This window comes from Mesorhizobium sp. M4B.F.Ca.ET.203.01.1.1, assembly GCF_004791025.1.
In the GTDB taxonomy this organism is placed as follows: domain Bacteria; phylum Pseudomonadota; class Alphaproteobacteria; order Rhizobiales; family Rhizobiaceae; genus Mesorhizobium; species Mesorhizobium abyssinicae.
Map to the genome: position 1 here is coordinate 163724 of NZ_SRUO01000005.1, position 55836 is coordinate 219559.

At 65.4% G+C, this 55836-nt stretch carries 55 protein-coding genes, 1 tRNA gene, 2 pseudogenes and 1 riboswitch (2 of these 59 only partly in view); of the genes and pseudogenes, 26 read left to right on the forward strand and 32 right to left on the reverse strand.

The window, feature by feature from the left end:
* From EN846_RS13410 to EN846_RS13435, 6 genes are all read right to left on the reverse strand, one after another.
* Positions 1-267, reverse strand: the beginning of a protein-coding gene (locus EN846_RS13410; protein WP_127392361.1) for an NADH-quinone oxidoreductase subunit E. The gene continues 1005 nt to the left of window position 1, outside the view; the window shows 267 of its 1272 coding nt (coding positions 1-267); its start codon is at positions 265-267; its stop codon lies beyond the left edge, outside the window.
* On the reverse strand, positions 268-1458 hold the full coding sequence (locus EN846_RS13415; RefSeq protein ID WP_127286224.1) for an NADH-quinone oxidoreductase subunit D: 1191 nt from the start codon (positions 1456-1458) through the stop codon (positions 268-270). It lies immediately after the preceding gene.
* 63 nt (positions 1459-1521) lie between these two features.
* Positions 1522-1899, reverse strand: coding sequence for a four helix bundle protein (locus EN846_RS13420; RefSeq protein WP_127311211.1), 378 nt, complete (start codon positions 1897-1899; stop codon positions 1522-1524).
* 26 nt (positions 1900-1925) lie between these two features.
* Entirely contained in the window at positions 1926-2528 is a 603-nt protein-coding gene (locus EN846_RS13425) for an NADH-quinone oxidoreductase subunit C (RefSeq protein WP_127392360.1), read from the reverse strand.
* Between the two features lie 4 nt (positions 2529-2532).
* Entirely contained in the window at positions 2533-3114 is a 582-nt protein-coding gene (locus EN846_RS13430; RefSeq protein WP_127392359.1) for an NADH-quinone oxidoreductase subunit B, read from the reverse strand.
* Entirely contained in the window at positions 3105-3470 is a 366-nt protein-coding gene (locus EN846_RS13435; protein ID WP_010910112.1) for an NADH-quinone oxidoreductase subunit A, read from the reverse strand. The genes EN846_RS13430 and EN846_RS13435 overlap by 10 nt, the downstream gene beginning before the upstream one ends.
* A gap of 332 nt (positions 3471-3802) precedes the next feature.
* Here EN846_RS13435 and EN846_RS13440 point away from each other — a divergent pair, with 332 nt between their 5' ends.
* The 8 genes from EN846_RS13440 to EN846_RS13475 all read left to right on the forward strand — a co-directional run bounded on the left by EN846_RS13440 (position 3803) and on the right by EN846_RS13475 (position 14133).
* Positions 3803-5002 (forward strand): winged helix-turn-helix domain-containing protein, encoded by a 1200-nt coding sequence (locus EN846_RS13440; RefSeq protein WP_135858720.1) that lies wholly within the window; start codon positions 3803-3805, stop codon positions 5000-5002.
* A 29-nt stretch (positions 5003-5031) separates the two neighbouring features.
* Positions 5032-5238, forward strand: a riboswitch (cobalamin riboswitch).
* Between the two features lie 37 nt (positions 5239-5275).
* Positions 5276-5695 carry a DUF1636 family protein gene (locus tag EN846_RS13445; RefSeq protein WP_127393664.1) on the forward strand — a complete coding sequence of 140 codons (420 nt, stop codon included), beginning with the start codon at positions 5276-5278 and terminating at the stop codon, positions 5693-5695.
* A 10-nt stretch (positions 5696-5705) separates the two neighbouring features.
* Positions 5706-6743 carry a cobalamin biosynthesis protein CobW gene (cobW, locus tag EN846_RS13450; RefSeq protein WP_127393663.1) on the forward strand — a complete coding sequence of 346 codons (1038 nt, stop codon included), beginning with the start codon at positions 5706-5708 and terminating at the stop codon, positions 6741-6743.
* A 17-nt stretch (positions 6744-6760) separates the two neighbouring features.
* The gene (locus tag EN846_RS13455) at positions 6761-10519 is read left to right on the forward strand and encodes a cobaltochelatase subunit CobN (protein WP_135858717.1); all 3759 of its coding nucleotides are present in this window, start codon (positions 6761-6763) and stop codon (positions 10517-10519) included.
* Positions 10516-11982: a precorrin-3B synthase gene (cobG, locus tag EN846_RS13460; RefSeq protein ID WP_128346654.1), complete on the forward strand. Its 1467-nt coding sequence runs from the start codon at positions 10516-10518 to the stop codon at positions 11980-11982. The genes EN846_RS13455 and cobG overlap by 4 nt, the downstream gene beginning before the upstream one ends.
* 2 nt (positions 11983-11984) lie before the next feature.
* Positions 11985-12617, forward strand: a complete 633-nt coding sequence (locus EN846_RS13465) for a precorrin-8X methylmutase (protein ID WP_127394069.1) — start codon at positions 11985-11987, stop codon at positions 12615-12617.
* Positions 12614-13372, forward strand: coding sequence for a precorrin-2 C(20)-methyltransferase (locus tag EN846_RS13470; protein ID WP_127283355.1), 759 nt, complete (start codon positions 12614-12616; stop codon positions 13370-13372). The genes EN846_RS13465 and EN846_RS13470 overlap by 4 nt, the downstream gene beginning before the upstream one ends.
* Complete coding sequence (locus EN846_RS13475; RefSeq protein WP_127394070.1) at positions 13369-14133, forward strand: precorrin-3B C(17)-methyltransferase; 765 nt, start codon at positions 13369-13371, stop codon at positions 14131-14133. Before EN846_RS13470 ends, EN846_RS13475 begins: the two co-directional genes overlap by 4 nt.
* Here EN846_RS13475 and EN846_RS13480 read toward each other — a convergent pair.
* On the reverse strand, positions 14097-14861 hold the full coding sequence (locus tag EN846_RS13480; RefSeq protein ID WP_128346653.1) for a cobalt-precorrin-6A reductase: 765 nt from the start codon (positions 14859-14861) through the stop codon (positions 14097-14099). The genes EN846_RS13475 and EN846_RS13480 overlap by 37 nt on opposite strands.
* Before the next feature lie 154 nt (positions 14862-15015).
* On the opposite strand from EN846_RS13480, the gene cbiE reads away from it, so the two are divergent.
* From cbiE to cobT, 7 genes are read left to right on the forward strand one after another with little or no spacing between them, the layout of a single operon-like run.
* Positions 15016-16245 (forward strand): precorrin-6y C5,15-methyltransferase (decarboxylating) subunit CbiE, encoded by a 1230-nt coding sequence (cbiE, locus tag EN846_RS13485; RefSeq protein ID WP_128346652.1) that lies wholly within the window; start codon positions 15016-15018, stop codon positions 16243-16245.
* Positions 16242-16628, forward strand: a complete 387-nt coding sequence (locus tag EN846_RS13490) for a cobalamin biosynthesis protein (RefSeq protein ID WP_128346651.1) — start codon at positions 16242-16244, stop codon at positions 16626-16628. The genes cbiE and EN846_RS13490 overlap by 4 nt, the downstream gene beginning before the upstream one ends.
* Positions 16625-17389, forward strand: a complete 765-nt coding sequence (cobM, locus tag EN846_RS13495; protein WP_127393580.1) for a precorrin-4 C(11)-methyltransferase — start codon at positions 16625-16627, stop codon at positions 17387-17389. The genes EN846_RS13490 and cobM overlap by 4 nt, the downstream gene beginning before the upstream one ends.
* Positions 17386-18201 (forward strand): uroporphyrinogen-III C-methyltransferase, encoded by an 816-nt coding sequence (gene cobA / locus EN846_RS13500; protein WP_127393581.1) that lies wholly within the window; start codon positions 17386-17388, stop codon positions 18199-18201. The genes cobM and cobA overlap by 4 nt, the downstream gene beginning before the upstream one ends.
* Positions 18198-19511 carry a cobyrinate a,c-diamide synthase gene (locus tag EN846_RS13505; RefSeq protein ID WP_127393582.1) on the forward strand — a complete coding sequence of 438 codons (1314 nt, stop codon included), beginning with the start codon at positions 18198-18200 and terminating at the stop codon, positions 19509-19511. The genes cobA and EN846_RS13505 overlap by 4 nt, the downstream gene beginning before the upstream one ends.
* A 3-nt stretch (positions 19512-19514) precedes the next feature.
* Positions 19515-20291 carry an adenosylcobinamide-GDP ribazoletransferase gene (locus tag EN846_RS13510; protein ID WP_127393583.1) on the forward strand — a complete coding sequence of 259 codons (777 nt, stop codon included), beginning with the start codon at positions 19515-19517 and terminating at the stop codon, positions 20289-20291.
* 24 nt (positions 20292-20315) lie between these two features.
* Positions 20316-21326: a nicotinate-nucleotide--dimethylbenzimidazole phosphoribosyltransferase gene (gene cobT / locus EN846_RS13515; protein WP_128346732.1), complete on the forward strand. Its 1011-nt coding sequence runs from the start codon at positions 20316-20318 to the stop codon at positions 21324-21326.
* A gap of 21 nt (positions 21327-21347) precedes the next feature.
* Here cobT and EN846_RS13520 read toward each other — a convergent pair whose 3' ends face one another.
* From EN846_RS13520 to EN846_RS13530, 3 genes are all read right to left on the reverse strand, one after another.
* The gene (locus EN846_RS13520; RefSeq protein ID WP_127393498.1) at positions 21348-22169 is read right to left on the reverse strand and encodes a hypothetical protein; all 822 of its coding nucleotides are present in this window, start codon (positions 22167-22169) and stop codon (positions 21348-21350) included.
* A 120-nt stretch (positions 22170-22289) separates the two neighbouring features.
* Positions 22290-22365, reverse strand: a tRNA-Lys gene (locus EN846_RS13525).
* Positions 22366-22471: 106 nt separating this feature from the next.
* On the reverse strand, positions 22472-23377 hold the full coding sequence (locus EN846_RS13530; RefSeq protein ID WP_127393497.1) for a PhzF family phenazine biosynthesis protein: 906 nt from the start codon (positions 23375-23377) through the stop codon (positions 22472-22474).
* 101 nt (positions 23378-23478) lie between these two features.
* On the opposite strand from EN846_RS13530, the gene EN846_RS13535 reads away from it, so the two are divergent.
* The 4 genes from EN846_RS13535 (at position 23479) to EN846_RS13550 (ending at position 27025) form a co-directional block, all read left to right on the forward strand.
* Positions 23479-24765 carry an efflux RND transporter periplasmic adaptor subunit gene (locus EN846_RS13535; protein ID WP_128346733.1) on the forward strand — a complete coding sequence of 429 codons (1287 nt, stop codon included), beginning with the start codon at positions 23479-23481 and terminating at the stop codon, positions 24763-24765.
* Between the two features lie 4 nt (positions 24766-24769).
* Positions 24770-25477: an ABC transporter ATP-binding protein gene (locus tag EN846_RS13540; RefSeq protein ID WP_127393495.1), complete on the forward strand. Its 708-nt coding sequence runs from the start codon at positions 24770-24772 to the stop codon at positions 25475-25477.
* Positions 25474-26691 (forward strand): ABC transporter permease, encoded by a 1218-nt coding sequence (locus EN846_RS13545; protein WP_127283369.1) that lies wholly within the window; start codon positions 25474-25476, stop codon positions 26689-26691. Before EN846_RS13540 ends, EN846_RS13545 begins: the two co-directional genes overlap by 4 nt.
* A gap of 91 nt (positions 26692-26782) precedes the next feature.
* On the forward strand, positions 26783-27025 hold the full coding sequence (locus EN846_RS13550) for a hypothetical protein (protein WP_127283370.1): 243 nt from the start codon (positions 26783-26785) through the stop codon (positions 27023-27025).
* A gap of 21 nt (positions 27026-27046) precedes the next feature.
* On the opposite strand, the gene EN846_RS13555 is transcribed toward EN846_RS13550, so the two are convergent.
* Positions 27047-27523 carry an Lrp/AsnC ligand binding domain-containing protein gene (locus tag EN846_RS13555; RefSeq protein WP_127283371.1) on the reverse strand — a complete coding sequence of 159 codons (477 nt, stop codon included), beginning with the start codon at positions 27521-27523 and terminating at the stop codon, positions 27047-27049.
* A gap of 146 nt (positions 27524-27669) precedes the next feature.
* Here EN846_RS13555 and EN846_RS13560 point away from each other — a divergent pair, with 146 nt between their 5' ends.
* Positions 27670-28740, forward strand: coding sequence for a 1-aminocyclopropane-1-carboxylate deaminase (locus tag EN846_RS13560; RefSeq protein WP_127392878.1), 1071 nt, complete (start codon positions 27670-27672; stop codon positions 28738-28740).
* Between the two features lie 4 nt (positions 28741-28744).
* On the opposite strand, the gene EN846_RS13565 is transcribed toward EN846_RS13560, so the two are convergent.
* Together EN846_RS13565 and EN846_RS13570 are read right to left on the reverse strand one after the other, a co-directional pair.
* On the reverse strand, positions 28745-29470 hold the full coding sequence (locus tag EN846_RS13565) for a hypothetical protein (protein ID WP_127392877.1): 726 nt from the start codon (positions 29468-29470) through the stop codon (positions 28745-28747).
* A gap of 28 nt (positions 29471-29498) precedes the next feature.
* The gene (locus EN846_RS13570) at positions 29499-30611 is read right to left on the reverse strand and encodes an endonuclease/exonuclease/phosphatase family protein (RefSeq protein ID WP_127392876.1); all 1113 of its coding nucleotides are present in this window, start codon (positions 30609-30611) and stop codon (positions 29499-29501) included.
* Between the two features lie 166 nt (positions 30612-30777).
* Between EN846_RS13570 and EN846_RS13575 the strand changes: the two genes are divergently transcribed.
* Positions 30778-31356 (forward strand): BA14K family protein, encoded by a 579-nt coding sequence (locus EN846_RS13575; RefSeq protein ID WP_127392875.1) that lies wholly within the window; start codon positions 30778-30780, stop codon positions 31354-31356.
* Here the strand turns inward: EN846_RS13575 and EN846_RS35135 are convergent.
* Entirely contained in the window at positions 31347-31613 is a 267-nt protein-coding gene (locus EN846_RS35135) for a hypothetical protein (protein ID WP_189379756.1), read from the reverse strand. The two genes, EN846_RS13575 and EN846_RS35135, sit on opposite strands and share 10 nt — an antisense overlap.
* Between EN846_RS35135 and EN846_RS13580 the strand changes: the two are divergent.
* Positions 31507-31795, forward strand: a pseudogene (locus EN846_RS13580) (PilZ domain-containing protein). The gene EN846_RS35135 and the pseudogene EN846_RS13580 overlap by 107 nt on opposite strands.
* A gap of 266 nt (positions 31796-32061) precedes the next feature.
* Here EN846_RS13580 and ilvC read toward each other — a convergent pair.
* The 3 genes from ilvC to EN846_RS13595 all read right to left on the reverse strand — a co-directional run bounded on the left by ilvC (position 32062) and on the right by EN846_RS13595 (position 34377).
* Positions 32062-33081, reverse strand: a complete 1020-nt coding sequence (ilvC, locus tag EN846_RS13585) for a ketol-acid reductoisomerase (RefSeq protein WP_127283377.1) — start codon at positions 33079-33081, stop codon at positions 32062-32064.
* 26 nt (positions 33082-33107) lie between these two features.
* Positions 33108-33761: a TetR/AcrR family transcriptional regulator gene (locus tag EN846_RS13590; protein WP_127392874.1), complete on the reverse strand. Its 654-nt coding sequence runs from the start codon at positions 33759-33761 to the stop codon at positions 33108-33110.
* 160 nt (positions 33762-33921) lie between these two features.
* A complete protein-coding gene (locus EN846_RS13595) occupies positions 33922-34377 on the reverse strand; it encodes a MarR family winged helix-turn-helix transcriptional regulator (protein ID WP_127283379.1) in 456 nt (151 codons plus the stop codon).
* A gap of 96 nt (positions 34378-34473) precedes the next feature.
* On the opposite strand from EN846_RS13595, the gene EN846_RS13600 reads away from it, so the two are divergent.
* On the forward strand, positions 34474-35238 hold the full coding sequence (locus EN846_RS13600; RefSeq protein WP_127392873.1) for a glutathione S-transferase family protein: 765 nt from the start codon (positions 34474-34476) through the stop codon (positions 35236-35238).
* Here the strand turns inward: EN846_RS13600 and EN846_RS13605 are convergent.
* Both EN846_RS13605 and EN846_RS13610 read right to left on the reverse strand, forming a co-directional pair.
* Complete coding sequence (locus EN846_RS13605) at positions 35186-36424, reverse strand: NAD(P)/FAD-dependent oxidoreductase (protein ID WP_128346671.1); 1239 nt, start codon at positions 36422-36424, stop codon at positions 35186-35188. The genes EN846_RS13600 and EN846_RS13605 overlap by 53 nt on opposite strands.
* A 78-nt stretch (positions 36425-36502) precedes the next feature.
* The gene (locus tag EN846_RS13610; RefSeq protein ID WP_127394058.1) at positions 36503-36913 is read right to left on the reverse strand and encodes a helix-turn-helix domain-containing protein; all 411 of its coding nucleotides are present in this window, start codon (positions 36911-36913) and stop codon (positions 36503-36505) included.
* Positions 36914-37051: 138 nt separating this feature from the next.
* On the opposite strand from EN846_RS13610, the gene EN846_RS13615 reads away from it, so the two are divergent.
* Positions 37052-37945, forward strand: coding sequence for an SDR family oxidoreductase (locus EN846_RS13615; RefSeq protein ID WP_127394059.1), 894 nt, complete (start codon positions 37052-37054; stop codon positions 37943-37945).
* A 55-nt stretch (positions 37946-38000) separates the two neighbouring features.
* Here EN846_RS13615 and EN846_RS13620 read toward each other — a convergent pair whose 3' ends face one another.
* On the reverse strand, positions 38001-39920 hold the full coding sequence (locus EN846_RS13620) for a potassium transporter Kup (RefSeq protein ID WP_127285268.1): 1920 nt from the start codon (positions 39918-39920) through the stop codon (positions 38001-38003).
* A 103-nt stretch (positions 39921-40023) separates the two neighbouring features.
* Positions 40024-40764 (reverse strand): pyridoxine 5'-phosphate synthase, encoded by a 741-nt coding sequence (locus tag EN846_RS13625; protein WP_127392162.1) that lies wholly within the window; start codon positions 40762-40764, stop codon positions 40024-40026.
* A gap of 145 nt (positions 40765-40909) precedes the next feature.
* Here EN846_RS13625 and EN846_RS13630 point away from each other — a divergent pair, with 145 nt between their 5' ends.
* Entirely contained in the window at positions 40910-41314 is a 405-nt protein-coding gene (locus EN846_RS13630) for an STAS/SEC14 domain-containing protein (RefSeq protein WP_127392163.1), read from the forward strand.
* A gap of 12 nt (positions 41315-41326) precedes the next feature.
* Here the strand turns inward: EN846_RS13630 and EN846_RS13635 are convergent, their stop codons facing one another.
* The 10 genes and pseudogenes from EN846_RS13635 to EN846_RS13680 all read right to left on the reverse strand — a co-directional run bounded on the left by EN846_RS13635 (position 41327) and on the right by EN846_RS13680 (position 53682).
* Positions 41327-42454, reverse strand: coding sequence for an ATP-dependent RecD-like DNA helicase (locus tag EN846_RS13635; RefSeq protein ID WP_127285265.1), 1128 nt, complete (start codon positions 42452-42454; stop codon positions 41327-41329).
* A gap of 152 nt (positions 42455-42606) precedes the next feature.
* Positions 42607-42975 (reverse strand): nitrile hydratase accessory protein, encoded by a 369-nt coding sequence (locus EN846_RS13640; protein WP_127392164.1) that lies wholly within the window; start codon positions 42973-42975, stop codon positions 42607-42609.
* Entirely contained in the window at positions 42962-43621 is a 660-nt protein-coding gene (gene nthB, locus EN846_RS13645; RefSeq protein ID WP_127285262.1) for a nitrile hydratase subunit beta, read from the reverse strand. Before nthB ends, EN846_RS13640 begins: the two co-directional genes overlap by 14 nt.
* A gap of 13 nt (positions 43622-43634) precedes the next feature.
* A pseudogene (gene nthA / locus EN846_RS13650) lies at positions 43635-44241 on the reverse strand (nitrile hydratase subunit alpha).
* A gap of 69 nt (positions 44242-44310) precedes the next feature.
* Positions 44311-47475, reverse strand: a complete 3165-nt coding sequence (locus tag EN846_RS13655; RefSeq protein ID WP_127392166.1) for an efflux RND transporter permease subunit — start codon at positions 47473-47475, stop codon at positions 44311-44313.
* Positions 47472-48749 (reverse strand): efflux RND transporter periplasmic adaptor subunit, encoded by a 1278-nt coding sequence (locus tag EN846_RS13660; protein WP_127392167.1) that lies wholly within the window; start codon positions 48747-48749, stop codon positions 47472-47474. The genes EN846_RS13655 and EN846_RS13660 overlap by 4 nt, the downstream gene beginning before the upstream one ends.
* A 340-nt stretch (positions 48750-49089) precedes the next feature.
* Complete coding sequence (locus tag EN846_RS13665; RefSeq protein WP_127392168.1) at positions 49090-49686, reverse strand: LysE family translocator; 597 nt, start codon at positions 49684-49686, stop codon at positions 49090-49092.
* 146 nt (positions 49687-49832) lie between these two features.
* Entirely contained in the window at positions 49833-50405 is a 573-nt protein-coding gene (gene ilvN, locus EN846_RS13670) for an acetolactate synthase small subunit (protein ID WP_006204962.1), read from the reverse strand.
* A gap of 84 nt (positions 50406-50489) precedes the next feature.
* On the reverse strand, positions 50490-52271 hold the full coding sequence (locus tag EN846_RS13675) for an acetolactate synthase 3 large subunit (RefSeq protein ID WP_127285088.1): 1782 nt from the start codon (positions 52269-52271) through the stop codon (positions 50490-50492).
* Between the two features lie 259 nt (positions 52272-52530).
* The gene (locus EN846_RS13680) at positions 52531-53682 is read right to left on the reverse strand and encodes a DUF6600 domain-containing protein (RefSeq protein WP_127392100.1); all 1152 of its coding nucleotides are present in this window, start codon (positions 53680-53682) and stop codon (positions 52531-52533) included.
* A 260-nt stretch (positions 53683-53942) separates the two neighbouring features.
* On the opposite strand from EN846_RS13680, the gene EN846_RS13685 reads away from it, so the two are divergent.
* On the forward strand, positions 53943-55745 hold the full coding sequence (locus tag EN846_RS13685) for an NAD(P)/FAD-dependent oxidoreductase (RefSeq protein ID WP_127392101.1): 1803 nt from the start codon (positions 53943-53945) through the stop codon (positions 55743-55745).
* A gap of 69 nt (positions 55746-55814) precedes the next feature.
* Here the strand turns inward: EN846_RS13685 and EN846_RS13690 are convergent, their stop codons facing one another.
* Positions 55815-55836, reverse strand: the final stretch of a protein-coding gene (locus tag EN846_RS13690; RefSeq protein ID WP_127392102.1) for a PcfJ domain-containing protein. 1124 nt of this gene lie beyond the right edge of the window; 22 of the gene's 1146 nt are visible here — the last part of the coding sequence; its start codon lies off the right edge, out of view; it ends in the stop codon at positions 55815-55817.

Consider the following 55836-nt stretch of genomic DNA (forward strand, 5'->3'; position numbering starts at 1 on the left):
CGGATTGAGCTGGTACTGCGTATAGAAGGTCGCGACCTCGAGTCCGCGGATGCGCGGCATGCCGAGCATATCGGAGATCGTCTCGATCGCCGCCTTCGTCACCCAGCCTTCCTGTTCCTGCGCGATCATCAGCAGCGGAATGATGGCCGACTGCTCGCGGCCCTTCGGATATTTCTTGATCCACTGCTTGGCCGCCGCCGTATTCGCCTTGTTGAAGGCGAAGGAAGCTGGCTGGACGCTGGCATCTGCGAGACGGCGGACTGACATTTAGCGATCGACCTCACCAAAGACGATATCGAGCGAACCGAGCACGGCGGTGACGTCGGCCAGCATGTGGCCCCGGCACAGGAAATCCATGGCCTGCAGATGCGCGAAGCCCGGCGCGCGCAGCTTGCAGCGGTAAGGCTTGTTGGTGCCGTCGGAGACGAGATAGACGCCGAACTCGCCCTTCGGCGCTTCGACCGCCGCATAGACCTCGCCGGCCGGCACGCGATAGCCTTCGGTGTAGAGCTTGAAGTGATGGATCAGCGCTTCCATCGAACGCTTCATCGCCGCGCGCTTCGGCGGCACCACCTTGCCGTCGAGGTTCGACACCGGCCCGGTGCCTTCCTTGCCGAGCAGCAGGTCGACGCACTGGCGCATGATCTTCGCCGACTGGCGCATCTCTTCCATGCGCACGAGGTAGCGGTCGTAGCAGTCGCCGTTCTTGCCGATCGGGATGTCGAAATCCATCTCGGAATAGCATTCGTAGGGCTGCGATTTGCGCAGGTCCCAGGCCGCACCCGAGCCGCGCACCATGACGCCCGAAAAGCCCCAGGCCCAGGCATCGGCCAGCGACACGGTGCCGATATCGACATTGCGCTGCTTGAAGATGCGGTTGGGGGTGAGCAGCGCGTCGAGGTCGTCGATCGACTTCAGGAACGGATCGATCCACTTGCCGATGTCCTCGACCAGCTTCTGCGGCAGGTCCTGGTGCACGCCGCCGGGGCGGAAATAGGCCGCATGCATGCGCGAGCCCGAGGCGCGTTCGTAGAACACCATCAGCTTTTCGCGCTCGACGAAGCCCCACAGCGGCGGCGTCAGCGCGCCGACGTCCATCGCCTGCGTCGTCACATTGAGGATGTGCGACATAATGCGGCCCATCTCGGAATAGAGCACGCGGATCAACTGGCCGCGCTTCGGCACCTCGATGCCGAGCAGGCGCTCGGCGGCCAACGCGAAGGCATGCTCCTGGTTCATCGGCGCGCAATAGTCGAGCCGGTCGAGATAAGGCACCGCCTGCAGATAAGTCTTGGCCTCGATCAGCTTCTCGGTGCCGCGATGCAGCAGTCCGATATGCGGATCGACGCGGTCGACCACCTCGCCGTCCAGCTCCAGCACCAGGCGCAAAACGCCATGCGCCGCAGGGTGCTGCGGTCCGAAGTTGATGTTGAAGTTGCGGACGGAGGTTTCAGCCATTGTGGCGCCTCTGGCGAAGAGTCAGTAGTGAGTAGTGAGTAGTGATCATCAGCTCAACGCCTACTATTCCGCCTGTTTCGCCTGCACCGTTCTGATCAGAGATCGCATCATTTTCCCAATCTCTTCGCATCGCAGCAGCAGTTCAGTCTCGTTGTCTCGCTCCAGCATACCGACACGGCACGCCAACAATATGTGAGTTTCTAGTTCCTTCAACGAACCCTGCGCCATGCGCAGAAATTGAACGAACGAGCCTCTGTTCTCACGACCGTACCCCTCAGCGATATTAGCGGCGATCGATACCGCCGAGCGGCGCATCTGGGAGGTCATTCCATAGATCTCGTCTTTCGGAAAACCTTTGGTGACGCGATAGCAATCTTCGGCGAGAACCATCGCCGCTTGCCACACCATCAGGTCGCGATAAGATTCGATCCGCTTTCCCAATTCCTTCCCTACTGACTACTGACTACTCACTGTTTCGCCTTTTCATCCCCCGGCAGCACGTAGTCGGTGCCTTCCCACGGGGAAAGAAAATCGAAATTGCGGAATTCCTGCTTGAGCTCGACCGGCTCGTAGATCACGCGCTTGGCCTCGTCGTCGTAACGCACCTCGACAAAGCCGGTCAGCGGGAAATCCTTGCGCAGCGGGTGGCCCTCGAAACCGTAGTCGGTGAGGATGCGCCGCAGGTCCGGATGGCCGGAGAACAGCACGCCATAGAGGTCGTAGGTCTCGCGCTCGAACCAGTCGGCACCGGGATAAACGGCGGTGAGCGAGGGAACCAGTGTCTCCTCGTCGGCCTGGACCTTCAGCCGGATGCGGACATTCTGCTTCGGTGACAACAGGTGATAGACGACGTCGAAGCGCCGGGCGCGCGACGGATAGTCGGCACCGCTGACGTCGATGAACGAGACGAACTGGCAACGCGCATCGTCGCGCAGGAAAGTCGCCACCTCGATCAGGCTGCCCGGCTCGACGGAAACCGTGAGCTCGCCATAGGCCAGCACGGCTTCGCCGATGCGGCCAGTGAGCTTCTCGCCGAGATAGGTGGAGAGTTCGTTCAACTTCTGGCTCATCGGCTCACCGCTCGATCGTGCCGGTGCGGCGGATCTTCTTCTGCAACAGAAGAATGCCGTAAAGCAGCGCTTCCGCGCTCGGCGGACAGCCGGGCACATAGATGTCGACGGGCACGACGCGGTCGCAGCCGCGCACCACCGAATAGGAATAATGGTAGTAGCCGCCGCCATTGGCGCACGAGCCCATGGAGATGACGTAGCGCGGCTCCGGCATCTGGTCGTAGACCTTGCGCAGCGCCGGCGCCATCTTGTTGGTCAGCGTGCCGGCGACGATCATGATGTCGGACTGGCGCGGGGACGCGCGCGGCGCGACGCCGAACCGCTCGGAGTCGTAGCGCGGCATCGAGGTGTGGATCATCTCGACCGCGCAGCAGGCGAGGCCGAAGGTCATGAACATCAGCGAGCCGCTGCGCGCCCAGGTGATCAGCGCCTCGGTCGAGGTGACGAGGAAGCCCTTGTCGGCCAGATCGTTGTTGATCTCGAGGAAAAACGGATCATCCTGCCCCACCGGCCGGCCGGTGTTGGGGTCGATGATGCCCTTGGGCTTCGGCGCGACGAGGGTGCCTGAACTGTCGTTCAATCCCATTCCAGCGCTCCTTTTTTCCATTCATAGGCGAAGCCGATGGTCAGCACCGCCAGAAACACCATCATCGACCAGAAACCGAGCATGCCTATCTTCGAGAACGACACCGCCCACGGGAACAGGAAGGCCACTTCCAGATCGAAGATGATGAACAGGATCGACACCAGGTAGAAGCGGATGTCGAACTTCATGCGTGCGTCGTCGAACGAATTGAAACCGCATTCATAGGCGGAAAGCTTTTCCGGGTCGGGGTTGCGGTAGGCCACCAGGAACGGCGCCGCAAGCAGCGCCAGGCCGACGACAAGCGCCACGCCGATAAACAGGACGATGGGCAGATACGAACTCAAAAGTGCGTTCATGCTGCGGCTTTCCGTTGGCGGTCAATCCACGTTGATTACAGCAACCGATCCTATTGCGGAAGCGTGACAGATTCACCGCTGAACCGTTTTAAGGGCCTATGCTGCAACGCGGCGAGGGTTAGCGCAGCGCTTTCGGCGAAGCAAGTCAAACCTTGTTCAAAACGCGGCGCTGGACGCCAGATCGGAAGAAACTGGTCCGATCCGCTCCTGTTTGATTTCCTTCGCTTTTTACTCCACTTTTCTCTCCTGACATATCTCCCGCCATTTGCTGCTAGCATGGCTGGAATCATTGACTGGAAATTCGGGTAGACGGATCGGGGCAAGGCTTCTGGATGAAGGAAAAGATATCTCTCGCGATGGCTAGGCGCATCGCGCTCGGCGCGCAAGGTTTCACCGACCCGCAGCCGGGCGGCACGCCGGACCGCCGCCACCTCGCCCGCGTGCTGTCCCGCACCGGCCTGCTGCAGATCGATTCCGTCAGCGCCGTGGTGCGCGCGCACTATATGCCGCTCTATTCGCGCCTCGGCCCCTACCCGCTTTCCCTGCTCGACAACGCCGCGCTCACGCGCAAGCGCACCGTCTTTGAATATTGGGCGCATGAGGCCTCCTTCCTGCCGGTCGAGACCTGGCCGCTGCTGCGCTGGCGCATGCAGCGCGCCGAACAGGGCGAGGAAATGTATCTCGGACTGGCGAAATGGGGCCGTGAGCAGCGCCAGATGATTGACGAGATCTACAACGAGGTCGCCGAACGCGGGCCGATCGCCGCCTCCGACATAGAAGGCCACAAGGGCAATGGCGGCTGGTGGGGCTGGAGCGCGGCCAAGCACGCCTTCGAATGGCTGTTCTGGGCCGGCCGCATCACCACCGCCTACCGGCGCGGCTTCGAGCGCTACTACGATTTGCCGGAGCGCGTGCTGCCGCGGGCCGTGCTCGACCTGCCGGTTCCCTCCGTCGAGGACGCGCATCGCGAATTGCTGCGCATTTCCGCCCGCGCGCATGGCATCGCCACCTATAGCGACTTGCGCGACTATTTTCGTCTGGCGCCCGGCGATACTAAGGACCGGATCGAGGAACTGGTCGAGACGGGCGATCTGCTGCCGATGCGGGTCGAAGGCTGGGACAAGCCGGCCTATCTCCACAAGGACGCCCGCATCCCGCGCAAGATCGAGGCACGCGCCCTGCTCGCGCCGTTCGATCCCGTCGTCTTCGAACGCACCCGCACCGAAAAGCTCTTCGACTTCCGCTACCGCATCGAGATCTATACCCCGGCCGAAAAGCGCCAATACGGCTACTACGTGCTGCCCTTCCTGCTCGGCGACCGGATCGTCGCCCGCGTCGATCTCCGCGCCGACCGCCCGGCGAGCGTGCTGCGCGTCCACGCCGCTTATGCTGAGCCTGATACGCCGCCGGAAACTGCGGCAGAACTCTTCGAGGAGCTCAAGCGAATGCAGGGCTGGCTTGGCCTCGAGAGCATCGAAGTGACGCCGGCCGGCGACCTCGGCCCGGCGCTGGCAGGCCTTAGCGCGTCGTAGACGTGCGTTGACAGGCCCACACCCGTAAGCCTAAATCCGCCGCAGACGGTCTTCTCCCGGCAAAGGGAGGGGCCAAGAGGGAATGCGGTGCGGGATCGAGAATCCCAATTCCGCGGCTGTCCCCGCAACTGTAAGCGATGAGCCTCGGCCGAAAACCACTGGGATGGTCCCGGGAAGGCGGCAACCAAGGCGATGACCCGCGAGCCAGGAGACCTGCCGTCTGAGACAGATGAATCCGATCGCCTGGCGGGTTTTCCGGGCAAGGAGCCTGATTTGGAGCGCGACAGCAGTTTTCCGGCTGACAGAGCGGACATACCGTCCGACGACGGCGAAGCCTTGGCGGGCGTGACCGTCATCGTCTGCTCGTCCTGCCGCGACGAAACGGGTTCCGATGCCCATCCGCGCGCCGGCGCGCTGCTCGCCGAGGACACGCGCCGGGCTGCTTCCGGCCAGGACATACGCATCCGCACTGTCGAATGCCTCGGCAATTGCAAGCGTCGCCTAAGCGCAGCGCTTCTGCGTGACGGCTGCTGGAGCTACGTCTTCGGCGACCTGACAGCGACCAGCGGCGCCGACCTCGTTGCTGGCGCAAAGCTCTTCGCCACCTCGACCGACGGCCTCATCCCGTGGCGCGGCCGGCCCGATTCCCTGAAGCGCGGCCTTGTTGCCCGCATCCCTCCCTCGACCTGCTGAAGGACTGACCATGACCGCATCCGTCTCCCGAGTTCCCTGCACCGTCGTTACCGGCTTCCTGGGCGCCGGAAAGACGACGCTGATCCGCAACCTGCTCGAGAACGCCAAAGGCAAGCGGCTGGCGATCATCGTCAACGAGTTCGGCGATGTCGGCATCGACGGCGAAATCCTCAAGGGCTGCGGCGTCGATGCCTGCCCGGAGGAAAACATCGTCGAACTGGCCAATGGCTGCATCTGCTGCACCGTCGCCGACGATTTCGTGCCGGCGCTCGACCAGATCCTGTCGCTGACGCCGAAGGTCGACCACATCCTGATCGAAACCTCCGGCCTCGCTCTGCCCAAGCCGCTGGTCCAGGCCTTCCAGTGGCCGAGCGTGAAGAGCCGCGTGACCGTCGATGGTGTCATCGCCGTGGTCGATGGCCCGGCACTGGCCGAAGGCCGCGTCGCCAACGACATGGACGCCCTGCAGGCGCAGCGCGCGCAAGACGAGACGCTCGACCACGACGATCCGGTCGAGGAAGTGTTCGAAGATCAGGTCGCCTGCGCCGACCTGATCATCCTGTCGAAGAGCGACCTGATGGACGCCGCCGGTTCGGCCCGTGCCAACGCCATCATCAACGAACACTCCGCCCGCGCCGTGAAGATCGTGCCGACGTCGCACGGCAAGGTCGATCCCTCCGTGCTGCTGGGGCTTGGTCTTGCCGTGGAGGACGACATCGAGAACCGCAAATCCCATCATGACGGCGCATTCGACCACGAACATGACGACTTCGACACTTTCATTGTCGACATTCCATCGATCGCCAATCCGGACGAGCTCGCAAAACGCGTCGCCGCCGCCGCCGAAGAGGAAAACGTGCTGCGCGTAAAAGGTTTCGTCGAGGTCGGCGGCAAGCCGATGCGGCTTTTGCTGCAGGCCGTCGGGCCGCGCGTCAACCACTACTACGACCGCGCCTGGACGGCCGAGGACGATCGCCGCTCGCGCCTCGTCGTCATCGGCCTGAAGGGGCTGAACCGCCCGGCGATCGAGCGTATCCTCGCCGGCTGAGGCAGACCCGAACCAAGATGCACATCCTCACCACCACATCCGCCTCGCTCGACGATCTCGCCGAGCCTGTCGATCTCAGGCAGACGCCTGCGGATGTCGTGGCGCTGTCCTTCACCGACAGCGATCTCTCGGGGCTCGCGGCTGCATGGAAGGCCGACGCGGAACGATTGCCCTCAATGCGGCTCGCCGCGTTGCGCGATCTCCGCCATCCGATGTCCGTCGACCTCTGGATCGACAGCGTCGCCCGCCATGCCAACGTCATCCTGGTCCGCATTCTCGGCGGCTATGACTGGTGGCGCTACGGCTGCGACCAGCTCGCCGCGGTCGCGCGCGAACGCGGCATCAAGCTGGCGCTGCTGCCCGGCGAAAGCCACGACGAGGACCTGCGGCTGATCGAGGCCTCGACCCTGCCGCGCGCCGAGCTGGACGGATTGCTCGGCTATTTCCGCGAAGGCGGGCCTGCGAATATGACAGCGCTGGTGAAGAGGCTGGCGCGGCTGGCTGGGTCGGATGAGGCGGTTGCCGAGCCGGTCTGCGTCCCGAAGGCTGGGTACTACGAGCCGGGCCTGGGAGTTGTCGAAAAACCAGTCCTATCGAGCGTCGGCGCTCCTTCGCCCCCCTCTCTGTCCTGCCGGACATCTCCCCCTCAAGGGGGGAGATCAGCCGTCACCGACCCCGGCGCCCCTTCTTCAAGGGCGTCAAAAGAGCCATCTGCAACGTCGGCGATTGGCGAAAGCGTCGACGACAGCTCAATCTCCCCCCTTGAGGGGGAGATGTCCGGCAGGACAGAGAGGGGGGCGACGAAACTCGACGCTGACAACCTCAGCACCGCTGTCATCCCCATCCTCTTCTATCGCTCGATGCTGCTCGCCGCCGATGTCGCACCGATCGATGCGCTGGTCGAGGCGTTGCGCTCGCAAGGCATCGCGCCGGTGCCGATCTTCGTTTCGAGCCTCAAGGATCAGGCGTCTCTCGCCTTTGTCGAGAACGCCCTCGCCTCACTGAACCCGGCCGCCATCATCACCGCCACTGCATTCGCCTCCGGCGCCGAACCCGGCGCGGAGACGCTGTTCGACCGTGCCGGCGTGCCGGTCTTCCAGGTCATCGTCGCCACCACGCGCCGCGAGGTCTGGGAGAAAAACCAGCGCGGCCTGGCGCCCGCCGACCTTGCCATGCATGTCGTGCTGCCGGAACTCGACGGCCGCATCCTGGCCGGCGCGATTTCGTTCAAGGGCGAGAGCGAAACCGACCCGGCGCTGGCTTTCCGCGCCTTCGCCAACCGGCCGGAGGCAGGTCGCATCGCGCAGGTCGCCAAGCGCATCGCGGCGTTCATTCGCCTGCGGCGGACCGAGCGGGCCGAGCGCAAGCTGGCGATCCTGATACCGGATTATCCGAGCGCGCCCGGCCGTACCGGCTATGCCGTCGGCCTCGACGTGCCGTCGAGCGTGCTCGCGATGCTGCATGACCTGAAGGAGGAGGGCTATGCGGTTGACGGGATTCCGCAATCGCCGCGGGAACTGCTGGATGCGCTGGAGGTGGGTGGGCAAGGCCTCTCCGTAGAGGCCTACTTCGCCTTTTCGGCCGAACTACCGAGGCCAGCGCACGATGCAATAGAGGCCGCGTGGGGCAAGGCAGAAGGGAAAGGTTCGCGCGAGGCGCCCCCCTCTGTCCTGCCGGACATCTCCCCCACGTGGGGGGAGATTGGCAGTTCCTCCGCCGGCTTTCCCCCTGCGAAGTCGGAGATTGGCGAAATCGACGGCGCGAGCCTGATCTCCCCCCTTGTGGGGGAGATGTCCGGCAGGACAGAGGGGGGCGCGACAGAACGCGAGCCTTCGCGGCTAGCGCACGAAACCCACTTCCCCTTCCGCGCAGCGACCTTCGGTAACGTCACCGTGGCACTCGCCCCCGATCGTGGCCGCTCAGTCGACCGCCGCGCCGACTACCATGACCCCACTTTGCCCCCGCGCCACGACCTGATCGCCTTCGGCCTCTGGCTGCAAAAATCGCTCGGGGTCCACGCCCTCATCCATGTCGGCGCGCACGGCACGCTGGAATGGCTGCCGGGCAAGACGGTCGCGCTCTCCGATATCTGCTTCCCCGAGATCGTCACCGGCGCGCTGCCCGTCATCTATCCCTTCATCGTCTCCAATCCCGGCGAGGCGGCGCAAGCCAAGCGCCGCATCGCCGCCGTCACGCTCGGCCACCTGCCGCCGCCGCTGACTGGTGCGGGCCTCGATGAGAACCAGCAGCGCCTCGAGCGGCTGGTCGACGAATATGCGCAGGCCGACGGGCTCGACCGTCGCCGCCGCGACCGCCTGGCCAGGCTGATCGTCGAGACCGCGCGAAAAACCGGGCTTGCCTCCGAAGCTGGCGTTGCCAGAACCGACGCGCCGGACGAAGCGCTGCGCCGCATCGACGCCTGGCTCTGTGACCTCAAGGATTTCGCCGTCAAGGACGGACTGCACGTCTATGGCCGCGCGCCCGAGGGCGAGGCTGATCCGCTGCGCAGGCAAAGCGCGAAAGCGGAAAAAGCGGCCCTTCTCGCCGCGCTCGATGGCCGCCACATCAAGGCCGGACCGGCCGGCGCGCCGGCGCGCGGCCGCTCCGACGTGCTGCCGACCGGCCGCAACCTGTTCACCGCCGACCCGCGCACCATGCCGACGCCGACCGCCTATGACCTTGGCCAGGCGGCGGCGGAAGAAGTCGTGCGCAGCTACATGCAGTTGCATGGCGACTGGCCGCGCTCGCTGGTCATCGACCTCTGGGGCTCGGCCTCGCTGCGCACGGGCGGCGAGGAGATCGCTCAAGGCCTGGCGCTGATGGGCTGCCGGCCGCAATGGGATGCCGCCACCGGCCGCGTCACCGGCATCGAGGTGCTGCCACCGGCAGCACTTGGCCGGCCGCGCGTCGACGTCACCTGGCGCATTTCCGGCCTGTTCCGCGACATGTTCCCGACCCAGATCGCACTGATCGACGCCGCCGCCACCGCCGTCGCCAGCCGCGACGAGGACGATTCCGAGAACCCGCTCGCCGCGGCGAGCCGCGCCGAGGGCAAGATCGGCCCGCGCATTTTCGGCACCTCGCCCGGCACCTACGGCGCCGGCGTCGAGGATCTTTTGTCCAGCGGCGACTGGGTCGGCCGCGAAGAAATCGGCCGCGCCTATCTCGACGCCACCTCGCATGCCTATGGCGGCGCCGACGGCGAGGCGACTTCCGCGCCCGGCGCCTTCGAGGGCCGCATCGCCGAGGCCGACCTGCTCGTCCACACCGGCGACGATCCCGGCCGCGACATCCTCGAAGGCTCGGCCGACGTTGCCTTCATCGGCGGGTTTTCGGCCGCCTTGGCAGCACTGGGCAAAAATGCCGATGTCATCGTGCTCGACACCACGGACCCGCAAAAGCCGAGGCCGCGCTCGGTGGGCGAAGCGGTGGCCAGAGTGGTCCGCGCCCGCGCCGTCAACCCGCGCTTCATTGCCGGCCAGATGCGCCATGGCCCGCGCGGCGCCTCCGAATTCGCCGAGACCGTCGACCGCCTCGTCGGCTTTGCCGAGACCACGCATGCCATATCGGGCGCGCTGATCGAGGCGGTGCACGATGCCTATCTCGGCGACGCGCACGTTCGCGCCTTCATCCTGCGCGAGAACCCGGCTGCCGCGAAGGTGATCGCGGAACGCTTCCTCTCCGCGCGACGGCGTGGCCTATGGCACCCCTTGCGGAACTCCATCGACGACGATCTCGCCGCGCTGATCGCCGAAGCCCAGCAGGTGGCGGCATGAACGCCTTCTCGCGCCGCGGCGCCTGCCCTGCCCTCAGCGCCCCGATGCAGACCGGCGACGGACTGCTGGTGCGGCTCAATCCGGTCGCTGGAGGACTTACCCCGAAGTCGCTGATCGGACTCGGCGAATCCGCCTTGCGCCACGGCAACGGCATCATGGAAGTGACCGCGCGCGGCAGTTTGCAGATCCGTGGCCTAACGGCGGAAAGCGCGCGCCTGCTGGCGGCGGAGGTGGATGCGCTGGGCATTGCCGTGCGCATCGGCGTGCCGGTCGAGACCGGGCCACTGGCGGGCATAGATCCGCAGGAGGTTGCCGATCCGCGCCCGCTCGCCGAGCGGATCAGGGCGGCCGTCGAAGAGGCCGGGTTGACGCCACGGCTGGGACCGAAGGTGTCGGTGGTTGTCGACGGCGGCGGGCAACTGGCGATGGACGCGGTCACGGCCGACGTAAGGCTGAAGGCGGTGCGGGCCGACGCGGCCGTGCACTGGAGTTTGTCTGTCGTCGGAGACGCGCGCAATGCAATGCCGCTGGCGACGGCCGACGAGGATGCTGCACGCGACATCACTGTGGCGGCACTCAGGATGGTCGCGGAAAAAGGCCGTGAGGCGCATACCCGCGACTTGTCGGAGCGGCAGCTTAATTCACTCGCAAGTTGGCACTCTGTCGCCCCCCTCTCTGTCCTGCCGGACATCTCCCCCTCAAGGGGGGAGATTGGCAGCGTCGACGCCGGCTCCCCATTTTCAACGTTGCAGATTGGCGAAACCATTGGCGAGAGCGTAATCTCCCCCCTTGAGGGGGAGATGTCCGGCAGGACAGAGGGGGGGGCCTCGCGCAAACCTATCGGCCTTTTCCCCTTGGCCGGCGACACTTTTGCTCTCGGTATCGGCCTGCCCTACGGCAGCATGCCGGCACAATCGCTCATCGAACTTGCCACGCAAGCCGCCGGCCTCGGCACCACCGAGATCCGCCTGTCCCCCGGCCGCGCCATGCTCTTCCTTGGCCTCGCCTCAGTCGCCTGCACCTCGCTGCAAACCTCCGCCGCCGCCCTCGGCTTCGTCACCGACGCCGCCGATCCGCGAATTCGCATCGCTGCCTGCCCCGGCACACCGGCCTGCGCCTCTGGCCGCATCGCCACCCGTGCCATCGCCGAAACCATCGCGGCGCAAAACAGCGACCTCCTCGACGCCTCGCTCAGCCTGCACGTTTCCGGCTGCGCCAAAGGCTGCGCGCATCCCGGCTTGGCCGCCCTCACACTGGTCGGCGACGAAAACGGAGCCGGACTTGTCGTTGGCGGGACGGCGAAGGCTCTTCCTGCCGGATACAGGCCGGGCTATGACGCCGCGCGCGGCGTTGGCGGCATCCTTGCAGCGATCCGCGCGCAACGACATCGAGGCGAAACAGCCGCCGCCTGCATGACAAGGCTTGGCGCGGCCGGCATCGCCGACATCTATCGACAGGATTGAGCATGACGGCCTACGACTATATCCATGACGGCACCGCGATCTACGAACGCTCCTTTGCCATCATCCGCGCCGAGGCCGACCTGTCGCGCTTCTCGGACGCCGAGGCCGATGTCGCGATCCGCATGATCCATGCCTGCGGCCAGGTCGAGGCCGCCAGCCATTTTGTTTTCTCGAACGATTTCGTCGGCGCGGCCCGCGCGGCCCTTGCCGCCGGCGCATCGATCTTCTGCGACGCCGAGATGGTTTCGCATGGCGTCACCCGCGCCCGCCTGCCGGCCGGCAACGAGGTGATCTGCACGCTGCGCGATCCGCGTACCGCCGAGATCGCCAGGGAGATCGGCAACACCCGCTCGGCCGCCGCGATCGACCTCTGGGGCGAGCGCATCGCCGGCTCGGTCGTCGCCATCGGCAATGCACCGACGGCGCTTTTCTACCTGCTGGAGAAGCTCCGTGACGGCGGCCCCAAGCCCGCCGCGATCATTGGCATGCCGGTCGGCTTCGTGGGGGCGGCCGAATCGAAGGACGCGCTGGCGGAGAATTCCTATGGCGTGCCCTACGCCATCGTGCGCGGCAGGCTGGGCGGCAGCGCCATGACCGCCGCAGCCCTCAACGCATTGGCGAGGCCCGGCCTGTGAACGCGATTGTAAAAGGCCGCCTCGTCGGCGTCGGCACCGGTCCCGGCGATCCCGAGCTACTGACGCTCAAGGCTGCGCGGGCATTGGCAGAGGCCGACGTCGTCGCCTATTTCGCCAAGCGCGGCAACAACAGCAATGCGCGCGCCATCGTCGAGGCCCGCTTCCGGCCGGACATGATCGAGCTGCCGCTGCTCTATCCGGTGACGACCGAGATCGACAAGGATCACGACGACTATCGCTCGCAGATCGCCGATTTCTACGAGCAGTCGGCGGAGGCGGTCGCGGAACATCTTGCCGCCGGCAGGATGGTGGCCGTGCTGTCGGAAGGCGACCCGCTTTTCTACGGGTCCTACATGCACCTGCATGTGCGCCTCGCGCATCGCTTCCCGACCGAGGTCATCCCCGGGGTCACCGCCATGTCCGGCTGCTGGTCGGCGACCGGCCTGCCTATCGTCCAGGGCGACGACGTGCTGACTGTCCTGCCGGGCACGATGAGCGAGTTCGAGCTGACGCGGCGGCTGGCCGACACCGACGCAGCGGTGATCATGAAGGTCGGCCGCAACCTGCCGAAAATCCGCCGCGCGCTGCAGGCGACCGGCAAGCTTGCCAAAGCCGTCTATGTCGAGCGCGGCACCATGCCGGGCAGCGTCTCGATGCGGCTAGCCGACAAGCCGGACGACAAGGCCCCCTATTTCGCCATCGTGCTGGTCGCCGGCTGGTCCGCCCGTCCCGGTGCTGCCGGAGCCAAGGCATGAGCGGCCGCCTTACCGTCATCGGCCTCGGTCCCGGCAACGCCGATCAGGTCACTCCGGAAGCGAGCCGCGCCGTGTCCGAGGCCAAGTTCTTCTATGGCTACAAGCCCTATGTCGACCGGCTCGAGCTGAGGCCGGACCAGACACGCATCGCATCCGACAACCGGGAGGAGCTTGCCCGCTCCAACGAAGCGCTGGCCAAGGCCGCCGAGGGCCATGACGTCGCCGTCGTCTCCGGCGGCGACCCCGGCGTCTTCGCCATGGCAGCCGCAATCTGCGAGGCGATCGAGGCCGGCCCGACGGAATGGCGCGCGATCGACCTTGCGGTCGTTCCCGGCGTCACCGCCATGCTTGCCGTCGCCGCCCGCATCGGCGCCCCGCTCGGCCACGACTTTTGCGCCATCTCGCTCTCCGACAATCTGAAGCCCTGGGATCTGATCGAGCTGCGCCTGCTGGCCGCCGCCGGCGCCGGCTTCGTCGTCGCGCTCTACAACCCGATCAGCAAGGCGCGCCCCTGGCAGCTCGGGCGGGCCTTCGAATGTTTGAAGGCGATCCTGCCCGGGACCACGCCGGTCATCTTCGGCCGCGCCGCCGGCCGGCCGGACGAGCGTATCGACGTGCATCTGCTCGCCGATGCCGATGCGGAAAAGGCCGACATGGCCACCTGCATCATCATCGGCTCGCCGGAAACCAGGATCATTCGGCGCGGCGACAAGCCGTCGCTGGTCTACACGCCACGCTCGGCAACGGGCTCGAAAAGATGATCGACCTTGGCGGCCAGCTGATCGACGGTGTCGGCCGATGGAACGTCGGGCACGGACGGCCGACGGACCATGATCACATCGATGCCGAGCGCGCGCGCCGCGGCGATCTTGCCGTAGGTCGCCTCGCCGCCGCTGTTCTTGGAAACGATGGCATCGATCCCGTGGCTTTCGAGCAGCGCGCGCTCGTCCGCTTCCGGAAACGGTCCGCGCGCCAGCAGATAGATCGCGTCGGGCAGGGTCAGCTTCGGCTCGACCGGGTCGACGCTGCGAATGAGATAGTGGTGCTGGGGCGCGGCCTCGAAGGCGCCGGCTTCCTGCCTGCCGATCGCCAGGAAGACCCGGCGCGGCGCCGTGCCGAGCGCCGTTGCCGCCTCCGCCACGCTGTCGACCAACGTCCAGCGATCGCCCGCCACGGGCTCCCAGCCGGGACGCCGCAAGGCAAGGATCGGCACGCCGGCTTGCCGGGCAGCTTCAGCGGCGTTCGCCGAGATGCGCGCCGCGTAGGGATGCGTAGCGTCGATCAGCAGGGCCGTGCCGGTTTCCTTGAGATAGGCCGCCAGCCCCTGCGCGCCGCCGAAACCGCCAACGCGCACCGGCACGCCTTGCGCGACAGGGCTTTCGGTGCGGCCGGCCAGCGACAGTGTGACCGCGAGATCGGCGCGCGCGGCGAGCTTTCCCGCCAGCTGCCGGGCTTCCGTGGTGCCGCCGAGGATCAGAATATTCGTCATGAGCACCACGATGCGCAGCGCCGGCGCGGCCCCTCACCCTTACCCTCTCCCCGTAAGGACGGGGAGAGGGTAACGCCGGCGTTGCAACCAGCCCCCTTCTCCCCGTCACTATACGGGGAGAAGGTGCCGGCAGGCGGATGAGCGGCGGCGCGGCATGTCAAAAAACAAGCAGCCAAAACCTCAATGGCTCACCATCGTCGGCATCGGCGAGGACGGTGTAGCGGGTCTCGGCGACGAGGCCAAGCAGCACATAGCGCAAGCCGAATTCATCTTCGGCGGCAAGCGGCACCTCGCGCTCGTCGCATCCTTGGCGACGGGTGAGAGCCGTGCCTGGCCGACACCATTCGACACCGAAATGGGCGATGTCCTGGCACGGGCGGGAAAAAGAACCTGCGTGCTTGCGTCCGGCGACCCGTTCTTCCACGGCGTCGGCGTCACACTGGCGCGCAAGGTGAAACCCGAGCAAATGCGGGTGCTGCCGGCGCCTTCATCGCTGTCTCTGGCGGCAGCCCGGCTGGGCTGGGCGCTGCAGGATGTCGAGGCGATCTCGCTCCACGGCCACGCGATCGACCTGGTCCGCCCCCTCCTCCACCACGGCGCGCGCATCCTTGCGCTGACATCCGACGGCGATGCGCCGGCGGCGATCGCCGGGCTGCTCGACGAACTCGGCTTCGGACCCTCGCGGTTGACCGTCTTCGAAGCGCTCGGCGGCCCCGATGAAGCACGCCGAAGCGCGCGCGCCGACGGCTTCGATCTCAAGAACATCAATCCGCTCAACGTGCTGGCGCTGGACGTTGAATCGACACCGGATGCCCGTGTCCTGCCGCTGGCGTCGGGGCTTGCCGACCACCTGTTCGAGCATGACGGCCAGATCACCAAGCGCGAGATCCGCGCCATGACGCTGTCGGCGCTGGCGCCGCGGCGCGGCGAACTGCTGTGGGACATCGGCGCCGGCTCAGGCTCGGTCGGCATCGAATGGATGCTCGCTCACCCCTCGCTGCGCGCCATCGCCATCGAGGCCGACAAGGAGCGCGCCGTCCGCATCCGCCGTAACGCCTCGCATTGCGGCGTGCCCGGTCTTGTCGTGATCGAGGGCCCGGCGCCCAAGGCCTTCACCGGACTGGAGGCGCCGGACGCCATCTTCATCGGCGGCGGCGGCAGCGACGCCGGCGTGCTGGAGAAAGCCATCAAGGCTTTGCGGACGGGCGGCCGCCTCGTCGCCAATGCCGTGACGCTGGAGATGGAGGGATTGCTCCTCGCCCAACATAACAAGCATGGCGGCGATCTCATCCGCATCGCCATCTCCCGGGCCTCGCCCGTCGGCTCGATGCAAGCCTGGCGGCCGGCCATGCCGGTCACACAGTGGAGCTGGGTCAAGCCATGATGGTCGCGGGCATCGGCAGCCGGAAGGGCGTGACGGTGAGCGACGTGCGCGCCGCCGTGGAGACCGCTCTCGAAGCGCATGGATTGGCAATGACGGCGCTTTCGGCCCTGGCGACCGGTGAAATCAAACGCGACGAGGAAGCGATCTTCCTCGCCGGCAGCGATCTCGCTTTGCCTGTGATCGTCGTCTCGAACGATGCCATGCAAGCCGCATCATCCGGCGCGCTCAGCCACTCCGAGCTTTCGCAGTCGAAGGCCGGCACGCCGTCGGTTTCGGAGGCCTCCGCGCTCGCCGCTGCCGGCAAGGGCGCGAAACTGCTCGGGCCGCGCACGGTGCTCGGTCCTGTCACCTGCGCCATCGCGCTCGGCGGAGATGCCGCATGACCGTTCATTTCATCGGCGCCGGACCGGGCGCGGCCGACCTCATCACTCTGCGCGGCAGCCGGCTGCTGGCCTCCTGCCCTGTGTGCCTCTATGCCGGCTCCATTGTTGCGCCCGAACTGCTCGAACATTGCGCGCCGGGGACAAAGCTGATCGACACCGCGCCGATGTCGCTCGACGAGATCGAGGCCGAATATGTCGCCGCCCACAGGGCCGGCGACGATGTCGCACGCCTGCATTCCGGCGACCTTTCGGTGTGGAGCGCGGTGGCCGAGCAGATCAGGCGTCTGGAGAAGCACGGCATCCCCTACACGCTGACGCCGGGCGTGCCCTCGTTTGCGGCAGCGGCTGCCGCGCTGCGGCGCGAGCTCACCATTCCCGAACTGGCGCAGAGCCTGGTGCTCACGCGCGTCTCCGGCCGCGCCTCGAAGATGCCGCCGGGTGAAACGCTGGCCGGCTTCGGCCGCACCGGCGCCACGCTCGCCATCCACCTCGCCATCCACGCCATCGACCGCATCGTTGCCGAACTGACACCGCACTACGGCTCCGAATGTCCGGTCGCGGTCGTCTTTCGCGCTTCCTGGCCGGACGAGCGCGTGCTGACCGGCACGCTCGGCACCATCGCGGCGCAGCTGGCGGAAAACCCGATGGAACGCACGGCGATCATCTTTGTCGGCAGCGCGCTCGCGGCGCAGGATTTCGGCGAAAGCTCACTTTATGACGCCCACTACCAGCGGCGTTTTCGCGGACGGGACGGATTGTGAACGGCAGCACCAACAGAAACGGACGGGCCACGGTGGAGCAGGCGCTGGCGCGGCTGAACTTCAAGCCGCGTGCGCTGGAGCCCGGCCATGTCTGGCTGGCCGGCGCCGGCCCCGGCGATCCCGGCTGCCTGACGCTCGAAGCGCTGGCCGCGCTCGGGCAATGCGACGCGCTCGTCTACGACGCGCTGGTCTCGCCCGATATCGTCGCGGTCGCCGAAAGCGCCGAGCTCTTCTATGCCGGCAAACGCGGCGGCCAGCCGTCGATGAAGCAGGACGACATCACCGCTTTGCTGGTGCGGCTGGCCCGCGAGGGACGCCGCGTCGTCCGTCTCAAGGGCGGCGACCCCTACATCTTTGGACGCGGCGGCGAAGAGGCTTTGGCGCTGGCGCGGGAGGCTATTCCTTTCCGCGTGCTGTCCGGCCTGACCTCCGGGCTGAGCGCGCTCGCCGCCACCGGCATCCCCGCCACCATGCGCGGCATCAACAAGGCGGTCATCCTGGCCACAGGCCACGCCGCCGGCACCGAGGACGATCTCGACTGGGCGGCGATCGCTCGCACCGGCCAGCCGGTCGTCATCTATATGGGCATGGCCAACCTGCCGCGGATCGCCGCTTCGCTGCTGGAGGGCGGCCTGGCGCCGTCGACGCCGGCAGCGGTGATCGTTTCCGCGACGACGCCGCAGGAGCGTATCGTCGTCGCCACGCTCGCCACCATCGCCGAGGAAGCCGCGGCCGCCGGGCTCGCCTCGCCGGCGCTGATCGTCGTCGGCGGCATCGTCGCCATGCGCGCGGCACTGGCGGGCGAACCATGACGGCGCGCGCCATCATCATCGGCGCGCCGCGCTCGGGTTCGGGCAAGACCAGCGTCACCATCGGCATCCTGCGCGCGCTCGCCCGGCGCGGCCTGAAGGTGCGCGGCGCCAAGTCCGGGCCTGACTACATCGACCCGGGCTTCCACACCGCCGCCACCGGCCTCTCCGGCGTCAACCTCGACAGCTGGGCAATGCCGCCTTCCCTGCTCAATGCGCTGGCCAGGCAAGCGGCTGACGATGCCGACTTCGTCGTCCTCGAAAGCGCCATGGGCCTGTTCGACGGCATTCCCGCCCCAGAAGGCCGCACGGGTTCGGCCGCCGACCTTGCGCGGCTCTACGGCCTGCCGGTGCTGCTCGTGCTCGATGTGTCCGGCCAGTCGACCACGGCGGCCGCCGTTGCCAAGGGTTTTGCAACCTACGACCCGGACGTGCGCATGGCCGGCGTCGTCCTTAACCGGCTCGGCAGCGAGCGCCACCGGCGGCTGTCCGGCGATGCCATCGAGGCGATCGGCCTGCCGGTCGTCGGCGCCATCCTGCGCGATCCCACGCTCAACCTGCCTGAGCGCCATCTCGGCCTCGTCCAGGCCGGCGAGTACGAGAACCTGATGGCGCATCTCGACCGGCTGGCCGACATGGCCGAGAAGTCGCTCGATCTCGACGCCATCATGGCGTTGGCCACGCCGCTGGTGCCGGCGGCTGGCGATTTCGGCGACGCGCTGCCGCCACCCGGACAGCGCATCGCGCTGGCGGAGGACGCCGCCTTCACCTTCGTCTACCCGCACGTCGCCGCCCACTGGCACAAGGCCGGCGCCGAGATCGTTACCTTCTCGCCGCTCGCCGACGAAGCGCCCGACGACAGCTGCGATGTCTGCTGGCTGCCCGGCGGCTATCCCGAGCTTCATGCCGGCAGGCTGGCCGCCGCCACCAACTTCCGGGCCGCAATGGCGCGCTTCGCCGCGACCAAGCCGATCCACGGCGAGTGCGGTGGCTTCATGGTGCTGGGCAAGACTCTTGAGGACGCGGCAGGCGACACGCATCCGATGCTTGGCCTGCTCGGCCATTCGACCAGCTTCGCCAGGCGCAAGATGAACCTCGGCTACCGCGAGGCGCGGCTGCGCGCCGCTTGCCCGCTCGGAGCCGAGGGCACGCTGATCCGCGGCCATGAATTCCACTATGCGCAGATGACGGCCACCGGCAACGACGAGCCGCTGGCCGACCTTGCCGACGGCCAGGGCAATCCGCTCGGCGCCTCCGGCTACCGGCGCGGCCATGTTAGCGGGACGTTCTTCCATGCCATTGCGAGGGGCTAGGGCATGAAGCTCAAGAACTTTCCCCTTTCGCTCCGGCAAGTCCTCGATGACATCGCCCTTTGCCTGGTCTTCTTCACCAGGCTGCCGCTGCCCGTCTTTGATTTTCGCGGACGCAGCCTCGCCGCCGCGATCTGGGCCGCCCCTGTCGCCGGTCTTGCCGTCGGCCTGATCGGCGCGGTCGTCTACGCCACGGCGGAACGGTTCGGCCTTGCCATGGGTCCGGCGGCCGCGCTAGCACTTGCCGCAACATTGCTCACCACCGGCTGCCTGCACGAGGACGGGCTGTCCGATGTCGCCGATGGCTTTGGCGGCGGCAAGTCGCGCGGTGGAAAACTGGAGATCATGCGCGACAGCCGCATCGGCGCCTATGGCGCGTCGGCACTGGCCCTGTCGCTGCTGATCCGCTGGAGCGCGATTTCGGAATTCGCCGACCCGACTCAGGCGCTCCTGGCGCTCATTGCCGCGCACGCCGCCTCGCGCGGATTGCTGGGCGCCTTCATGCATCTCTTGCCCCCGGCGCGGTCCGACGGCCTCTCGGCCGGCGCCGGCAGCGTCTCGGCCGAGGCCGCAATAGTTGGCGCCGTGCTCGGCGCGATACCGCTCCTCCTGCTCGGGCCAGGCGGCGCCATTGTCGCGATCGTCCTGCTTGGTCTGCTGTTTGCCGCGTTCCGCGCCCTTTGCCTCAACCAGATCGACGGCCAGACCGGCGACACGATCGGCGCCCTTCAGCAACTTGGCGAGATCGCAGTCCTGCTCGTCGCTTCCGTATCCCTATCCTGACTCTTTTTCGGAGACTTTGCCCCCATGTCTTTCAAATCGCTTGATGAACTTCGCGCTGCCTGCCTCGATCTGCCGGCCGGCAGCGACACCGCGGCCAATGCCGTCGCCCGCCGCCAGGACACGCTGACCAAGCCGCAAGGCAGCCTCGGCCGGCTGGAAACCATCTCCGCCTGGCTGGGGCGCTGGCAGGGCCGCGACATGCCGAGGCTGGACAAGGTGAAGGTCTTCGTCTTTGCCGGCAATCACGGCGTCACCGCGCAGGGCGTCTCGGCCTTCCCGTCGGAAGTCACCGTACAGATGGTGGCGAATTTCGCCGGCGGCGGCGCCGCCATCAACCAGCTTGCCCGCATCGCCGGCGCCGATCTCGACGTCATTCCGCTCGACCTAGACCATCCGACCGGCGACTTCACCGAAGTGCCGGCGATGGACGAGAAAGCCTTCCTCGCCGCCGTCTCGGCCGGCCATGACGCGGTGACCAAGGATATCGACCTCGTCTGCTTCGGCGAAATGGGCATCGGCAACACCACGCCGGCGGCAGCGATTTCTGCCGCCCTGTTCGGTGGCGGCGCCGAGAAATGGACCGGGCGCGGCACCGGCGTCGACGATGCCGGCCTGAAGCGCAAGGTGACCACGATCGAAGCCGGCCTCAAGCGCCATGCCGACGCGCTGTCCGACCCGCTGAAGATCGCCGCAGCCCTTGGCGGCCGCGAGCTCGCCGCTATCTTCGGCGCCACGCTTGCCGCGCGCCGCAACAATGTGCCGGTCCTGCTCGACGGTTTTGTCTGCACCGCCGCCGCGGCGCCGCTGGCGCGGCTGCACCCGACCGGCCTCGCCCACACCATCGCCGCCCATGTCTCGGCCGAATCCGGCCACCGCCGCCTGCTCGAAGCGCTCGGCCTGCCGCCGCTGCTCGACCTCGGCATGCGGCTCGGCGAAGGGTCCGGCGCCTGCCTTGCCGTCAACATCGTGCGCTCGGCGCTGGAATGCCACGCCCGCATGGCGAGCTTTGCTGAGGCAGGTGTGTCGGAGAAGTGAAAGGAAGGCCGTAGCTGTCCGTTAGGCTTCACCCTTGAAGAAAGGCCGAAATTGATCTGCAATCAGGTTCACGTACCAAACGAGTTGTTCAACCGTTTGCTCGAAAGGCAGCCAACCGCCATCGACTGAGACCATCAATCTCGCTTCGATTGCCCATTGTCCAGTTGCCGACTTAATCGGGCAATTCGTCCTATACTCCAGGACGACCAGGCCAGGCCGGAGAGGATCTACCGCGACTGACGTATCAGGGGGAACGTTGGCCGAAGCGTCCTCTTCCGAGTAGAACTCGACGGTGTGACTGTGATCCTGCTTAACCTGCCCGAGCAAAGCCACCGCCGGAACCCGGTGTTTATCTGTATTGCTCAACTTCTGAAGCACTAGGAGCGGATCATCGGAAGGTTTGCCATCATCACCAATCTCTGGATGCTTCCCTCTCTGAAACGGTTGGACCTCGGTAATTTTCTCTGCAGCTTGTGGCGGCATCTGCGACAAGCAGTTTGTAATCCTTTTGTCGGAAAACGTAGCCTCGCTTTCGTGAATGGGAAAGTGTATCGCGCCGGGCACAGTAGGAGGGTCTAGCTTGACCCTTGCTAACGCGAAAGCGAGGTTGTCGAGCGCCGAGCGCAGCATGTGAACGAGTTCGCTCAAATCGAGGCATGCATCATCTAGCGACTTGAAGTGCGGTATGTCGTCGACGATCAGACGAAAACCCCTGCGCTCGGGCAAAAGCTCGGTATGACTCGCGACGTCATGGCCCAACTTCTTCGATATTTCGAGCAAGCTCTTGGCACGCAGAGTCGCTCTGTCGAGTTTGAGCTGCACAGGCAGTAAGAGCGAATCCATAGCTTGCCCAATCCATGAGAGTCTTGTTGGGCTTCATTTAACGCACTGCGGTCGCTGGTAGCTAGAGACGCGGCTGGAGTAGAGCTCGCGCGCATTCGCTTAGGTCTTTGAAGAAAAATTTGGTGGGTGTGCACAGGATCGAACTGTGGACCCGCTGATTAAGAGTCAGCTGCTCTACCAACTGAGCTACACACCCACACGGCCGGTAAAACCCAGCGTTGGCGGGCATATAGCCGCCGATTCCCGGGATGTCTAGCCCTGCCGGGATCATTTCCCGACAAATCGCCTAAGTGCCGCACCCATCAGACAAAAAGCTTGCCTTCCGCCACCTTGACAGCATGTCCGCCGATGCGGGCGGCGGCCAGTTTGCCGCCATCGACATTGAGCTCGAGGCGGATTCGCGACGGCCGTCCCATCTCCAGCCCCTGCTCGATCCAGAGCTGCGAAATGCCGTCGGTCGGGCCGTCGAAATGCATGATGGCGCCGGCAAAGGCGGCCGCGGCCGAGCCGGTCGCCGGGTCCTCATAGGAGGGGCTGCCGGGCACAATCATGCGCACATGGAAGGCGCTCTCGTGGTTGACCGTCTCGCGGCAATAGACATAGGGGCTGGCGAAGGCCCATTCGCTCTTGCGCGGCGCCAGTTCCGACCAGGCCTGGTTGTCCAGCCGGATCTGGCCCGCCGCCTTCAGGTCGGCGACCGGAATGGTCACGTAGGGCACGCCGGCCGACCAGAACGAGACCCGGTGATTCTCGAAGCCGATCTCATGCGGTCCAAGGCCAAGCGCGGCGCCGATCGCTTCCGCGTCGGCGGAGAGCTCCAGCGGCTCCGGCAGCTTCGCCAGGTCGAACTCGGCGAAGGTGGCGCCGTCATGCTTGCTCACCGCGCAGCGCACCGGGCCGATATTCTCCTCGAGCACGAAGATGCCGGCGGTCTCGCCGGCCAGATCGGCAAGCGCGATCGCCGAACCGACGGTCGGATGGCCGGCGAACGGCATTTCATAGTCGGGCGTGAAGATGCGGATGCGGGCGCGGTGCTTGGCGTTGTCGGGCGGCAGCACGAACACCGTTTCGGACAGATTGAATTCGCGCGCGATGGCCTGCATTGCCGCAGTGTCCAGCCCCTTGCTGTCCAGGACGACAGCCAGCGGATTGCCGGCCAGCCGCTCGGTCGTGAAGACATCGTAGAGCAAGTAGTTCCGGGTCTGCATTCTTGCCTCAATCCCAACATGGGCGAAATTTAATTTGTAATTCGAACCACAAAGCCTGATCTGTGCACAGATAGGGACATTGCGCGTTATAGGGGTCCAGCGTGGACCAGATTGTCAATCCGCCAAAGACGGAATCGGATTCCGCCATCGAGACGGCGCTTGGCCTCGACCATCAGGGCCTGCGCAGAACACGCCGTCGCGGCTGGCTCTATGCCCTGTTGGCGCTGACCGCCGTTGCCGCCGCTTTTGCCGGCTACCAATTGTATTCAGCTTCTCCAGCCAGGATTGATTATACCACGGTGCCGGCCACAGTCGCCGACCTCACCGTCCAGGTCTCGGCCACCGGCACGCTGCAGCCCCTCACCCAGGTCGACATCTCCAGCGAGCTTTCGGGCGTCGTCCGATCGGTCGCGGTCGAGGAGAATCAACGGGTCAAGAAAGGCGACGTGCTGGCGACGCTCGACACCGCCAAGCTCGAAGTTCAGATCGAGCGCGCCGAAGCGTCGGCCAGGGCGGCCGCGGCCAGTGTCGAGGACGCCACGGTGACGCTGAAGGAGAACGAGAACGCGCTGACACGCGCGAACGAGCTCACCAAGCGCGGCATGGCGACCGACCAGTCGCTCGAGGCGGCGACCGCGACGCGCGACCGCGCCAAGGCTGCGCGAGACAGCGCCGAGGCCAACCTTGCCATCGCCAATGCCGACCTCAAGGCGCAGCAGACCGATCTCGCCAAGAGCACGATCTACGCGCCGATCGACGGCATCGTGCTGACCCGTTCGGTCGACCCCGGCCAGACGGTCGCCTCCTCGCTGCAGGCGCCGGTGCTGTTCATCATTGCCGCCGACCTGAGGAACATGGAACTGCAGGCTGCGGTCGACGAGGCCGATATCGGCTCGGTCAAGCCCGGCCAGCATGCCCGCTTCACCGTCGATGCCTTTCCGGAGCGGCCCTTCGACGCCGAGATCCGCGACATCTCTTATGCCTCTGTCACCACCGATGGCGTCGTCACCTACAATGCTCGGCTGGAGGTCGACAACGGCGAGCTGCTGCTCCGACCCGGCATGACCGCCACCGTCTCGGTCGTCACCAGGCAGGCCAAGGGCGTGCTCACCGTGCCAGCCACCGCCTTCCGCTACCGGCCGGCGCCGCCGGTCGCCCGCACATGGAGCCTGCGCGACCTGTTCACCGGCCGCATGGGCCGCCCCGGCCGTCAGCGCGACGCGGCGCCGAGACCGACCGACGGCTCGCGCACGCTCTATGTGCTGGAAAACGGCCGGCCGCACGCGGTCAACGTCAGGGTCGGTTCCACCGACGGCGAGCTGACCGAGATCACGTCCGGCCTCGACGAGGGCGCGCAGGTCATCACCGGCTCGCAGCTGCGGAACTGACGCCGTGTCAGGCTCCACGCTGATTGCCTTCGACAAGGTCTGGAAAAGCTACGGCCAGGGCGAGGCCCGTGTGCACGCGCTGGCCGGCGTCGATCTCGCCATCCGCAAGGGTGAATTCGTCGCCATCATGGGGCCGTCGGGTTCCGGCAAGTCGACGGCGATGAACATCATCGGCTGCCTCGACACGCCGACGGCCGGGACCTACAGTTTCGAGGGCATCGATGCCGGCCGGCTCGACCGCAACCGCCGCGCCATGCTGCGCAACCTCTATGTCGGCTTCGTCTTCCAGGGCTACAATTTGCTGCCGCGCACCACGGCGGCCGAGAATGTCGAGCTGCCGCTGATCTATCGCGGCGTCGCCGCGCGCCAGCGTCGCCAGCTTGCCATGCAGGCACTGGCCGAGGTCGGCCTTGTCGGGCGCGAGCACCACACGCCGGCCGAACTCTCGGGCGGCCAGCAGCAGCGGGTGGCGATCGCGCGCGCCATCGTCACCAGGCCGACGCTGCTCGTCGCCGACGAGCCGACCGGCAATCTCGACACCGCCCGCACGCACGAGATCATGGAGCTGTTGACGCGGCTCAACGCCGGGCTTGGCCTCACCATCGTCATGGTCACCCACGAGGCCGACGTGGCGGCCTATGCCGAGCGCACGATCCGCTTCCTCGACGGCCATGTCGCGTCCGACTCCAACAAACTGGAGGCGGCCCAATGATCTGGGAGACAGTTCGCCTTTCGCTGATCTCGATCCGGCGAAACGTGCTGCGCTCGTTCCTGACCTTGCTCGGCATTGTCATCGGCGTCGCCGCCGTCATCGCCATGCTGACCATCGGCTCCGGCACCACCCAGAAGGTCAAGTCCGACATTTCCAAGCTCGGCAGCAATTTGCTCGTCGTCCGCTCCGGCCGCCCGGCCGGGCCAGGCGGACCGGGCGGGCTCGACCAGGTCGTTCGTCCGCTTGCCGACAAGGACCTTGCCGCGCTCGTCAAGCATCTCGACGGCGCGCGCGCCATCTCGCCCGCCTCGCAAAAGCAGGTCCGCGTCATCTTCGGCACCGAAAGCGTGACATCGGGCGTCACCGGCACCGACAGCGCCTATCTCGACGCGCGCGACTGGAAGCTGGTCTCGGGGCGTCCGTTCAGCGATTCCGAGACCCGCGCCGGCGCCGGGGTCTGCCTGGTCGGCGAGACGGTGCGCCAGCAATTCTTCGGCGCCGGCGATCCGGAAGGAGAGACCATCCGCGTCAACCGCACCTCCTGCAAGATCATCGGCCTCTTGGAACCCAAGGGCTACACCGGCTTCGGCCAGGACCAGGACAATGTCGTGCTGATGCCGCTTGCCGCCTACCAGCGCCGCATCGCCGGCAACCGCGACATCGATTCCATCTACATCGCCGCCGACGACCGCACACCGACAACCGAACTGCAGCCGCGCGTCGAGGACATCCTGCGCGACACGCGCCGCGTCACGCCCGACCGCGATGACGATTTCTCGATCCGCGACATGACACAGATCGCCGACGCCATGGCCAGTGCTACCACCACCATGACCGGCATGCTGGGCGCCGTCGCCGGCGTCAGCCTGCTGGTCGGCGGCATCGGCATCATGAACATCATGTTGGTCTCGGTCACCGAACGCACGCGCGAGATCGGCATCAGGCTGGCGATCGGCGCGCATGAGAAGCACATTCTCATCCAGTTCCTGGTCGAGGCGACGGTGCTGTCGCTGTTCGGCGGCATCATCGGCATCCTGATCGGGCTCTCGCTCGCCGCCATCGCCTCGGTGGCGCTGACCATTCCCTTCGCGCCGAGCCCGGCGGTCATCCTGCTCGCCGTCGGCTTTTCCGCGCTGATCGGCATGGTGTTCGGCTTCTTCCCGGCGCTGCGCGGCGCCAGGCTCGACCCGATCGACGCGCTCAGGCACGAGTGAAGTCGGCGCGGGAAAACGCTCTCGCCTGCCTCTGTCGCCGCGCATCCTGCAATGCTACTGCTGTGACCTTTGGCGCATGGGGGAGATACGAATGAGCAAGAAGGCGCGGCTGGTCCTGACGCTGGCGATCATCGAGGCCGGCCTGGCTGGCCTGTGGTGGTATCTCGCCAGCTACGGCCTCCAGAATCCCGATCGCGTCGCCGCGAATTTCCAGGAGGTCGTCGGCCAGACGATGGGAATGGCGATGGGCGCGCTGCTTGGCCTCGGCGTGATCCTGTTCTTCGTCGCCGCCCGCAACGACCGTAAGGCATTGCCGGATAAGGGACAGCGCTGACCACCACCAAGAGCGGCCCTCTCAGAACGGAAGCCGCGCGTTCTCCTTGACCTCCTTCATGACGAAGAAGGTCCGGGTTTGCCGAACGCCCGGCAGCGCGATCAGCTTCTGCCCGTGCAGCTTGTTGAAATCCGCCATGTCGCGGACCCGTATCTTCAACAGATAGTCGAAGTCGCCGGCCACCAGATTGCAGTCGAGGACCTCCTTGAGCTTCAGCACGGCCTCCTCGAAAGCGGCGAAGCTTTCGGGCGTCGAGCGGTCGAGCACGACGCCGACCATCACCAGCGCGCCAAGGCCGACCGTAGCGGGGGCGATCTCCGCCCTGACTCCGGTGATATAGCCCTCCTCGAACAGGCGCTGCGTGCGCCGGTGGCAGGTGGCAGCGCTGACGTTCACGCGGGCCGCCAGTTCGGCATTGGTCAACCGTCCCTCGGCCTGAAGGGCGCGCAGGATTTTGACGTCGATGCGATCCAGAGTTTCGGCGGAAGATTCTTCCATTTCTGCTGCCCTCTTCGAATGGTTAGGCCAATCATATCGCTGATTTGCGGGAGATGTGAAAAATCCGCCCGCAAGTTCGAGAGCACCTTTCGAGCCACTGCGCCTATGATCGCTTCATGAAAATCACCAGAAGCGGAGACAGAACGATGTCACTTCTCGCCAAGTTTGTACGCTATCCGCTGACCTTCGGCCCGACACCGATCGAGCATCTGCCGCGGCTGAGCGCTGCGCTGGGCGGCAAGGTGCAGGTCTACGCAAAGCGCGACGATTGCAATTCCGGGCTGGCGATGGGCGGAAACAAATTGCGAAAGCTCGAATACATCGTGCCGGATGCTCTTCGGTCCGGCGCCGACACACTGGTGTCGATCGGCGGCGTCCAGTCGAACCATACGCGGATGGTCGCCGCGACGGCTGCCAAGATCGGCATGAAATGCGTGGTGATCCAGGAGAAATGGGTGCCTCACTACGACGCGGTCTACGACCGGGTCGGCAACATCCTGATGACACGCCTGATGGGCGCCGACAGCCGGCTGGTCGACGACGGTTTCGACATCGGCATCCGCAAAAGCTGGGAGGACGCCATCCAGTCGGTGAAGGATGCCGGCGGCAAGCCCTATCCGATCCCGGCCGGCGCCTCGGTGCACAAGTTCGGCGGGCTGGGCTATGTCGGCTTCGCCGAGGAGGTGGCCCGGCAGGAAGCCGAGCTCGGCTTTGCCTTCGACTACATCATCGTCTGCGTCGTGACCGGCTCGACGCAGGCCGGCATGATCGTCGGCTTCGCCGCGCAAAACCGTGCCGACCGGGTGATCGGCATCGACGCCTCCGGCACGCTCGACCAGACCCGCGCCCAGGTCCGCCGCATCGTCGACGACACCGCCGCCCTCGTCGGGCTCGGCCGCGCCGTCCGCGACGACGAGATCGTCATCAACCCCGACTATGCCTATCCCGCCTATGGCGTTCCGTCGGACGCCACGAACGACGCGATCCGGCTGGCGGCCCGCACCGAGGCCATGATCACCGATCCGGTCTACGAGGGAAAGTCGATGCAGGGCCTGATCGACCTGACCAGGAAGGGCTTCTTCCCCGAGGGCTCGCGAATTCTCTACGCGCATCTCGGCGGCGCGCCGGCCATCAACGGCTACAGCTATTACTATAAGGACGACGGCGGCTCCCGGAAAAGCATGCCGGACGAGGCGCTGCCGCCGATCTTCCCATGAGGCATTACAGGACTTCGTCGCCGCCCGCGAAATGCCATTCGATCAGCGGCTTCATATGTCCCATCAGCCCGTCCGGCAGGTCGGTGGCATCGCGGATGACGACGGGACCTTCGATCTCCGGTTCCGCCTCCGTGGCGACGAAGGCGCTGATGCGCCGCGCGATCTCGTCGGCTGGCTCGCTGACCCGATAGCGGCGGAAGATCACCGTGCCGCTCGGCGTCGACAGCGCGTGATAACGCCGGCCGCGTTCGGCGCCAGACAGGTCGATCGCAGTCTCCTCGCGCACTTCGCGGATCATGTTGAAGTCGACATCGACGAGGCCGTCGCGGAAATCGATCGGCTCGAACGAGCCGGCGGCGAAGTAGACGCGGCCGGCATTGACGGTATGCGCGCCCATGCGGATCGCCACCAGCGCATTGTCGCCGGCGACCAGCATGGCATGCGCATAGGCATGCTCGGCGCCGCTCGCCTCGCGCTTCTTCCGCCACAGCATGAAGGTCGAATACTTCACCGCATGGCAGCGGCCGACGAGCCCGCCGTCGCGATAGGCGAGCGCCGAGAGCAACACCACCGTGCCGTCGAACAGCGCTGGGTTTGCCCCCATCTCGCGCCGCCAGTTCTCGGCGATCGCCTCGGCGTTGTCGCGTTCGAACGGATGCGGGCCGGGGTCGAGCCGGACATCGACCTTGTCGACCGGCAGGATGACGTTGCGTGGGAGGTCGAAGCTCATCTTACTCGGAGGTGTGTTGAGATCCGGCTCAGGCCATGTCCAGGGCGATCACCACCGGGCAATGGTCGGAGGCCTTCGGCCGGTCCCAGCCGGCGCGCGGGAAGCGCTCGACCTCCTGGCCCGCCGGAAAGATGGTGCGCCAGGGCTGGCCGTTGCGGACGATGTCGGGAACGGCGGTCGCGTTCTTCGCCGCCAGCCCCTTCGACAGCAGGATATAGTCGAGCTGGCAGAGGTGCCGCTCTTCCGGACCGCGCGTGTGGTAAAAGCTCCAGCGGTCCATCTCCGGCCGTCGCTCGACAACGTTTTCGCAGAAGCCGCCGGCGGTCAGCACGTTAATGCAGGACTGGCTCTCGTCGATCACCTGGAAGCGGAAGCCGTCGACGCTGTCGCCCTCGATCTTCACCCGCTGCCGGTAGTCGTTCATGTCGCCGCAGATCGCCCAGCGCTTGTCGGCGGCGTGATCCTTGCCGAAGCGCTCCTCGATGATGCGGCGCACCGCCTGCGCCTCGGCGATGCGCAGCGGCATGGTCGCCTCGCGTCCGTCGAGGCCGTTGCGCGGCGACCCCATCGACTTGAAGTGGACGAGATAAAGCGTCAGCGGTACGCCGCCGACCTTCAGGTCGACCTCGAGGCAGTCGCGCCGGAAGATGCGCTCGATGGCCTGATAGCCGAGTGTCGCCAGTTCCGGCGTGAACAGGCCGAATTGCTCGAAGGTGACGTGGGCGTGGCTGGTCATGCGCACGAATTCGATCGGCTGGCCCTCGGCCGTCTCGCTGCGCATCATCACGGCAACGTCGATGCCGCGTGAATCATTGCCGGCCGTGGTGTATTTCTGCCGGTAGCCCTGCCCGACCATCTTGAACAGATAGCCATATTCGAAGGCCTTCAGCGCCTCGATATTGTCGACTTCCTGCATGCAGATGATGTCGGCACGGGTGGCGGCGATCGCCAGCGCGGTGAGCTGGCGAGTGTCGTCGGACTGGGAAATGGCGCGCGCCTGCTCGAGCATCTTGTACTCGGCCTCGCTCTGGATATCGAACAGCGCCAGCGTGCGATCCTCGTTGAGCTGGTTGCGGTAGCCGGAAAAATCGAACCTGTTCATCAGGTTCTCGACATTGAAGGTGGCAAGGCGCAGCGACATGGCCGTGACCTTTGCCCAGAACTCCCGATGAAGACAAGGGCCTCCCATGCGCCCGTCATGGTTGACGGAACCTTTCCGTTCATCCGCCGTTCAGACGGCAAGTTCCATAAATGGGCCTCTTCCCGGGGTATTCTGGGCGTGGGGCCTGAAATCTTCGGAGTGTGCAATGAAAACGCTCTTTTTGTCTTCGTTGAGATCCGGTCTGCTGACGCTGGGTCTTGTGGCGGGCGTGACGGCGCCGTCGCTGGCCGGTCCGATCCTTGAGCCAGACCTGTCCGTCCCGTCCAACCTGGCGGCGCCGGGCATCACGCCCGTCCGCGACGAGTGGGCCGGCGGCAATGACCGGCAACTCAACAATCAGGAATGGCGCTGGCGTAACCGCGACGGCCGCTGGCGGTCCGGCAATTTCCGCGAGCGCAATTTCTCCCGCAACTGGGATGGTGACAATAACTGGAACGGCGACGACTGGCGCTGGAGACGCCACCATCACCGCCGCCATTTCCGAGATTCCGATGCCGCAATTCTTGGTCTTGGCCTGGGTCTCGGCCTTGGCAGCCTGTACTACAACAACGGCTACTACAACAACGGCTACTACGCTCAGCCCCGGCGGATCTACCGGACGCAGCGTCTCTCAAGCGCGCATGTCCAGTGGTGCTACGACCGCTACCGCTCGTACCGGGCATGGGACAACACGTTCCAGCCCTATAACGGCCCGCGCCAGCAGTGCTGGTCGCCCTATAGCTGAGCGGCAAGGAATCGAAGAATGCTCGAACGGCGCCGCGCCTCGCGGCGCCGTTTTTGCCTGGGCAGCGGCATGACGCCATCGGCGCTAACGCGCTGTTCATCAGGCGGGTCTATCACATAGGCTGACCGGATCGCCCGGCAGCGGAAAGCCATGGCCGAGGACGAAAACAGGGACAAGCGCAGGCAGCGCGTGCTGAAGGGCGCGTCGATCCTGACCGGCATCGCCAATTCGGAAGTCAAATGCACGCTGCGCAACATACATGCATGCCGGCGGTGCCGAACTGAAAGTCCCGATCGAGGCGCGCGTGCCCGACGAATTCCTGCTCTACGTGCCGACCGACGGCATCGGCTACAAGGCCGTGGTGCGCTGGCGCCGCGACGGCCGCATCGGCGTCGAGTTCACCGGCACCGAACCGAAGCCGCACTGGCACTACGGCTGAAGCGGGCTCTTTTCCACCGCGAACTCATCCGCTTAACGAAAAGCCGGCGGATTGCTCCGCCGGCTCGGTGTTTCTCGACCGGAAGCTTGATGACAATTCGCCCTGCCGAGTCAGCTGGTGCGGGTTGCGAGAACCGGAGCGGATATTGAAGTCCGCGCGCACCGGAAGCGCAGAAACCCGCGGCAGATGGCCGGCAGGGTAGAATTGGCACCGCGCGTCCGCAGGGCGAAGCCCGAGGACGCGCAATGCAAAGACCGTGGATCGCCTCAGTTCTTTGCCTTGTCGACCAGCTTGTTCTTGGCGATCCACGGCATCATCGCGCGCAGCTTCGCACCGACCTCTTCGATCTGGTGGCTGTCGTTGTTGCGGCGGATGCCCTTGAAGCGCGCCAGGCCGGCCCGGTATTCCTGCATCCATTCCGAGGTGAACTTGCCGGTCTGGATATCCTTCAGCACGCGCTTCATCTCGGCCTTGGTCTCGGCGGTGATGATGCGTGGACCCGAGACATATTCGCCCCATTCGGCGGTGTTCGAAATCGAGTAGTTCATGTTGGCGATGCCGCCTTCATAGATCAGGTCGACGATCAGCTTGACCTCGTGCAGGCACTCGAAATAGGCCATTTCCGGCGCGTAGCCGGCTTCCACCAGCGTCTCGAAGCCGGCGCGGATCAGCTCGACCAGGCCGCCGCAGAGCACCACCTGCTCGCCGAACAGGTCGGTCTCGCATTCCTCGCGGAAATTGGTCTCGATGATGCCGGAGCGGCCGCCGCCGACGCCGCAGGCGTAGGAGAGCGCCAGATCGAGCGCATTGCCGGAAGCATCATGGTTGACGGCCACCAGGCACGGCACGCCGCCGCCCTTCTGGTATTCGCCACGCACGGTGTGGCCCGGACCCTTCGGCGCAATCATGACGACGTCCACGGTCGACTTCGGCTCGATCAGGCCGAAATGCACGTTGAGGCCGTGCGCAAAGGCAATCGCCGCGCCATCGCGGATGTTCGGCGCGATCTCGTTCTTGTAGATGTCGGCCTGCAATTCATCCGGCGTCGCCATCATCATCAGGTCGGCCCATTTGGCGGCGTCCGCGACGGTCAACACCTTGAGCCCGTCGGCCTCGACCTTCTTGGCGGTCGCCGAGCCGGCCTTAAGACCGATGGCGATGTCCTTGACACCGGACTCCTTGAGGTTGAGCGCATGCGCCCGGCCCTGGCTGCCATAGCCGATGATGGCGACCTTCTTGCCCTTGATGAGGTTGAGATCGGCGTCACGATCGTAATAGACACGCATTTTCGTCTTCCTTCCCGTTTTGAAGATCAGAGGCCTTGCGGCCGGTTGTTTGCTCCATGGAGAGCGAGAAACTGCTGCGTCGCACGGGCGGCATCGCCACCGATCGTCGCCTCAGTCAATTCCAGCCGGTCGCCGAGCAGAAGCCTCATCTGCACATCGCGGGCGACCAGCCCGAAAAAGGTGCGGAATGCCGTTTCGGCATCCGCGAAATCCAGCAATCCGGCCTCGCGTCCCGCTTCCAGCACCGGCTTCAAGCGCCTGGCGAGCGCGAAACGTCCATTCTGCAGCACTATGGCGCCGAGGTCATCCTTGCCGGAACCGGCATGGCCGACGGCTACCCGGTTCAGCGCGATCGAGGTGTCGCTCGAAATCACCTTGAGCCAGTCCGAGGCGAAGCGTTCGAGGCTCGCCGTCAGCGAGGCGATGTCGAGGCCCTTGCGGTCGACGGGCGCCACGCGAACCTTGGAGGCCTGCCACTGCACCGTCGCCGTCAGCAGCCCGTCGCGGTCACCGAACCATTTGTAGAGCGTTTCCTTGGAGCAGCTTGCCCGCCGCGCCACCGCGGTCATGGTCAGGCTGTCGCCCTCCTCGACCAGCAGGCGAAGGGCGGCGTCGAGAACGGCCTGCTGCCGCTCCGTCAGCGCTTCGCTGCTGTCGATCTCGGCGCCGGCCTGCAACACGTTTCTTTCTCGCCTGATGAAAGGTCACGCCCGTTCTTGGTGGCGTACCGTACGTTACGGTTCGGCATATTGCGCAATCCTGCTGCCGACGCAAGGACAAAATGGAGAAAATCATTTTGGTATCCAGATGCAGCGCGCAACCCGCCAGGTCTTGGCTGGCTCAGTCGCCGGCAGGCGGATCGCGCAACCTGCCGAGCAGGGTGGCCAGTGTCTCAAGGTCCTCGACCGGAAGCCTGGCGCCCACCAGCTCGGCGATCGACCGCCCGTAGGCGGCCCACATGCGGCGGCGGGTCTCGCGCCCGCTGCCGGTGATGCGGATGGTCTGGCCGCGGCCGTCATCCGCGACCGGCAGCTTCTCGATCAGGCCATCGGCCTCGAGCCGGGCCAGCAGCCGCGAGATGTTGTATTGCGCAAACAAGGTCCGCTCGATGAGCTGGAACGGCCGCAGCCCGCCCTCGCCCGCTTCGGCAAGCTCGTGCAGCACGTCGTACCAGGCGAGCGGCGGCAGGCCGTTCTCCTTTAGCGCATCCTCGACCTTTTCCATGAGCTGGCGCGAAACGCGCATCAGGCGCGCCCAGGCCTTTATGGCGGCGGGTGAAGGCGATGTCTTCGTCATGTGCGCAGCCTAAGCGATAGATGCAATTGCATCAAGCTTGACGTTCGATGCATTTGCATCCATATCAATGCAACTGCATCTATATGGAGTCATCGGATGAAACACGAAATCTGCAAGGTCACCGGGGAAAGTGAGACCAGCAAGCTGACCCTCGTCAGCCATCACCTCTGCCCCTATGTGCAACGCGCGGCGATTGCCCTTGCCGAGAAGGGCGTGCCGTTCGAGCGCGTCATGATCGATCTCGCCGACAAGCCGGCCTGGTTCAGGGCGAGATCGCCGCTCGGCAAGGTGCCGCTGCTCAGCGTCGATCGCGACGGCGAAGAGACGGTGATTTTCGAGTCCGCCGTCATCCTCGAATTCCTCGAGGAAACCGAGGCCAATCCGCTACACCCAGCCGATCCGCTGACACGCGCCCGGCACCGCGCCTGGATCGAGTTCGGCTCGGCCACGCTGAACGCCATCGGCCGCTTCTTTGCCGCCTCCAGCGAGGCCGCCTTCACCGCCGAGAGCAAAGGCCTGTCGGCGATGTTCGATCGGCTCGAAGCGGAACTAGCAGGCCGCACCAGCCCCGGCCCCTGGTTCGCCGGCGAGCGTTTTTCTCTGGTCGACGCCGTCTATGGCCCGATCTTCCGCTATTTCGACGTCTTCGACGAGATCGGCGATTTCGGCATCCTCGGTGGAAAGCCCCTTGTCCAGGCGTGGCGCCGTGCATTGAGCGGACGGCAGTCGGTGAAGGACGCGGTCGATCCTGATTATCCGCAGCGCCTCGAGGCTTTCCTGCGGGCCAAGGCTTCCCATCTCTCGGAACTCATCCGGCAGCGCGATCAGGCCACCCCGCTTCCTGAAGCCCGATACGCCTGAACGGGTCGACCACCGTTCCGGCCACCATCGAAGCCAGCAACTGTGGCGCCGGTGGGATTTTGGCGATCGTCGCCACCAGGCGGTCGCGGATGGACGGCAGCGCCACGGAATCGGACTGATAGAACGGCGTGAAGGCCAGCGACAGCGCCTGGAAGATGCGCACGTGCCAGCGCCGCGCCTTTGCGTAGCCCTCCAGCGCCGCATCGACGCTGCCCGCCCGCGCAAGCGCATGGCTGAGCGCCGCCGCGTCGAGCAGCGCCATGTTCGCCCCCTGGCCGAGCTGCGGGCTGGTCGAATGGGCCGCGTCGCCGATCACCGCCAGCCGCCGACCGATGGGCTGCCTCATCGTGTGATGGCCATAGCGCGCCAGCGACAGTTGCTCGAAACTCTCGATCTGGTCGGTGAAGGCGGCGCACTCCGGCCACAGCGAGACCACCCTCGCCTTCCAGGCATCGAGCCCCGCGGCGCGGACGCTCTCGGCATCCGCCGGCTTCAGGCTCCAGAAGAAGGCCGCCATCCGTTCGGCGCCTGGCTCGGGCCGGCCGATCGGCAGCACGCCGATCATCACGCTCGCTTTGTCATAGCGCTGCAGCAGCGCGTTCTCGTCAAAGCCCTCGTCCTTCCAGCCGAGCGAGGCCCAGAACGCGCCATAGGCGAGCGGCCGCGCCTCGGCCGGATCGTTCAGGCCTTGGCGCAGCTTCGAGCGCGCGCCACTGGCGTCGACGACCAGATCGAACGACCCTGCCTTGCGTCCCTTGCCGCAAACCAGCAGCACCTTTTCGCCAGCTTCCAGCGCTTCGACCTCGACATTGGTCTCGATCGCGATCGCTTCGCGCCGGGCGGCGCGGAACAGCACGCCGAACAGCGCCGCCCGATGCACCGCCAGCCCGAAGCGGCCGCCGCGTTGGGCATCGTAGCGGACGTCGAGCACCGTGCGGCCGCTTCTGGCGTCGGCGCCGTGCAGGCGATCGATGCGGCTGCCCAGCGAAAGGATGTCGCCGAGCAGGCCGAGTTCGGCCAGCACGCTGAGCCCGGTCGGCTGCAGGATCAGCCCGGAACCGACCGGCTTCGGCTCATCGAACCGCTCGAAGATAGTGACCCGGTGCCCTGCCCGCTTGAGATAGAGCGCGGTGGCCAGCCCGGCCGGCCCGGCGCCGGCAATCGCGATGTGCAGAGATTTTTGCATTGCCCGCCCAACCCGAGGTGGCCGGACAATCCTTCAGCGGCATGGCTAAATCAAGCCACCGCGCCGTCGCAGCGTGGGTCAGGCCTGCGCGGCGTCGAATGCGGCTCGCGCCTCGCGCACCGCGTCATGGTTGAGTTCCGCCCACTGGACGAGCTGATACAGGGGCACGAACATCGAACGGCCGAGATCGGTCAGGCTGTATTCGACGCTTGGCGGCTTGGTTGGGAACACCTCGCGATGGACGTAGCCGTCGCGCTGCAATTCGTGCAGCGTCTGGGTCAGCATGCGCTGCGAGATGTCGGGAACCAGCCGCCGCAGTTCACCGAAGCGATAAGGCTTTTCCGCAAGCGCCGTCACCAGCAACGGGCTCCATTTGCCGTTCATGCCTTGCATGACGTCGCGAACCGGGCAATCGGCGAAATTGGCGCCGTTCGTCATCGCCTTGTAGATCTCGATCTTCGATTTCAGATTGACGATCTTGCCGTCCATCGCTGGTTCCCTGCGTGTGCCTACGTCCCGGAAAACTGCCTTCTTTACGGGGAGCGGTCAATTCCTAATTTAGTGCTGGTCTCTTTTTGAGACCATCAAAGAGCACCCGCCGCTTCGGCGCAAAATCAGGATCTCCCCATGAGCGAAACCCTTCTCGTCACCGGCGCCTCCGGCCAGCTTGGCCGCAGCGTCCTGCGCCACCTGCTCGACGCGCAAAAGATTGCGCCGGCACGCATCATCGCCACCACGCGCAATCCCGAAAGCCTCGCCGATCTGGCGGCGCTCGGCATCACCGTCAGGGCGGCCGACTTCAACGACCAGGCCTCGCTGGAAGAGGCTTTCAAGGGCGCCGACCGCGTGCTGATCATCTCCACCGGCGACCTCGACCTCAAGAGCGACCGGCGCCTGAAGCAGCATCAGGCGGCGGTGGCCGCAGCCAAGGCGGCCGGCGTCTCCCACCTGCTCTACACCTCGATGCCCAATCCGGAGCCGGGTTCGCCGGTGCTGTTTGCCGGCGATCACTACGGCACCGAACAGGCGATCAAGGCGAGCGGGATCGCCTACACGATCTTCCGCAACGGCTGGTACCAGGAGAACCTGTTCCTGGCGCTGCCGCACGCAATTGCCTCGGGCAAGTGGTATACGTCGGCGGGCGAAGGGCGCATCGCCCATGGCGCGCGCGACGACATGGCCGCCGCGATTGCCGCCGGCCTCGCCTCCGGCTCGACCGACAGCCGGATCCACACGCTGACCGGCCCCCAAGCCTATACGACGACAGAGATCGCCGCCCTCGTCAGCGAGGTCACCGGCAAACCGCTGGAAGTCATTCAGCTGCCCGACGAGGCCCTGACCGAAGGCGTGAAGGCGGCCGGCGTTCCCGAGGAATTCGCCCGCGTCATCGTTTCCTTCGACGCCAACACCCGCTCCGGCCGCATCTCCATGGTGACGGACGCGATCGAGACGCTGTCGGGACGCAAGCCGAAGTCGCTGAAGCAGTTCCTCGAAGCCAACAAGGCCGCGTTCGCCGGCTAGAGCGACGCATTCTGTGCGAAGGCCGTGCCGTGCGGCACGGCCTTTTGCTCCGCTGTCAGATGGCGACTTGCGTGCCGATCTCCACCACGCGCCCCGTCGGAATCTGGAAATACTCCGTGGCATCGGCTGCCGTGCGCGCCAGGCCGATGAACAGCCTGTCCTGCCACACCGGCATGCCGGAATTGGGCGAAGCTTTCAGCGAGCGCCGCGACAGGAAGAACGACGTCGTCATGATGTCGAACTTCCAGCCCTGCTTGCGGCAGATCGCCAGCGCGCGCGGGATGTTCGGCTGCTCCATATAGCCGAAGGTCAGCGTCACCCGCATGAACAGCTCGTTGACCGTCTCCATCTTGACGCGGTCGCTGTCGGGCACCACCGGCTGCGGCGCCGTCACCACCGACAGGATGACGTTCTGCTCGTGCAGCACCTTGTAGTGTTTCAGGCTGTGCATCAGCGCGGTCGGCGCGCTCAAGGGATCGCTGGTCAGGAACACGGCCGTGCCGGACACCAATTGCGGCTTCTTCTTCAGCAAATTACCGGCCAGGAAATCGAGCGGGATCTCGTTGCGGCGGGTCTTGTCGAACAGGTAGCGGCTGCCCCGCACCCAGGTCCACATGGCCAGGATGATCGTGAAGGCCACCGCCAGCGACGCCCAGCCGCCCTCGAACACCTTGACGATGTTGGAGGCGAAGAAGCCGACGTCGATGAAGGCGAACAGCGCCGTCATCGACACCGCCACCCAAAGCTGCCATTTCCAGATGCGCGTCATGACGACATAGAGCAGCACCGTCGTCACCAGCATGTTGCCGGTCACCGAGATGCCGTAGGCCGAGGCGAGCTTGCTGGATTCGCCGAAACCGACCACCAAGAGCATCACCACCAGCGCCAGCAGCAGATTGACGCGCGGCATGTAGATCTGGCCGGACTGCTTTTCCGACGTGTGCAGGATCTCGAGCCTCGGCAGCATGTTGAGCTGCACCGCCTGCCTGGTCAGCGAAAAGGCGCCGGAGATCACCGCCTGGCTGGCGATCACGGTGGCGGCGGTCGCCAGCACCACCATCGGGATCAGCGTCCAGCCCTGGTTCATCTCGAAGAAGGGATGGCCAACGGTGCCGCCATTGGCGAGCACGAAGGCGCCTTGGCCGACATAGTTGAGCAGCAGGCAGGGAAACACGATCGACAGCCAGGCGAGCACGATCGGCTTGCGCCCGAAATGGCCGAGGTCGGCATAGAGCGCCTCGGCGCCGGTGACGGCGAGGAAGATGGCGCCGATAGTGACGAAGGCCACATCTGGCGAATTGATCAGGAAGGCGACGATGTAATGCGGGCTGACCGCCAGGAGGATTTCGGGGTCGGCGATGATGTGGTTGAGGCCGGACAGGCCGATCGCCAGGAACCAGACCGCCGTGATTGGGCCGAAGATCAGCGCGACGCCGCCGGTGCCGAAGCGCTGCACCGAAAACAGGATCGCCAGGATGACCAGCGTCAGCGGCACCACATAGGGTTGGAACGTCGGCGTGACGACATTCATGCCTTCGACCGCCGAAAGCACAGAGATCGCCGGCGTGATCACCGCATCGCCGAAAAACAATGAAGCGCCGACGATGCCAATTCCGAGGATGATTGCCGAGCGCGTCGGGAAACTGCCGCGCGCCAGCGCCATCAGCGACAGCACGCCGCCCTCGCCGCGGTTATCGGCGCGCAGCACGAAGTTGATGTATTTGATGGTGACGATGATGGTCAGCGACCAGATGATCAGCGACAGCACGCCGAGGATGTCGCCGCGATCGGCGACGTTGCCGCCGGACGACGCCACCAAAGCTTCGCGGAAGGCGTAGATCGGGCTGGTGCCGATGTCGCCATAGACCACCCCGAGCGCGCCAAGCATCAACACCTTGGTGCTGTGCTGCTCGATTTCGGGATGGCTCGATTGGTCGACGGGTTCTGCCTCACTACCAGTGTTGGCAAGGGCCATAAACGACACTCCGATAAACGCGCGGTGCTCTACGCTTGCTGCGATGCAATATCAAGTGCCGTCACGTTATGGCTTCCATGTCGGCAACGCGGGGCTCGCCTTCCTACCAACCGCAAGCTCCGAGAAACCGTCCCACCGTGCCGGCCATGCCATACTCCAACGCATCGGCTGTCAACCCGTGTCCGATCGACACTTCCGCCAATGCCGGAACGCGCCTGGCCAGCGCCGGCAGATTGGCCACCGTGAGGTCGTGCCCGGCATTGACCTGCAGCCCGGCGGCAAATGCCGCATCAGCGGTTTTTCCCAATCTTTCCAGCTCCTTGGCCGCCTTGGCGGAATCGGAATGGCAGCTACCGTAGGGACCTGTATAGAGCTCGATACGGTCGGCGCCGGTGTCGCGCGCGGCATTGATGCCGCCCGGATCCGGATCGGAGAACAGGGACACGCGGAAGCCGCCTTTCTTCAGTCGCTTGACGATCGGAGTGAGGAACGCCGCGTCGGCGATGAAGTTCCAGCCATGGTCCGAGGTTGCCTGGCTCGGATCGTCCGGAACCAGCGTCACCTGGTCGGGCTGATGCTTTTCGACAAGCGCCAGGAACTCCTCGGTGGGGTGGCCTTCGATGTTGAATTCCGCCTTCGGGAACTCGTCGTCGATCAGCGCCCTGATCTCGGGCAGGTCGGTGCGCCGCGTGTGCCGCTCGTCGGGTCGCGGATGCACGGTCAGTCCATGCGCGCCCGCCGCAAGCGCGATACGCCCGAGCCTTATGACGCTCGGCCACGGCAGGTCGCGGCGATTGCGCAGCATGGCGATGGCGTTGAGGTTTACGGAAAGCTTGGCGGGCATGGCTTCGGCTCGGGCTCCTCTGGGCGCCCGATTGGGCGCCGCCGCGTTTGAATTGCGCGCATCTATAGCGTCTTTGACGGGAACAGACAGAGGGTTTCGGGTGTTCCAGGGGTACGACCCAACATTGAGCAGGAGGAAAGTGCCCGTGAACTTCCTCGAGTCCGTTCCGGCAATCCGGCGCGTCGACACCGACCGCGACACCCTGTTCGCCGTCGATGTGGTCGGCCATGTCACGCCAGCCGATGCGGAAAACCTGTTCGGCCTGCTCGAGGCGGCCTATGCGCTGCACGCCAAGATCGACGTGCTGGTGCGCATGGTCGACCACGAGGGCGTCGACTGGGCCGATGTGTCGGATGAAACCGTCAAGCAGGGCACGGCCCACGCGCTCGAGCATGTCCGCCGCTGCGCCGCGGTCGGCAAGCCCGACTGGGTGCCTTACGCGCAAGGCTTCTTCGCCGCGCCCCTGCCCTTCGAGCTCCGGCATTTCGAAGCGCAAGACGAGGCGGATGCCTGGCGCTGGCTCGGCGCCAGGCCCGTCGAACGTCGCTGAGGCCGGATCGGCCTATCTGACCACGGTCAGCCGCTCGGCCGCGCGTGTGATGGCGGTATAGAGCCAGCGCTGGCGGGTTTCCTTGAACGCCCAGCTTTCGTCGAACAGCACGACGTCGTTCCATTGCGAGCCCTGCGCCTTGTGCACGGTCAGCGCATAGCCATAGTCGAAATCGTCGAAACGTTTCTTCTGCTGCCAGGGGATCTCGGCGTCGGGGTCCTCGAACGCCGCCTTGAGCAGCTTGATCTTGGCGACGCCGCGGTCCGGATCGTCCTCTTCCGGCGAGACCAGCAGGTTGATGCCGGGCTTCACCGTCTCGCGCGACGAGGTCATCACCTTCCACAGCGAGCCGTTGAGCAGGCCCTTGGCGGGGTCGTTGCGCAGGCAGACCAGCTTGTCGCCGGCCTGCGGGAAATCGGCATTGAACCCCTTCAGTTCGCGCAGCCGCTGGTTATAGCGCCGCCGCGTGCGGTTGGTGCCGACCAGCACCTGATCCGCCTTCAGCACCAGCTCCTGGTTGACGTCTTCCTTGCCGATGACCTGCGCCGAGCCGTAGTCGCCGCGCATGAATTCGCGGCCCTCGCGCACGTCGAGCGCCAGCCGGATGATCGGATTGTCGCGCGCCTGGCGATGGATCTCGGTGAGCAGCACGTCCGGCTCGTGCTCGGTGAAGAAGCCGCCGCCCGAGATCGGCGGCAGCTGCGCCGGATCGCCAAGCACCAGGATCGGCGTCCCGAAGCTCATCAGGTCCCGGCCGAGCTGCTCGTCGACCATCGAGCACTCGTCGATGACGACGAGCTTGGCGCGCGCGATCGGGCTTTGCCGGTTGAGCGAGAAGGTCGGCGAGATCGAGGTCTTGCCGGTCACCTCGTCCGAGACCGATTCCTCGCCCTTCGGCCTGTAGATCAGCGAATGGATGGTGCGGGCGTTGACCGCGCCCTTGGAGCGCAGCACCTGCGCCGCCTTGCCGGTGAAGGCGGCGAACTGCACCTGGCCGTCGACATGCTCGGCGAAATAGCGCGCCAGCGTCGTCTTGCCGGTGCCGGCATAGCCAAATAGCCGGAAGATCTGCGGCCGGCCGTCTTTCAGCCAGCGCGCGACTGCCTTCAACGCCTCATCCTGTTGGGGAGAGAATTCCATCAGCTGGAAAGACCGGATTCGCAAGCGAAAGACAAGATCGGCTGCCGACAACTACTGTCAGCGGCGGCGGCCGTTACCCACCACTGGCTCGGCAGGCTATCAGGCGACAATGAGAACGTAAAGAGAACAGATGCCGATTTCAATCAGTGTGCCTACACACCCGGCCCGCCACGGCCTGCGCTAAGCCCAGGATCGTTCTCGAGCAGGATCGGCTTGCCGTGCGGTGTGGCGTGCGCGGCGCGCTCCCAGGCGGCGGCAAGTCGATCGACATCGCTCCTGCCGGCAACGCCCTTGGCTGACAGCAGGCTTTCCAGCGCCGCCAGCCAGTGCTCGTAATAGTCATGCCTGTCCGCTGCCGCATCCGGCCTCTTCACTTCGGCGGACAGCGCATCGGCCCATTCGCTCCAGGAAAACAGACCTTTGTCGTGCAGCGCCACGGTCATGGCGAAGGCCTCGGCCTGCCACGGCTCGGCGAAGACCGGCTCGTCGAAGTCCGCCGGGAGGTCTTCACGCCGGCTCAAGATAGCTCTCCCAGGCGTCGATCGACACGGTCAGCGTCGGGTCGGCGCCCTCGCCCCAGACCTCGGTGCCGTCGAAGACCACCGTATAGAGCCATTGCGGGTTCTCGCCTTTCCCATGCGCATTGCTGTCGGGGAAGACAAAGCCCTCGCGCACGACCTCGACGGTGCCTTGCCTGCCGCGTGCGTAGCGCGGCAGCCGCGTGTGCCCGGTCGGATTGAAATTCTTCATGAGCACCCGGTCGCCGGCCCTGAACCGCGCCGGCGTGGCGACCGGCCGGTTGCACGGGCCGCCCCTGGCCAGCGCTGCCGGGACGTTTTCCGCCTTCAGCACTCTCTTGGGAGCAGCTGCCGGATCGACCGCCCGGCCCTCGGCCAGATCGCGGTCGCTGACGAAGCCATGCCGTTTGAGCAGCACTTCCAGCGCCTTGATCCAGATCTGGTAGTAGCTCGATGAATAGTAATCGGCCGGATGCAGCGATTCCCGCGCATGCCGGCTTTCGTCGATGTTCCAGGCGCCCATGGCGCCGGCGGTGAGCGTCACGCCGAGTGCCCGCCTTTCCCAGCCGGCATGGAAATAGGGCTCGTCCGTTTCGGGCGCGACCGGCCCAAAGCCCATCTGCCCGCCGAGATCCTGCGGCCCGTTCATGCCGGCTCCCCCGTCATGCCGGCGCCTTTGCCAGTGCGGTGCCGATCATCGCATCGCGGCTCACCAGCTCGGCCAGTTGCTCCTCGCTCCAGCCCTCAGTGCCCTTCCGGCCGCATCGGCACCACCAGATAGCGCAGCTCCGCCGTCGAATCCCAGACGCGGATCTTCTTGTCCGCCGGCAGGGTCAGGCCGAATTCCGCCAGCACGCCGCGCGGATCGATCACCGCCCGCGAGCGATAGGGCGGCGCCTTGTACCAGACCGGCGGCAGGCCGAGCACCGTCCACGGATAGCAGGAGCACAGCGTGCAGACGACGAGGTTGTGCGTCTCCTCGCTGTTGAAGACGGCCTGCATGTGCTCGCCCTGCCTGCCGGTATAGCCCAGCGATTCGATCGCCGCCGTCGCATCGCGCCTCAGCCAGTCGGCATAGGCCGGATCGGTCCAGGCCTTGGCCACCACCCGGGCCCCGTTGCGCGGGCCGATCTTGGTCTCGTAGGTGTCGACGATGACGTCGATCGCGGCCGGATCGATCAGGCCTTTCTGGGTCAGGATCGTTTCCAGCGCGCGCACGCGCGCCGCGAACGGATCGAGCTCGTTGTCATGGTCATGATCATGCGACATGAGCTCAGACTAGAACCGCCGACATGTGGCCGCAAGCATGACGGCTTGGGCCAGCAAGCGGCGGTCGAGCTATTCGGCCGCGGCTTTCTGGAGCTGGATGACCCGGCCTTCTTCCGGATCGAACAGCGACGGTTGCTCCGCACTTTCGACCGCATGCAGCGCCGGCCGGCCCTTCTTCAAGGAGAAGCCGAGCAGCCAGCCGGAAAAATTCTCGAAATAGACGTAGATCACCGGCGTGACGAAGAGCGTCAGCGCCTGCGAGGCGAGCAGGCCGCCGACCACCGCGACGCCGAGCGGCTGGCGCAGTTCGGCGCTGGCGCCGGTGCCGAGCGCAATCGGAAACGTGCCCATCAGCGCCGCCAGCGTCGTCATCATGATCGGCCGGAAACGCATCAGGCAGGCCTTGTGGATGGACTCCACCGCCGACATGCCCTCGCGCCTGAGCTCCAGCGCCACGTCGACCATCATGATGCCGTTCTTCTTGACGATGCCGATCAGCATCAGGATGCCGATCACCGCGATCACCGAAATATCCATGCCGGCAACACGCAGTGCAACCACCGCCCCCAGCACCGCCGACGGCAGGCCGGTGAGGATGGTGAGCGGATGGATGAAGCTCTCGTAGAGCATGCCGAGCACGATATAGATGGTCAGGATCGCGCCGCCGATCAGCAGCCCCTGGTTGGCGAGCGAATCCTGGAAGGTCTTGGCGGTGCCGGCAAAGCTGGTGCCGATCGTTGTCGGCATGCCGACCTGCTCCTTGAGCTGGTCGATGCGGGTCACGCTGTCGCCCAGCGCCACGCCCGGCGGCAGATTGTAGGAAATCGTCACCGCCGGAAGCTGGCCGAGCTGGTTGACGGTGAGCGCGCCGGCTGTGCGGTCGACATGGGCGAAGGCGCCAAGCGGCACCAGGCTGCCGCTCGCCGTCCGCACCTGGATGGCAAGCATGCGCTCGGGCGACCATTCGATCTTCGGGTCGAGCTCGGTGATCACTGCATAGCTGTCGGCCGAGCCGAAGATCGTCGAGACCTGATCGGTGCCGAAGCCGCCATAGAGGGCCGAGCGCAGCGTATCGGTATCGATGCCGAGCTGGGCGGCCTTGTCGCGGTCCACCACCAACGACGCCTGTAGGGCATTGTTCTGCAGGTCGCTGGTGACATCGGCGAAGAAATTGTGGTCCGCCGCCATCGCGTCATTCAGCTTCTGTGCCCAGATATCGGTCTGGCCAGTATCGAGGCCTTGAACCACGAGCTGGTAGGCGCTGGCCGACGACCGCGAACCCAGCCTCAGGTTCTGCACCGGCTGCATATAGGTCTCGATGCCGGCCACGCCTGCCAGTTGCTTGCGCAGATCCGAGAGCACCTTTTCGATGTCCGGGCGCTTGTCCTTGTCCTTGAGCTGCACGAACAACTGGCCCTGGTTGAGCGCATTGTTGCCGCTGCCCGCCGACCACGCCACATGATCGACATAGGGCGAATGGGAGAAGACGCTGGCCACCTGGCCCTGCAGCTTCGCCATGGCGTCGAACGAGATGTCCTGGCGGGCGACCGTCGTCACCGATATCTGGCCGATGTCCTCTTGCGGGAAGAAGCCCTTCGGCGAGACCTCGATCAGCCAGACCGACGCCGCAGCGGTGCCGATGAAGACCAGGAACACCAGGAAGGTGTGGCGCAGGCAGAAGCTCAGCAGCCAGTCGTAGCAGCGTGTGACGAAGTCATGCCGGTGGCCGCCTCCATGGGCTTCCCTCTCCGCCTTCGAGACCGAAAGCAGGCGCGAGCAGAGCATCGGCGTCAGCGTCAGCGAGACGAACATCGACGCCAGGATGGCGACGGTCACCACGACCGCGAACTCGTTGAAGATGCGGCCGATGACGCCGCCCATCAACAGCACGGGAATGAACACCGCCACCAGCGAGATCGAGATCGAGATGATGGTGAATCCGATTTCGCGCGCGCCCTTCAGCGACGCGTCGAACGCCGAGAGCCCGTCTTCCTCCATGTGCCGGAAGATGTTTTCGAGCATGACGATGGCGTCGTCGACGACCAGGCCGACGGCGAGCGTCAGTCCCATCAGCGAGATGTTGTCGATGGAAAAGCCGAACAGGAACATCGCGCCGAGCGTGGCGATCAGCGAGATCGGCACCGCGACGGCCGGGATGATCGTCGCGGTGACGCGGCGCAGGAAGACGAAGATCACCATCACCACCAGCGCGATCGTCAAAAGCAGCGTGAACTGCACGTCGTCGACGGCCTGGCGGATCGAGGTCGAGCGGTCGTTGAGCAGCTTGATCGAGGCGGCGCCCGGCATCTGGTCCTGAAAGGACGGCAGCATCGCCTTGACCTTGTCGACGACGTCGACCGTGTTGGCGTCCGGCTGGCGCTGCACGGCCATGATGATGGCGCGGGTGCCGTCATACCAGCTCGCTGTCGTCGTGGTCTGAACCGAATCGACGACGCGGGTCACATCGCCCAGCCGTACCGGGTGACCGTCTTTGGTGGCGATGATTAGATTCGCGAAACCCGCCGCGTTGTTAAGCTGAGTATTGGCGGTGATGGTCAATTGCTGCTTGTCGTTCTGCAGCACGCCGAGCGGCGTGTTGCTGTTGGCCGACGCCACCGCCGCCTGCAACTGGTCGATCGAGATGCCGCGCGCGGCGAGCGCCGTCGGGTCGATCTGGATGCGCACGGCGTATTTCTGCTGGCCGTAGATCGAAACCTGCGCCACGCCGTCGATGGTCGACAGCGAGGGCGAGATGACGTTCTCGGCGAAGGCATCGAGATCGGTCAGCGGGACCGTGTCGCTGACCAGCGACATCAACAGGATCGGAGCGTCGGCCGGATTGACCTTGCGATAGCTCGGCGGCGCCGTCATCTCGGGCGGCAGCGACCTTTGCGTGCGCGCGATCGCCGCCTGCACATCCGCGGCCGCGGCGTCGATGTCGCGGTTGAGCACGAACTGGATGGCGATCGAGGTCTGGCCGAGCGAATTGGTGGTCGAGATGGAATCGATGCCGGCGATCGTGGCGAACTGCTTGATCAGCGGCGTCGCGACGGACGTCGCCATGGTCTCCGGCGAAGCGCCGGCCAGCTGGGCGGAGACGTTGACCACCGGAAACTCGGCGCTGGGCAGCGCCGCAACCGGCAGAAACTTGTAGGCGAACAATCCGCCCAGCACGAGGGCGAACGACATCAGAAGCGTGGCGACGGGCCTGCGAATGCAGAATTCGGAGATCATTGGCTGGCCTCGCCCGCCTTGCCGGCTTGCGCGACCTTGGGTGCGCCCTGAGCGCCGCCCTTGGCGGCCGCCTTGCCCTCATGCACGGCCGCGCCGTCCTTCAACCTGGTCTGGCCCTCGACGACCACCTTCTCCCCACCCTTGAGGCCCTGGCTGATGGCGCTGTTGTCGCCTTCGGTCAGCGCCACCTGGACGGGGCGCATCTCCACCGTATTGTCCGGCTTGACTACGTAGACGAACGGCCCCTTCTGGCTGGGCTGCACCGCGACGGTCGGAACCGAGGTCATTTGCGGCATCGTGCCGGCGTCGAGCACGACGTTCACATACTGGCCGGGCCACAGCGAAAGATCCGGGTTCGGTACGCTCGCCCGAGTGGCGATAGTGCCGGAGGCGGTGTCGACGCTGGAATCGACGAAGTCGAGCGTGCCCTTGCCGATCGGCGTCGGATCGCCGTCCTTGGTCAGCGTCACGTCGCCTTGCTGCGGGTCGGCCAGCGCCTTGTGCAGCAGGGCGAGGTTGCTCTCCGGCAGGGTGAAATTCACCTGCAGCGGATCCATCTGCGTGATCGTCACCAGCGGGGTCGAGCTGCTGCTGTTGCCGTTGCTGGTGGTGACGAGATCGCCGACCGAGACATTGACGGCCCCCAGCCTGCCCGAGATCGGCGCCGAGATCGACGCGTAGCTCAACTGCACGGTATCGGCGTCGATGGTGGCCTTGTCGGCATCGATGGTCGCGGCTGCCGCCTTCTGCGCCGCCAGCGCCTGATCGTAGGTCTGCTGCGTGCCGGCCTGCTTGGCGACGAGGTCCTTGGCGCGCTGCAGGTCGGCCTGGGCGCTGACCAGCATGGCCTGGTCCTTGACCAGCGTCGCCTGGTCTTTTGCGAGCTGCGCCTTCAGCGCCCGGTCATCCAGTGAAATGAGAAGATCGCCGGCCTTGACCATCTGCCCGTCCTTGACCGCGATCGAGACGATCTGGCTGGAGACGCGGGCGTTGATGGCAACCACCTCCGGCGAGGACACGAAGCCGATGGCATAGCGGCGGATGGGAAAATCGGCGGTGGTGGCGGCCGCGGAAACGATCGAGGCCGAATGCGAGCCACCGCCGCCGCCCTTTGCATTGTCCGGTGCCTTGGCCGTCTTTTCCGTGCCGTTGCTGGCGGCCTGCTGGCCCGAAATCAGTTGCTGGACTTTGCCCAGCGCCGTCGGCGAAAGGTAGAGACCGGCCCCGGCAACGCAGGCCAGCGCAATCACCGCAAAGACGATTTTTCCGCGCATCGACAACAAGCCCTCTCACGCGACACGCCGGATCCGGTGGTCTATTTTTGCTCGATCCGCGGCGCCTTGCCGCGAATTTCGCCGAAATAGATAGGACAAGGCTTTGGCGGAAAAGGGCCAAAACACGGCATTACGAAGATTTAATGTGCAGTGCACAATAAGGAGGCAACCCGACCCATGGGCCGGGACCGCGACCTGAGATCTGTTGAGATTCAGGTCAGGCCGAGTCGAAAACGTTGATTTCCGAGAACCGGAGCGGAGCGTACCTTTGGATAGGTGAGCACCGGAAGCGCAGGAAAGCGCCGTTTGCAGGCCGGCCGCACCTGAATATCGACAGATCTTAACGCAGCATCGGCCACAGCGTCGCCGCCAGCAGCGCACCCATGGCGATGTTGAACCACTTCAGCCGCACCGGATCCGACAGGAACCCGCGCAGCGCCGTGCCGAAGCCCGCCCACACCGAGACGCTCGGCAGGTTGACGATGGTGAAGGCGACCGAGATCAGCACCACCGACAGGAACGGGTGCTCCGCATTGGCATAGACGGCCATGGCGGTAATCGCCATCACCCAGGCCTTGGGATTGACCCACTGGAACGCCGCCGCATCGATGAAGCGCATCGGTCGCGCTTCCATCTCGCCCTTGCTGCTCAGCGAACGCGACATGGCGATCTTCCAGGCGAGATAAAGCAGATAGACGCCGCCGGCGACCTTCAGCGCCGTATGCAGCACCGGAAACGCCGTCAGCACTGCGCCCAGCCCGAAGCCGACGGCAAGCAGCAGCACCAGAAATCCGATGCTGATGCCGAGCATGTGCGGAACGGTCCTGACGATGCCGAAATTGACGCCGGAAGCCAGCAGCATGAGGTTGTTCGGCCCCGGCGTGATCGAGGTGACGAAGGCGTAGACCAGGAGCGCAAGGAACGTTTCAAGCGGCATGACGTCCTCCCACACAAGTCATCGCGTCGAATAGGTCAGTATAATTGTCCTTTTATACCGGGCGCGCAAAGGCCACCCTGGAGCATCAACCGGGCCAGACGGTCAGGACGGAAATGACGACCTGCCGGCGCTTCGGCGCCGGCCTACTACATGCCCTGCGGGCCGCGGTTCATCGCCGCCACGCCGGTGCGGCAGATCTCTACCAGGCCGAGCGGCTTCATGATGGCGATGAACTGGTCGAGCTTGGAGCCCTTGCCGGTGATCTCGAAGATGAAATGCTCTGTGTTGGCGTCGATGACGCTGGCTCGGAAGGCATCGGCAAGACGCAACGCCTCGACGCGGCTGTCGCCGGTGCCGGCGACCTTGACCAGCGCCAGCTCGCGCTCCAGCGGCCGCTCCTGGCCAAGCTCGTGCGAGCGCACGGTGAGGTCGACCACACGGTGCACCGGCACGATGCGCTCGAGCTGGTGCTTGATCTGCTCCAGCACATGCGGCGTGCCGCGCGTCACGATGGTGATGCGCGACAGATGCTTCTCGTGCTCGGTCTCCGAGACGGTCAGGCTCTCAATGTTGTAGCCGCGGCCGGAGAAAAGGCCGATGACCCGGGCAAGCACGCCCGGCTCGTTGTCGACCAGCACGGAGAGCGTGTGGTTCTCCGGCTTTTCCGTTTCCTTGGCGATGAAATAGGCGGAGCCGGTCGGTTGGAGCTGTGCGTTCATGGGGTGAATCTCGATTTCAACTCTTGGATCTAATTCTCTGTTTGCGCACGGCTTCCTTAGACCAGCCCTGCCTTGGCTCGTCGCCTACACCAGTTCCCTGCCTTTGGCGTCGATGGCATTGGCCACCGCCTCGTCGGTCGCCTCGTCGGGGAGCAGCATCTCGTTATGCGCCTTGCCCGAGGGGATCATCGGGAAGCAGTTGGCCAAAGTCGCCACGCGGCAGTCGAACAGCACCGGCTTCTTCACCGCGATCATTTCCTTGATCGCGTCGTCGAGTTCGTCCGGCTTGTCGCAGCGTATGCCGTGGCCGCCATAGGCCTCGGCCAGCTTGACGAAGTCCGGCATTGCCTCGGTGTAGGAATGCGACAGCCGGTTGCCGTGCAACAGCTGCTGCCACTGCCTGACCATGCCCATATACTGGTTGTTGAGGATGAAGATCTTGATCGGCGCTTCGTACTGCACCGCCGTGCTCATCTCCTGCATCGTCATCTGCACCGAGGCATCGCCGGCGATGTCGATGACCAGCGCATTGGGATGCGCGATCTGCACGCCGAGCGCTGCCGGCAGGCCGTAGCCCATCGTGCCCAGCCCGCCCGACGTCATCCAGCGGTTCGGCTTCTCGAAATGATAGTGCTGCGCCGCCCACATCTGGTGCTGGCCGACCTCGGTGGTGATGTAGGTGTCCATGTCCTTGGTCAGCGCATAGAGCCGCTGGATGGCGTATTGCGGCATGATCACGTCGGCGTTCGGCTTGTAGGCCAGCGAGTCGCGCGCCCGCCATTTGGCGATCTGCTCCCACCACGGGTAGAGCGCCTTCTTGTCGGCCTTGGCGGTCGCCCGCCACAGCCGCACCAGATCCTCCAGCACCCGGCCGACATCGCCGAGGATCGGCACGTCGGTATGAACGTTCTTGTTGATCGACGACGGATCGATGTCGATGTGGATCTTCTTCGAGTTCGGCGAGAACGCGTTGAGCCGCCCGGTGATGCGGTCGTCGAAGCGCGCGCCGATGCAGATCATCACGTCGCAATCGTGCATGGCCATGTTGGCCTCGTAGGTGCCGTGCATGCCGAGCATGCCCACCCAGTTCTTGCCGGAAGCCGGATAGGCGCCGAGCCCCATCAGCGTCGAGGTGATCGGGAAGCCGGTGAGATCGACCAGTTCGCGCAGCAGATGGCTCGCCTCCGGACCGGAATTGATGACGCCGCCTCCCGAATAGATGATCGGCTTCTTTGCGCTGGCCATCAGCTCGACCGCTGCCTTGACCTTCTCCAGGTCGCCCTGGACCTTCGGCTGGTAGCTGGTGCGCGGCGCTGTCTGCGGCGGCACATAGGTGCCCTTGGCGAACTGCACGTCCTTCGGAATGTCGACCACCACCGGGCCGGGGCGCCCGGTGGTCGCGACATGGAAGGCCTCATGGATCGTGGCCGCGAGCTCGTTGACGTCCTTCACCAGCCAGTTGTGCTTGGTGCAGGGGCGCGTGATGCCGACCGTGTCGCATTCCTGGAAAGCGTCGGAACCGATCAGCGAGGTCGGCACCTGGCCGGTCAGACAGACCAGCGGAATGGAATCCATCAGCGCGTCCTGCAGCGGCGTCACCGCGTTGGTGGCGCCGGGGCCGGACGTCACCAGCAGGACGCCGGCCTTGCCGGTCGAGCGCGCGTAGCCTTCCGCCGCATGGCCGGCGCCCTGCTCGTGCCTGACCAGAATGTGCTCGACCTCGTCCTGTTGGAAAATTTCATCGTAGATCGGGAGAACCGCGCCGCCCGGGTAACCGAAGACATGCTTGACGCCATTGTCCTTCAGCGCCTGCACCACCATTTCGGCGCCCGTCATTTCGCGCCGCTCGTTCCGCTCGTTGCTCATCGGTCTGGTCCCGTACTGTCGCCATTTGGGCGTTGCTGGTCGTTTAGTCGTGTTTCGGGCAATAAAAAAGGCCCCCGAGGGAGCCTGTGTGATGCGCATGGGAGGTTTTCGCCCGGCGGTTACACCGCCTTGCCCACGCGCCTGCCTACGAGAATGAGTGCCGTTTTCATGGTGGCGGACAGTAGAGGCGGGAAAGCCGGCCTGTCAACCGGGAAAATGCTCCCGCCTCGCCACCGTTCGCGTGCCGTCCCAAATGGCTTCAGCGCGGCGGCTTGCAGTGCGCGACAAGCGGATCGCATTTGGCTCCCTTCCTCGCCTGCACCAAGGAAGGGCGATGCGGCTCGGCCTTCGCCGGCCCATGATGCGGTGTGCGCATCGCCAGCATCTGCTGATGGTTGAGCCTCCTGCGCGGCGCATGTTTGCCGTCGGATGTCTCGCCGATCTCCACCTGCCCGGCGCCGGCGATCACCCTCTTGTGCTTTCGGTCGGCCGTGTTCGGTTCCCCTTCGGCGATCGCCGCTGCGGGCCGGATCGTCCTGACGCCCGCGGGCTTCTTCGGCCCGTGGCCGGCGGCCTCGGGCGTGCCTGCGATAACCGGCGCAGCACCTTGCGCCGGCAGGGAAGCGTTGCCGGCCAGCATCTTCACCGCCTCGCCCTTCGACGGATCGAGCCGGGCTTCGGAGAAGTCGCCCTTGCGCGGCGGGACGATCTTCGCCGCTTTGATCGACGTCACGACCGCCCTGGGAAGCTCAGGCAGGCGCGGCCCGGCATCGATCGCGACGACCTGGTTGCCAAGCCGTACGCGCGGCGCGTTGTTGACGATCACAGTCTGGTTGATGATCGTCGTGTTGCGGATGATGGTCACGTTTTCACGCACTGGCCGCACGACGCTGACGACATCGGCCACGCCGATCGCCGCCACCGGTGCGAAGCACCACCAGCCCTCGTCGAACGCGACATCGGCAATACGCGGCGGCGCCGGAGCCCAGCCGATGTTGTCGCCGCCCTGGCGCCACACCACCCAGGCCGGCGCCCATTCGTAGCCGGCGATCCAGACCCAGCCGAATTCGGGATCGTACGCCCAGCGCCCGTAGTGGAAGACGATGCCGCCGAACGGCTCAGCCGACTCCCAGTACCAGCCCTCGTCGGTCCAGACCCATCTGCCTTCCGTATAGGGCCGCCATTCAGGCCGGACGGAGGGAACCCACACCTCGCCGAACCGGCTGGAAGTCCGCCATCCGCCGTAAGTCGCGAGCCGCTCGCGGACGGTCACGGAAACCACGGCCGCATGCGCCGCCTGATAGGACGGAACCGCCAATGGACCGGCCAAAGTCACGCCCAAAGCCAAGGTGACGGCTACGGAAGCTGCCAGCCCGCGCCGGGCGAATGGATGGATGGAGGACAATTGCATGACGCTCTCCTGGCTCCTTGCATCGCCATTCGCCCCCGTTGCTCTTGTCTTGAGACGCCATGGCCGCAATGCGGCAAAAGCCGATCACGATTGCGCGACCAATGGAGCGTCGCTCCACCTCCGGACAAACCATTGAAAACACGCCAAACTATTGGAGGGCATGACGCGAGATCAGTTTTGCCGAAATACTTGCGCATGCCGGACGGGGCGATCCGGCTCCAGCGCTCGATCAAGAAGCGATCCCAAGACCGGAGGAACTGATGCTCGACAAGACCCCGAACAAGAAGCTTTCCGACCTGCTCGACCAGTTCGGCGCGGCACTTGCCGCCGGCGATATCGACAAGGCCGTCGCCTGCTTTCAGGACGACTGCTACTGGCGCGATCTCGTCGCCTTCACCTGGAACATCAAGACCATGGAAGGCCGCGACCAGGTGCGCGACATGCTTGTGAGCCAGTTGGCGAAGACGAAGCCTTCGAACTGGGCGATCGCCGACGGCGAGGATGCCAGCGAGAACGGCGGGGTGCTGGAAGGTTGGATCCGCTTCGAGACGGCGGTGGCGCGCGGCTTTGGCCACATCAGGCTGAAGGACGGCAAGATCTGGACATTGCTTACCACCATGGCGGAGCTGAAGGGCCATGAAGAGCCGGCCGGCTTCGCCCGGCCGCTGGGCGCCAGGCACGGCCATGGCAAGAACCGGCCGACCTGGAAGGAGGAGCGCGAGAAGGAAGCGGCCGAACTCGGTTTCAAGACGCAGCCGCATACGCTCATCATCGGCGGCGGCCAGGGCGGCATCGCGCTGGCCGCCCGGCTGCGCCAGCTCGGCGTGCCCACCATCATCGTCGAGAAGAACGAACGTGCCGGCGACAGCTGGCGCAAGCGCTACAAGTCGCTCTGCCTGCACGATCCGGTCTGGTACGACCATCTGCCCTACATCGACTTCCCCAGGAACTGGCCGGTCTTCTCGCCCAAGGACAAGATCGGCGACTGGCTGGAAATGTACACCAAGGTCATGGAGCTGAATTACTGGTCCTCGACCGAGGCCAGGAGCGCCGCCTATGACGACAAGACGAAGGAATGGACCGTCGTCGTCCACCGTGACGGCAAGGACATCGCGCTGAAGCCGAAGCAGCTGGTGCTGGCGACCGGCATGTCCAGCAAGGCCAACATGCCAAGCTTCAAGGGCATGGACAGCTTCAAGGGTGATCAGCACCATTCCTCGAAGCATCCCGGCCCCGACGCCTATGCCGGCAAGAAGGCAGTCGTCATCGGTTCGAACAATTCCGCCCACGATATCGCCGCCGCACTCTGGGAGGCCGGCGCCGACGTGACCATGGTGCAGCGCTCGACCACCCACATCTCCAGATCCGACACGCTGATGGAAATCGGGCTGGGTTCGCTCTACTCGGAAAAGGCCGTCCAAAGCGGACTGACGACGGCCAAGGCGGATCTCATCTTTGCCTCTTTGCCCTACAAGATCCTGCACGAATTCCAGATTCCCGCCTACGCCGAGATGAAGAAGCGCGATGCCGCGTTCTACAAGGGCCTGGAAGAGGCCGGCTTCATGCTGGACTGGGGCGACGACGAGTCCGGCCTGTTCATGAAATATCTCAGGCGCGGCTCCGGTTACTATATCGACGTCGGCGCGTCCGACCTCATCATCGACGGCTCGATCAAGTTGAAGAGCGGCGTCGAGGTGAAGGAAATCAGGGAGCATTCGCTGCTCTTCTCCGACGGCTCGGAATTGCCGGCGGACTTGATCGTCTACGCCACCGGCTACGGCTCGATGAATGGCTGGGCGGCCGACCTGATCTCCCGCGAGGTGGCCGACAAGGTCGGCAAATGCTGGGGTCTCGGCTCCAACACAACCAAGGATCCCGGTCCCTGGGAAGGCGAGCTGCGCAACATGTGGAAGCCGACGCAACAGGAGGCGCTCTGGTTCCATGGCGGCAACCTGCATCAGTCACGCCACTATTCGCAGTTCCTGTCACTGCAGTTGAAGGCGCGGCAGGAAGGCATCGCGACACCGGTCTACGGGCTGCAGAAGGTTCACCACAAGGGATAGGCCGCTCTGCCGCTTGTGCGAACAACAACGCGTAGCCCGCGCGGCCTCTCGGCCGCGCGGGCTTTTATTTCAGGCCCGGAGCACCACGCCC

Excerpts from the sequence above, each read along its gene's own strand:
- EN846_RS13415 (WP_127286224.1), bottom strand. The coding sequence starts at position 1,458 with ATGGCTGAAACCTCCGTCCGCAACTTCAACATCAACTTCGGACCGCAG.
- EN846_RS13425 (WP_127392360.1), bottom strand. The coding sequence starts at position 2,528 with ATGAGCCAGAAGTTGAACGAACTCTCCACCTATCTCGGCGAGAAGCTC.
- EN846_RS13430 (WP_127392359.1), bottom strand. The coding sequence starts at position 3,114 with ATGGGATTGAACGACAGTTCAGGCACCCTCGTCGCGCCGAAGCCCAAG.
- EN846_RS13435 (WP_010910112.1), bottom strand. The coding sequence starts at position 3,470 with ATGAACGCACTTTTGAGTTCGTATCTGCCCATCGTCCTGTTTATCGGC.
- EN846_RS13440 (WP_135858720.1), top strand. The coding sequence starts at position 3,803 with ATGAAGGAAAAGATATCTCTCGCGATGGCTAGGCGCATCGCGCTCGGC.
- cobW (WP_127393663.1), top strand. The coding sequence starts at position 5,706 with ATGACCGCATCCGTCTCCCGAGTTCCCTGCACCGTCGTTACCGGCTTC.
- EN846_RS13455 (WP_135858717.1), top strand. The coding sequence starts at position 6,761 with ATGCACATCCTCACCACCACATCCGCCTCGCTCGACGATCTCGCCGAG.
- cobG (WP_128346654.1), top strand. The coding sequence starts at position 10,516 with ATGAACGCCTTCTCGCGCCGCGGCGCCTGCCCTGCCCTCAGCGCCCCG.
- EN846_RS13465 (WP_127394069.1), top strand. The coding sequence starts at position 11,985 with ATGACGGCCTACGACTATATCCATGACGGCACCGCGATCTACGAACGC.
- EN846_RS13475 (WP_127394070.1), top strand. The coding sequence starts at position 13,369 with ATGAGCGGCCGCCTTACCGTCATCGGCCTCGGTCCCGGCAACGCCGAT.
- EN846_RS13480 (WP_128346653.1), bottom strand. The coding sequence starts at position 14,861 with ATGACGAATATTCTGATCCTCGGCGGCACCACGGAAGCCCGGCAGCTG.
- cbiE (WP_128346652.1), top strand. The coding sequence starts at position 15,016 with ATGTCAAAAAACAAGCAGCCAAAACCTCAATGGCTCACCATCGTCGGC.
- EN846_RS13490 (WP_128346651.1), top strand. The coding sequence starts at position 16,242 with ATGATGGTCGCGGGCATCGGCAGCCGGAAGGGCGTGACGGTGAGCGAC.
- cobM (WP_127393580.1), top strand. The coding sequence starts at position 16,625 with ATGACCGTTCATTTCATCGGCGCCGGACCGGGCGCGGCCGACCTCATC.
- EN846_RS13505 (WP_127393582.1), top strand. The coding sequence starts at position 18,198 with ATGACGGCGCGCGCCATCATCATCGGCGCGCCGCGCTCGGGTTCGGGC.
- EN846_RS13510 (WP_127393583.1), top strand. The coding sequence starts at position 19,515 with ATGAAGCTCAAGAACTTTCCCCTTTCGCTCCGGCAAGTCCTCGATGAC.
- cobT (WP_128346732.1), top strand. The coding sequence starts at position 20,316 with ATGTCTTTCAAATCGCTTGATGAACTTCGCGCTGCCTGCCTCGATCTG.
- EN846_RS13520 (WP_127393498.1), bottom strand. The coding sequence starts at position 22,169 with ATGGATTCGCTCTTACTGCCTGTGCAGCTCAAACTCGACAGAGCGACT.
- EN846_RS13530 (WP_127393497.1), bottom strand. The coding sequence starts at position 23,377 with ATGCAGACCCGGAACTACTTGCTCTACGATGTCTTCACGACCGAGCGG.
- EN846_RS13545 (WP_127283369.1), top strand. The coding sequence starts at position 25,474 with ATGATCTGGGAGACAGTTCGCCTTTCGCTGATCTCGATCCGGCGAAAC.
- EN846_RS13550 (WP_127283370.1), top strand. The coding sequence starts at position 26,783 with ATGAGCAAGAAGGCGCGGCTGGTCCTGACGCTGGCGATCATCGAGGCC.
- EN846_RS13555 (WP_127283371.1), bottom strand. The coding sequence starts at position 27,523 with ATGGAAGAATCTTCCGCCGAAACTCTGGATCGCATCGACGTCAAAATC.
- EN846_RS13560 (WP_127392878.1), top strand. The coding sequence starts at position 27,670 with ATGTCACTTCTCGCCAAGTTTGTACGCTATCCGCTGACCTTCGGCCCG.
- EN846_RS13565 (WP_127392877.1), bottom strand. The coding sequence starts at position 29,470 with ATGAGCTTCGACCTCCCACGCAACGTCATCCTGCCGGTCGACAAGGTC.
- EN846_RS13570 (WP_127392876.1), bottom strand. The coding sequence starts at position 30,611 with ATGTCGCTGCGCCTTGCCACCTTCAATGTCGAGAACCTGATGAACAGG.
- EN846_RS13575 (WP_127392875.1), top strand. The coding sequence starts at position 30,778 with ATGAAAACGCTCTTTTTGTCTTCGTTGAGATCCGGTCTGCTGACGCTG.
- EN846_RS35135 (WP_189379756.1), bottom strand. The coding sequence starts at position 31,613 with ATGTTGCGCAGCGTGCATTTGACTTCCGAATTGGCGATGCCGGTCAGG.
- ilvC (WP_127283377.1), bottom strand. The coding sequence starts at position 33,081 with ATGCGTGTCTATTACGATCGTGACGCCGATCTCAACCTCATCAAGGGC.
- EN846_RS13595 (WP_127283379.1), bottom strand. The coding sequence starts at position 34,377 with ATGACGAAGACATCGCCTTCACCCGCCGCCATAAAGGCCTGGGCGCGC.
- EN846_RS13600 (WP_127392873.1), top strand. The coding sequence starts at position 34,474 with ATGAAACACGAAATCTGCAAGGTCACCGGGGAAAGTGAGACCAGCAAG.
- EN846_RS13605 (WP_128346671.1), bottom strand. The coding sequence starts at position 36,424 with ATGCAAAAATCTCTGCACATCGCGATTGCCGGCGCCGGGCCGGCCGGG.
- EN846_RS13610 (WP_127394058.1), bottom strand. The coding sequence starts at position 36,913 with ATGGACGGCAAGATCGTCAATCTGAAATCGAAGATCGAGATCTACAAG.
- EN846_RS13615 (WP_127394059.1), top strand. The coding sequence starts at position 37,052 with ATGAGCGAAACCCTTCTCGTCACCGGCGCCTCCGGCCAGCTTGGCCGC.
- EN846_RS13620 (WP_127285268.1), bottom strand. The coding sequence starts at position 39,920 with ATGGCCCTTGCCAACACTGGTAGTGAGGCAGAACCCGTCGACCAATCG.
- EN846_RS13625 (WP_127392162.1), bottom strand. The coding sequence starts at position 40,764 with ATGCCCGCCAAGCTTTCCGTAAACCTCAACGCCATCGCCATGCTGCGC.
- EN846_RS13635 (WP_127285265.1), bottom strand. The coding sequence starts at position 42,454 with ATGGAATTCTCTCCCCAACAGGATGAGGCGTTGAAGGCAGTCGCGCGC.
- nthB (WP_127285262.1), bottom strand. The coding sequence starts at position 43,621 with ATGAACGGGCCGCAGGATCTCGGCGGGCAGATGGGCTTTGGGCCGGTC.
- EN846_RS13655 (WP_127392166.1), bottom strand. The coding sequence starts at position 47,475 with ATGATCTCCGAATTCTGCATTCGCAGGCCCGTCGCCACGCTTCTGATG.
- EN846_RS13660 (WP_127392167.1), bottom strand. The coding sequence starts at position 48,749 with ATGCGCGGAAAAATCGTCTTTGCGGTGATTGCGCTGGCCTGCGTTGCC.
- EN846_RS13665 (WP_127392168.1), bottom strand. The coding sequence starts at position 49,686 with ATGCCGCTTGAAACGTTCCTTGCGCTCCTGGTCTACGCCTTCGTCACC.
- ilvN (WP_006204962.1), bottom strand. The coding sequence starts at position 50,405 with ATGAACGCACAGCTCCAACCGACCGGCTCCGCCTATTTCATCGCCAAG.
- EN846_RS13675 (WP_127285088.1), bottom strand. The coding sequence starts at position 52,271 with ATGAGCAACGAGCGGAACGAGCGGCGCGAAATGACGGGCGCCGAAATG.
- EN846_RS13680 (WP_127392100.1), bottom strand. The coding sequence starts at position 53,682 with ATGCAATTGTCCTCCATCCATCCATTCGCCCGGCGCGGGCTGGCAGCT.
- EN846_RS13685 (WP_127392101.1), top strand. The coding sequence starts at position 53,943 with ATGCTCGACAAGACCCCGAACAAGAAGCTTTCCGACCTGCTCGACCAG.